Source organism: Seonamhaeicola sp. NFXS20, assembly GCF_049132085.1.
Lineage (GTDB): Bacteria > Bacteroidota > Bacteroidia > Flavobacteriales > Flavobacteriaceae > Seonamhaeicola.
Genome location: NZ_JAFMPU010000011.1, coordinates 57,672 through 115,342 on the forward strand (window position 1 = coordinate 57,672; position 57,671 = coordinate 115,342).

Annotated in this window: 49 protein-coding genes (2 of these 49 cut by a window edge); 22 read left to right on the top strand and 27 right to left on the bottom strand. The window is 31.3% G+C overall.

Annotated elements, in window-relative coordinates:
- From J1D01_RS14180 to J1D01_RS14190, 3 genes are all read left to right on the top strand, one after another.
- Positions 1-4 carry the 3' end of an NUDIX hydrolase gene (locus J1D01_RS14180; protein WP_372937305.1) on the top strand. It extends 578 nt beyond the left edge of the window, so 4 of the gene's 582 nt are visible here — the last part of the coding sequence; the start codon falls outside the window, past its left edge; its stop codon occupies positions 2-4.
- A gap of 148 nt (positions 5-152) precedes the next feature.
- Entirely contained in the window at positions 153-518 is a 366-nt protein-coding gene (locus tag J1D01_RS14185; protein WP_421151281.1) for a hypothetical protein, read from the top strand.
- Positions 519-628: 110 nt separating this feature from the next.
- Positions 629-2,248 carry a SulP family inorganic anion transporter gene (locus J1D01_RS14190; RefSeq protein ID WP_421151282.1) on the top strand — a complete coding sequence of 540 codons (1,620 nt, stop codon included), beginning with the start codon at positions 629-631 and terminating at the stop codon, positions 2,246-2,248.
- A gap of 8 nt (positions 2,249-2,256) precedes the next feature.
- On the opposite strand, the gene coaD is transcribed toward J1D01_RS14190, so the two are convergent.
- Both coaD and J1D01_RS14200 read right to left on the bottom strand, forming a co-directional pair.
- Positions 2,257-2,712, bottom strand: coding sequence for a pantetheine-phosphate adenylyltransferase (coaD, locus tag J1D01_RS14195; RefSeq protein ID WP_421151283.1), 456 nt, complete (start codon positions 2,710-2,712; stop codon positions 2,257-2,259).
- Positions 2,713-2,730: 18 nt separating this feature from the next.
- Positions 2,731-3,705, bottom strand: a complete 975-nt coding sequence (locus tag J1D01_RS14200) for a D-alanine--D-alanine ligase (RefSeq protein WP_421151284.1) — start codon at positions 3,703-3,705, stop codon at positions 2,731-2,733.
- Between the two features lie 141 nt (positions 3,706-3,846).
- Between J1D01_RS14200 and J1D01_RS14205 the strand changes: the two genes are divergently transcribed.
- Positions 3,847-4,401 (top strand): PASTA domain-containing protein, encoded by a 555-nt coding sequence (locus J1D01_RS14205; protein ID WP_372937057.1) that lies wholly within the window; start codon positions 3,847-3,849, stop codon positions 4,399-4,401.
- A 22-nt stretch (positions 4,402-4,423) separates the two neighbouring features.
- Positions 4,424-5,461, top strand: coding sequence for an RluA family pseudouridine synthase (locus tag J1D01_RS14210; protein WP_421151285.1), 1,038 nt, complete (start codon positions 4,424-4,426; stop codon positions 5,459-5,461).
- A 31-nt stretch (positions 5,462-5,492) separates the two neighbouring features.
- On the opposite strand, the gene J1D01_RS14215 is transcribed toward J1D01_RS14210, so the two are convergent.
- The gene (locus tag J1D01_RS14215; RefSeq protein WP_421151286.1) at positions 5,493-6,431 is read right to left on the bottom strand and encodes a family 43 glycosylhydrolase; all 939 of its coding nucleotides are present in this window, start codon (positions 6,429-6,431) and stop codon (positions 5,493-5,495) included.
- Between the two features lie 164 nt (positions 6,432-6,595).
- Here J1D01_RS14215 and yaaA point away from each other — a divergent pair, with 164 nt between their 5' ends.
- Complete coding sequence (gene yaaA, locus J1D01_RS14220) at positions 6,596-7,354, top strand: peroxide stress protein YaaA (RefSeq protein WP_372937060.1); 759 nt, start codon at positions 6,596-6,598, stop codon at positions 7,352-7,354.
- A gap of 9 nt (positions 7,355-7,363) precedes the next feature.
- Entirely contained in the window at positions 7,364-8,095 is a 732-nt protein-coding gene (locus J1D01_RS14225) for a hypothetical protein (protein WP_372937061.1), read from the top strand.
- Here J1D01_RS14225 and J1D01_RS14230 read toward each other — a convergent pair.
- Positions 8,088-8,222, bottom strand: a complete 135-nt coding sequence (locus J1D01_RS14230) for a 30S ribosomal protein THX (RefSeq protein WP_372937069.1) — start codon at positions 8,220-8,222, stop codon at positions 8,088-8,090. The two genes, J1D01_RS14225 and J1D01_RS14230, sit on opposite strands and share 8 nt — an antisense overlap.
- Positions 8,223-8,283: 61 nt before the next feature.
- Here J1D01_RS14230 and J1D01_RS14235 point away from each other — a divergent pair, with 61 nt between their 5' ends.
- The gene (locus J1D01_RS14235) at positions 8,284-8,964 is read left to right on the top strand and encodes a uracil-DNA glycosylase family protein (protein ID WP_372937062.1); all 681 of its coding nucleotides are present in this window, start codon (positions 8,284-8,286) and stop codon (positions 8,962-8,964) included.
- Positions 8,965-9,040: 76 nt separating this feature from the next.
- On the opposite strand, the gene J1D01_RS14240 is transcribed toward J1D01_RS14235, so the two are convergent.
- Positions 9,041-9,688, bottom strand: coding sequence for a YceI family protein (locus tag J1D01_RS14240; RefSeq protein ID WP_421151287.1), 648 nt, complete (start codon positions 9,686-9,688; stop codon positions 9,041-9,043).
- Between the two features lie 151 nt (positions 9,689-9,839).
- On the opposite strand from J1D01_RS14240, the gene J1D01_RS14245 reads away from it, so the two are divergent.
- The 6 genes from J1D01_RS14245 to J1D01_RS14270 all read left to right on the top strand — a co-directional run bounded on the left by J1D01_RS14245 (position 9,840) and on the right by J1D01_RS14270 (position 16,143).
- Positions 9,840-10,415 carry a nucleotide exchange factor GrpE gene (locus tag J1D01_RS14245; protein ID WP_372937064.1) on the top strand — a complete coding sequence of 192 codons (576 nt, stop codon included), beginning with the start codon at positions 9,840-9,842 and terminating at the stop codon, positions 10,413-10,415.
- A 9-nt stretch (positions 10,416-10,424) separates the two neighbouring features.
- A complete protein-coding gene (gene dnaJ, locus J1D01_RS14250; protein ID WP_372937065.1) occupies positions 10,425-11,540 on the top strand; it encodes a molecular chaperone DnaJ in 1,116 nt (371 codons plus the stop codon).
- Positions 11,541-11,835: 295 nt separating this feature from the next.
- The gene (locus J1D01_RS14255) at positions 11,836-12,762 is read left to right on the top strand and encodes an ABC transporter ATP-binding protein (protein WP_372937066.1); all 927 of its coding nucleotides are present in this window, start codon (positions 11,836-11,838) and stop codon (positions 12,760-12,762) included.
- A gap of 2 nt (positions 12,763-12,764) precedes the next feature.
- Entirely contained in the window at positions 12,765-14,084 is a 1,320-nt protein-coding gene (locus J1D01_RS14260; RefSeq protein WP_421151288.1) for an ABC transporter permease, read from the top strand.
- A 1-nt stretch (position 14,085) separates the two neighbouring features.
- Positions 14,086-14,967, top strand: a complete 882-nt coding sequence (locus tag J1D01_RS14265; RefSeq protein WP_421151289.1) for a mechanosensitive ion channel family protein — start codon at positions 14,086-14,088, stop codon at positions 14,965-14,967.
- A 12-nt stretch (positions 14,968-14,979) separates the two neighbouring features.
- Positions 14,980-16,143 (top strand): sigma-54-dependent transcriptional regulator, encoded by a 1,164-nt coding sequence (locus J1D01_RS14270; RefSeq protein ID WP_421151290.1) that lies wholly within the window; start codon positions 14,980-14,982, stop codon positions 16,141-16,143.
- Between the two features lie 35 nt (positions 16,144-16,178).
- Here the strand turns inward: J1D01_RS14270 and J1D01_RS14275 are convergent, their stop codons facing one another.
- On the bottom strand, positions 16,179-16,913 hold the full coding sequence (locus J1D01_RS14275) for a hypothetical protein (RefSeq protein ID WP_421151291.1): 735 nt from the start codon (positions 16,911-16,913) through the stop codon (positions 16,179-16,181).
- 117 nt (positions 16,914-17,030) lie between these two features.
- On the opposite strand from J1D01_RS14275, the gene J1D01_RS14280 reads away from it, so the two are divergent.
- Together J1D01_RS14280 and J1D01_RS14285 are read left to right on the top strand one after the other, a co-directional pair.
- Entirely contained in the window at positions 17,031-17,882 is an 852-nt protein-coding gene (locus J1D01_RS14280) for a PPK2 family polyphosphate kinase (RefSeq protein ID WP_421151292.1), read from the top strand.
- On the top strand, positions 17,875-18,441 hold the full coding sequence (locus tag J1D01_RS14285) for a hypothetical protein (RefSeq protein ID WP_372937860.1): 567 nt from the start codon (positions 17,875-17,877) through the stop codon (positions 18,439-18,441). Before J1D01_RS14280 ends, J1D01_RS14285 begins: the two co-directional genes overlap by 8 nt.
- On the opposite strand, the gene J1D01_RS14290 is transcribed toward J1D01_RS14285, so the two are convergent.
- The 6 genes from J1D01_RS14290 to lysA all read right to left on the bottom strand — a co-directional run bounded on the left by J1D01_RS14290 (position 18,442) and on the right by lysA (position 26,030).
- Positions 18,442-19,626 carry a DUF1624 domain-containing protein gene (locus tag J1D01_RS14290; protein WP_421151293.1) on the bottom strand — a complete coding sequence of 395 codons (1,185 nt, stop codon included), beginning with the start codon at positions 19,624-19,626 and terminating at the stop codon, positions 18,442-18,444. It abuts the gene before it with no gap.
- A gap of 164 nt (positions 19,627-19,790) precedes the next feature.
- Positions 19,791-20,738 (bottom strand): nuclear transport factor 2 family protein, encoded by a 948-nt coding sequence (locus J1D01_RS14295; protein WP_372937862.1) that lies wholly within the window; start codon positions 20,736-20,738, stop codon positions 19,791-19,793.
- A 38-nt stretch (positions 20,739-20,776) separates the two neighbouring features.
- Entirely contained in the window at positions 20,777-21,715 is a 939-nt protein-coding gene (locus tag J1D01_RS14300) for an NAD-dependent epimerase/dehydratase family protein (RefSeq protein WP_421151294.1), read from the bottom strand.
- A gap of 245 nt (positions 21,716-21,960) precedes the next feature.
- Complete coding sequence (locus J1D01_RS14305) at positions 21,961-23,844, bottom strand: tetratricopeptide repeat protein (protein ID WP_421151295.1); 1,884 nt, start codon at positions 23,842-23,844, stop codon at positions 21,961-21,963.
- 19 nt (positions 23,845-23,863) lie between these two features.
- Positions 23,864-24,607, bottom strand: coding sequence for a LytR/AlgR family response regulator transcription factor (locus J1D01_RS14310; RefSeq protein ID WP_421151296.1), 744 nt, complete (start codon positions 24,605-24,607; stop codon positions 23,864-23,866).
- Positions 24,608-24,794: 187 nt separating this feature from the next.
- Positions 24,795-26,030 carry a diaminopimelate decarboxylase gene (gene lysA / locus J1D01_RS14315; protein ID WP_421151297.1) on the bottom strand — a complete coding sequence of 412 codons (1,236 nt, stop codon included), beginning with the start codon at positions 26,028-26,030 and terminating at the stop codon, positions 24,795-24,797.
- 200 nt (positions 26,031-26,230) lie between these two features.
- Here lysA and sucC point away from each other — a divergent pair, with 200 nt between their 5' ends.
- A complete protein-coding gene (gene sucC, locus J1D01_RS14320; protein WP_372938141.1) occupies positions 26,231-27,421 on the top strand; it encodes an ADP-forming succinate--CoA ligase subunit beta in 1,191 nt (396 codons plus the stop codon).
- Positions 27,422-27,453: 32 nt separating this feature from the next.
- On the opposite strand, the gene J1D01_RS14325 is transcribed toward sucC, so the two are convergent.
- On the bottom strand, positions 27,454-27,717 hold the full coding sequence (locus tag J1D01_RS14325; RefSeq protein WP_421151298.1) for a DUF1456 family protein: 264 nt from the start codon (positions 27,715-27,717) through the stop codon (positions 27,454-27,456).
- A gap of 365 nt (positions 27,718-28,082) precedes the next feature.
- Between J1D01_RS14325 and J1D01_RS14330 the strand changes: the two genes are divergently transcribed.
- Positions 28,083-28,496: a TerB family tellurite resistance protein gene (locus tag J1D01_RS14330; RefSeq protein ID WP_421151299.1), complete on the top strand. Its 414-nt coding sequence runs from the start codon at positions 28,083-28,085 to the stop codon at positions 28,494-28,496.
- A 63-nt stretch (positions 28,497-28,559) separates the two neighbouring features.
- Here J1D01_RS14330 and uvrB read toward each other — a convergent pair whose 3' ends face one another.
- The 7 genes from uvrB to J1D01_RS14365 form a co-directional block, all read right to left on the bottom strand.
- Positions 28,560-30,563 (bottom strand): excinuclease ABC subunit UvrB, encoded by a 2,004-nt coding sequence (uvrB, locus tag J1D01_RS14335; protein ID WP_421151300.1) that lies wholly within the window; start codon positions 30,561-30,563, stop codon positions 28,560-28,562.
- 86 nt (positions 30,564-30,649) lie between these two features.
- Positions 30,650-36,352: a T9SS type B sorting domain-containing protein gene (locus J1D01_RS14340; protein WP_421151301.1), complete on the bottom strand. Its 5,703-nt coding sequence runs from the start codon at positions 36,350-36,352 to the stop codon at positions 30,650-30,652.
- A 180-nt stretch (positions 36,353-36,532) separates the two neighbouring features.
- On the bottom strand, positions 36,533-38,857 hold the full coding sequence (locus tag J1D01_RS14345; RefSeq protein ID WP_421151302.1) for a choice-of-anchor L domain-containing protein: 2,325 nt from the start codon (positions 38,855-38,857) through the stop codon (positions 36,533-36,535).
- A 53-nt stretch (positions 38,858-38,910) separates the two neighbouring features.
- Positions 38,911-43,824, bottom strand: a complete 4,914-nt coding sequence (locus J1D01_RS14350) for a choice-of-anchor L domain-containing protein (protein WP_421151303.1) — start codon at positions 43,822-43,824, stop codon at positions 38,911-38,913.
- A 145-nt stretch (positions 43,825-43,969) separates the two neighbouring features.
- A complete protein-coding gene (locus tag J1D01_RS14355; protein WP_421151304.1) occupies positions 43,970-46,690 on the bottom strand; it encodes a T9SS type B sorting domain-containing protein in 2,721 nt (906 codons plus the stop codon).
- Positions 46,691-46,725: 35 nt separating this feature from the next.
- Entirely contained in the window at positions 46,726-47,550 is an 825-nt protein-coding gene (locus J1D01_RS14360) for an ABC transporter permease (protein WP_421151305.1), read from the bottom strand.
- Between the two features lie 4 nt (positions 47,551-47,554).
- On the bottom strand, positions 47,555-48,463 hold the full coding sequence (locus J1D01_RS14365) for an ABC transporter ATP-binding protein (RefSeq protein ID WP_421151306.1): 909 nt from the start codon (positions 48,461-48,463) through the stop codon (positions 47,555-47,557).
- Between the two features lie 122 nt (positions 48,464-48,585).
- Between J1D01_RS14365 and J1D01_RS14370 the strand changes: the two genes are divergently transcribed.
- Entirely contained in the window at positions 48,586-49,647 is a 1,062-nt protein-coding gene (locus tag J1D01_RS14370; protein ID WP_372935666.1) for a hypothetical protein, read from the top strand.
- 1 nt (position 49,648) lies between these two features.
- Here J1D01_RS14370 and J1D01_RS14375 read toward each other — a convergent pair whose 3' ends face one another.
- The 4 genes from J1D01_RS14375 to J1D01_RS14390 are packed head-to-tail and all read right to left on the bottom strand — an operon-like array spanning position 49,649 to position 53,253.
- Positions 49,649-50,164 (bottom strand): IS1096 element passenger TnpR family protein, encoded by a 516-nt coding sequence (locus tag J1D01_RS14375; protein ID WP_421151307.1) that lies wholly within the window; start codon positions 50,162-50,164, stop codon positions 49,649-49,651.
- Between the two features lie 36 nt (positions 50,165-50,200).
- A complete protein-coding gene (locus J1D01_RS14380; RefSeq protein ID WP_421151308.1) occupies positions 50,201-51,223 on the bottom strand; it encodes a COX15/CtaA family protein in 1,023 nt (340 codons plus the stop codon).
- An 11-nt stretch (positions 51,224-51,234) separates the two neighbouring features.
- Entirely contained in the window at positions 51,235-52,653 is a 1,419-nt protein-coding gene (locus J1D01_RS14385) for a CCA tRNA nucleotidyltransferase (RefSeq protein WP_421151309.1), read from the bottom strand.
- Between the two features lie 39 nt (positions 52,654-52,692).
- On the bottom strand, positions 52,693-53,253 hold the full coding sequence (locus tag J1D01_RS14390; RefSeq protein ID WP_372935658.1) for an L-threonylcarbamoyladenylate synthase: 561 nt from the start codon (positions 53,251-53,253) through the stop codon (positions 52,693-52,695).
- Positions 53,254-53,364: 111 nt separating this feature from the next.
- On the opposite strand from J1D01_RS14390, the gene J1D01_RS14395 reads away from it, so the two are divergent.
- Together J1D01_RS14395 and J1D01_RS14400 are read left to right on the top strand one after the other, a co-directional pair.
- Positions 53,365-54,021 carry a DUF1919 domain-containing protein gene (locus tag J1D01_RS14395; protein ID WP_372935656.1) on the top strand — a complete coding sequence of 219 codons (657 nt, stop codon included), beginning with the start codon at positions 53,365-53,367 and terminating at the stop codon, positions 54,019-54,021.
- 15 nt (positions 54,022-54,036) lie between these two features.
- Positions 54,037-54,795, top strand: coding sequence for a lipopolysaccharide kinase InaA family protein (locus tag J1D01_RS14400; RefSeq protein ID WP_421151310.1), 759 nt, complete (start codon positions 54,037-54,039; stop codon positions 54,793-54,795).
- Positions 54,796-54,800: 5 nt separating this feature from the next.
- Here J1D01_RS14400 and J1D01_RS14405 read toward each other — a convergent pair whose 3' ends face one another.
- A complete protein-coding gene (locus J1D01_RS14405) occupies positions 54,801-55,571 on the bottom strand; it encodes a glycosyltransferase family 2 protein (protein WP_372935652.1) in 771 nt (256 codons plus the stop codon).
- 89 nt (positions 55,572-55,660) lie between these two features.
- On the opposite strand from J1D01_RS14405, the gene J1D01_RS14410 reads away from it, so the two are divergent.
- Positions 55,661-56,491, top strand: coding sequence for a glycosyltransferase family 2 protein (locus tag J1D01_RS14410; protein ID WP_421151311.1), 831 nt, complete (start codon positions 55,661-55,663; stop codon positions 56,489-56,491).
- A 41-nt stretch (positions 56,492-56,532) separates the two neighbouring features.
- On the opposite strand, the gene J1D01_RS14415 is transcribed toward J1D01_RS14410, so the two are convergent.
- Both J1D01_RS14415 and J1D01_RS14420 read right to left on the bottom strand, forming a co-directional pair.
- Entirely contained in the window at positions 56,533-57,510 is a 978-nt protein-coding gene (locus J1D01_RS14415) for a hypothetical protein (protein WP_421151312.1), read from the bottom strand.
- A 26-nt stretch (positions 57,511-57,536) separates the two neighbouring features.
- Positions 57,537-57,671, bottom strand: partial view of an ATP-grasp fold amidoligase family protein gene (locus tag J1D01_RS14420; protein ID WP_421151313.1) — the 3' end only. Its footprint extends 771 nt past the window's final position; 135 of the gene's 906 nt are visible here — the last part of the coding sequence; the start codon falls outside the window, past its right edge; its stop codon occupies positions 57,537-57,539.

Consider the following 57,671-nt stretch of genomic DNA (forward strand, 5'->3'; position numbering starts at 1 on the left):
TTAGTTTTATTACTTAAATAAACTTTTTTGTAGTCTAAAATATTAAAATAAAATAACTATTTTAGCCAATAAGCTTATAGTTTAAAATTGCTAAAAGATTACTTTTTTTGAAGTGTTTGTAATTTTTTAATCTCTCTAAATTAAGATTTTATATGAAAAGTTATGAGCTATCTTTTGGCATAATAAACATTATAAAAAATAACTTGGCAGAAGTTATTGTTAACGAAGGGGTGGTGATGGATGAACTTATTATTGATGAGTACCATGATTTTTTGCTAACTAATTTAGAAGCACCCTTCTCATTATTAATAAATAAAAAACATTCTTATACATACACTTTTGAAGCTCAAAAAACAATAACCCATTTAGACCAAATCAACAAAATGGCAGTCCTTTTTACAACCTCAGGAGCCTTTATGTCTACCAAAACCTTAATAAGCGTAAATGCTGGTATAGATAACAAAATTAAAATGTTTAAAAATAGAGGTGAAGCCTTAAATTGGTTAAATAAACAATAAGTATTTAACAAAGACTCAAACGTTTTAGTCTTCTTGTTTATTGAATTATAGTAAATTACTTGCTTCTTCTTTTTTTACCATTAAATTTGCACCTTCAAAAAAAGGGAGTCATGACGGAATTTATTCAAAAGCGTGCTAAAAATGCTAAAAACGATATTTTAAGTGGAGCAACAGTGGCATTAGCATTAGTGCCAGAAGCAGTAGCTTTTGCTTTTGTAGCTGGTGTAGATCCGCTAGTTGGATTATATGCAGCCTTTATGGTTGGTTTAATAACCTCAATTTTTGGTGGACGTCCCGGTATGATTAGTGGCGCTACTGGAGCTTTAGCTGTTGTAATGGTGAGTTTGGTTGCAGAAGGTAATGCTATGGGTACACCAGAAGAAAACCTAGGACTTTACTATTTATTTGCTACGGTCATTTTAATGGGGGTTATACAAATGTTAGCAGGGGTTTTAAAACTTGGTAAGTTTGTTAGACTCATTCCACATCCAGTAATGATGGGGTTTGTAAACGGTTTAGCTATTGTTATTTTTATGGCGCAGTTAAAAATGTTTAGAGATGCAGACGGCGCATATTTTACAGGTTCAGAATTATGGACAATGATAGGTCTTGTGGCATTAACAATGGCTATTATGTTTGTTTTGCCCAAGTTTAAATTAACCAAAAAGTTGCCAGAAGCTCTTATTGGTATTATAGTGGTTTCTCTAATTGTAGTTTTTGGTAATTTAGATGTTGCTACCGTTGGTAGTTTTATTAGAGATGGTGGCGGAGAAGGTTTAAAAGGAGGCCTTCCGCAATTTCAAACAGATATATTTAGTAAAGTGCCTTTTAATTGGCAAACCATTAAATTTATTGGTCCGTATGCTGTAATATTAGCAGCCATTGGGTTGATAGAATCTTTAATGACACTTAATTTGGTTGATGAATTAACCGAAACCAGAGGTAATGCCAATAGAGAATGTATGGCACAAGGAGGAGCTAATATTGTTACCGGATTTTTTGGTGGTATGGGTGGTTGCGCTATGATTGGGCAATCTATAATAAATATAAAAGGTGGTGGTCGTGGCAGACTATCAGGTATTACAGCAGCGGTTTTATTGTTGGTTTTTATCTTATTTGCTTCAGCCTATATAGAACAAATACCTATTGCAGCTTTAGTGGGGGTTATGTTTATGGTTGTAGTTGGTACCTTTGCTTGGAGTAGCTTTAGAATCCTTAGAAAAATACCAGTTAGCGATGCTATTGTTTTAATAGCCGTATCATTAATTACGGTTTGGAAAGATTTAGCTGTAGCTGTAATAGCAGGCGTTATAATTAGTGCGTTGGTGTTCTCTTGGGAAAATGCTAGACGTATTAGGGCAAGAAAGCGCATGAGGGAAGATGGTACTAAAGTATATGAAATTTGGGGGCCACTATTCTTTGGATCTATTAAGGCCTTTAATGAAAAGTTTGATCCTAAAAATGATCCAGAAAATGTTGAGATAGATTTTGTAGAGTCTAGAGTTAGCGATCATTCTGCTATAGAAGCTATTTTTAATATAGTAAATAAATATGAAGCCGAAGGAAAATCAATAAAACTTAAACATTTAAGTGAAGATTGTAAGGTGCTACTTTACAAATCGAGTCCTAAATTTAGAGAAGTTATTATTGAAGATATTGATGACCCGCGTTATCATTTGGCTGAAAATCCAGAGGCGTTTACTAAAGGGCTATCTGAGTATAATCTTTAGTAAATTATTTATTTTACTCTAACACTGTCTGGAACCAACTTAGTGTAATCGCCATTATTTCTTATTACATCACGCACAATAGATGATGCTATATAAGATGTACGAGCAGCTGTTAGTAAGAAAACGGTTTCAATTTCAGATAAACTTCTGTTGGTATGAGCAATGGCTTTTTCAAATTCAAAATCGGCAGGATTTCGTAAACCGCGTAAAATAAATTCAGCATCAATTTCTTTGCAAAAATCAACAGTTAACCCCTTGTAAGTCATTACTTTTACTTTGGGTTCATGGGCAAAAGCTTCCTCAATAAAAGTTTTTCGTTGTTCAAGAGAGAACATATATTTTTTATCGGCATTTACACCAATAGCAACAATAATTTCATCAAAAAGAGTAACTCCTCTTTTTATAATATCGTAATGTCCTAAAGTCAACGGGTCAAAAGACCCCGGGAAAATGGCTCGTTTCATTTTATAAAAATAACTTTTTTATTTCAAAGCTTCTTCAATAGCATTGTCAAATAAATCTTCTAAAGAAATTCCTGCGGCAGCGGCTTGTTGCGGCAATATACTTTCTTTGGTTAACCCAGGTACGGTATTAATTTCTAATAGATGTGGTTCGCCTTCTTTAAAAATATATTCACTTCTAGAAAAGCCAGTCATTTTTAAAGTGTCATACACTTTTTTAGCTATAGTGTTAACTTTTTCTTCTTGTTCTTTACTAAGTCTTGCTGGGGTGATTTCTTGTGATTTTCCTAAGTATTTTGCTTCGTAATCAAAAAAATCATTTTCAGAAACAATTTCTGTTATGGGTAATACCTTTGTTTTTCCTTTATAAGTTATAACGCCAACAGAAACTTCGGTACCATCTAAAAATTGTTCAATAATAATTTCGTCATCTTCTTTAAAAGCAACATCAATAGCTTTTTGTAAATCTTCTTGTTTGTGTACTTTGGTTACGCCAAAGCTACTACCAGCTTTATTAGCTTTCACAAAACAGGGTAAGCCTACTTTTTTTATTATAGCGGCTTCATTTATGGTATCACCCAAATTTAAATAGTAAGATGCCGCAGTTTTTATGCCGTAAGGTTTTAAAACACTTAAACAATCGCGTTTGTTAAAAGTAACAGAGGCTTGATACATTGAGCAACTGGTATGTGGTATACCTAATAACTCAAAATAGGCTTGCATATAACCGTCTTCACCAGGCGCGCCGTGAATGGCATTAAAAACACAGTCAAACGTAATTGTTTTATCTTTTGTTTTAACCGAAAAATCATTTTTATCTACAGGGAATTCAGCATCATTTTCATCAACATACACCCATTTGTCTTTAAAAATATGAATACGATATGCGGTATATTTTTGTGGATTTAGGGTTTCAAAAACTACATTTCCGCTTTTAAGAGAAATTTGATATTCGCTAGAATAGCCTCCCATAATAATGGCTATATGTTTCTTCATAAAAATAAAATTATGCTTTAGTATTCATCTAAAACTTACAATAATTTCGTATTTATTATAAGTTAAGCTAAAATATCATATATATTGCAAAAGAAAAAGCAGTTCTGTTTTTATATATTTGCGGTATTCAAAATTCTATACATGAGCATTGTTAAATTCTTAGTAAGTAAAACATTTTTAAAGCAAATTTTATTAGCTATTGTAGCAGTAGTTGTACTGTGTTTTATAATGTTGTGGTGGTTAAAAGGCTACACACATCATGGTGATTTTGAAACGGTTCCAGATTTAAAAGGAAAATCTATTAGTGTAGCCCAATTAGAGCTAAAAGAGAATAATTTAGTTATGCAAATTCAAGATTCGGCTAATTATAACCCTAATTACCCTAAATTTTCGGTAATAGAACAAGAGCCTGTTGCAGGAACACAAGTAAAAGAAAACAGAAAAATATATTTAACGCTTAACCCATCTGGTTATAGAAAAATTGAAGTACCAGATTTAAGAGAGCGTACCTTTAGGCAAGCAAAACCAAATTTAGAAGCTTTAGAGTTTAAAGTTGGAAAAATTACTTACGAAGATAATATTGGTAAAGATTTGGTGTTAAAAATGTATCACAAAGGAAAACTTATAAAACCTGGTGATAAACTTGCAAAAACTTCTGTAATAGATTTAGTGCTTGGTAACGGGAAACGCCCGTAAATAATTAGTCTTAACGCATTTAATGGAAAACCACACACCACAGTTACCCGAAGAGGATAACCTCTATGAACATTATACTTTTACGGTTAAAGAGGGGCAAACCCCACTGCGTATAGATAAATACGTAATGAATTTTGTTGAAAACGCTACTAGAAACAAAATACAAACCGCAGCAAAAAATGGGAGTATTTATGTTAATGGCTCTCCTGTTAAGCCAAGTTATAAAGTAAAACCTAATGACCAAATAAAGGTGCTTTTTACACACCCTACGTATGAAAATTTATTGGTAGGAGAAGACATTCCGTTAGATGTTGTTTATGAAGACAATGAGTTGCTAGTAGTAAATAAACCAGCTGGTATGGTGGTACATCCTGGTCACGGAAATTATTCAGGTACATTAATAAATGCTTTAATTTATAAGTTTGAAAACTTACCAAACAATTCTAGCGAACGCCCTGGATTGGTGCATAGAATTGATAAAGATACTAGCGGGCTTTTAGTTGTTGCGAAAACCGAAGAAGCCATGACCCATTTGTCTTTACAGTTTGCCGAAAAAACTAGCGAGCGCGAATACGTAGTGTTAGTTTGGGGGAATGTTGAAGCAGATGAAGGTACCGTAGAAGGTAATATTGGGAGACACCCAAAGAACCGATTACAAAACACGGTATTTCTTGGTGATGATGCCGAAAAAGGTAAACCAGCGGTTACCCATTATAAAGTTTTAGAGCGTTTAGGTTATGTTACCTTGGTGTCTTGTAAGTTAGAAACCGGACGTACCCATCAAATACGCGTACACATGAAACATATTGGGCACACGCTGTTTAACGATGAACGCTATGGAGGCGAAAAGATTTTAAAAGGCACAACATTTACAAAATACAAACAGTTTGTAGAAAACTGTTTTAAAATACTGCCAAGACAAGCGTTACATGCAAAAACACTAGGTTTTGTGCACCCCAAAACAGGGGAGTTTATGCAATTTACTTCTGAAATTCCTGATGATATGCAACAGTGTATTGAAAAATGGCGAGGGTACTCAAAGCATATTGAAAACCTCTAGTTTAGTGAAGTATTTGTATTAAATTATTTTCTTATTTAGTGGGTATTACTTTTTGAATGGTTCCATCTTCATTGTAGTATAATTTGTCAAAACATATAGATCTGCGAAAAGGGTGTGGACTTCCTTCATGACCCCAGCCAAATTTCTCTTCTAACTCAGGATGGTTTTTGTAGTACAAGTCTGAGTTGTGATAAAACATATACCACTGCCCTTGGTACTCAACTATTGAATGGTGGTTTGTGCCACTATTCATTTTTTCTAAAATAACACCTTTATATTCAAAAGGACCTAAAGGATTATCAGACATGCAATATTTTATTTCACCGCTTGTTCCAACATAAGATAAATAGTATTTACCTTTGTATTTATGCATCCAAGAGGCTTCAAAAAAATCATCGGTACCCTTTAACAAATGAACTTCTCCATCATATGAAATCATATCTTTATTTAGCTTAATAGCATTTACAACCAACTGCCCCATGTACAAATATGCTTGTCCATCATCGTCTATAAATACACCTGGGTCAATAAAATCTCTGTTACAAACAACACCTTTAGTATCCATTGAAATTAGTGGTTTCCCTAACGGATCAATAAATGGGCCTGTTGGTTTATCACTTACAGCAACTCCTATATGAAATTGATCGGTAGGGAAATAGAAATAATACTTTTCGTTTGCTTTTATACAGTCTGGTGCCCATGCATATTTTTTAGCCCACTTAACATCTTTAATATCTAACGCAACGCCATGATCTGTCCAATTTACCATGTCGGTAGTTGAAAATACATGCCAATCTACCATATCAAACCAATTGGCATCATCAGGGTCATGCGAAGGGTAAACGTATAGCGTGTCGTTAAACACACGAGCCGAAGGATCTGCAGTATACATATGTGTGATAAATGGATTCTGAGAAAAGCAGATATCTCCGGTTATAATTATAAAAAAAATGGAGCTAATATATTTCATATACCTTATTTTATGGAGTATAACAGTTTAATATGATGTTGTTTTGATGTTTATCTTTTATAGTTAAACGAATTTAGCTAATTTTTTGTGTAAAGTCAAAGAGGTAATTCTTATTTTCAAAAGTCTATTAGTAATTGTAACTTTGATAAGTAAAAATCTTATTCATGAAATTAGTAATATCACCTGCTAAATCGCTAAATTTTGAAAGCGAGTTACCAACAAATATATATACAGAAGCCTGTTTTTTAAAACAAGCCGAACGTATAAACAAACTACTTAAAAAAAAATCTGCCCGAAGTTTATCTAAACTAATGAACATTTCTGATGCTTTAGGGCAATTAAATTATGAGCGTAACCAAGAATGGAGTTTGCCATTTACACCAAACAACGCAAGACCTGCTGTATATGCCTTTAGTGGCGATGTTTACAAAGGCTTAGATGCTTATACCATTCCAGAAGAGAAACTTGAAAAATTGCAAGATACAGTTCGTATTATTTCGGGTTTATACGGTCTATTAAAACCTACCGATTTAATTCAACCTTATAGGCTAGAAATGGGCACTAAATTTCCCGTAGGGAAAAATAAAAACTTATATGAGTTCTGGAAAAAAACAATAACCACAGCCTTAAATGAAGAGTTAGAAGATAACGAGTTATTTTTAAACCTAGCCAGTAATGAGTACTTTAAAGCTATTGATGTTAAAGCATTAAAAGTACCCGTAATAACAGCCAATTTTAAAGATTTTAAAAATGGTAAGTACAAAGTAATTTCTTTTTTTGCAAAAGCAGCACGTGGTATGATGGCACGCTATATAATAGATACCAATGCCAATACTGTAGAGGATTTAAAAGGCTTTAATTATGAGGGCTACGGTTTTAGCGAAGACCTATCAACCAATACAGAGTTAGTTTTTATTAGATAGTCTATTTATATGGTTTACTATTTAATTTTAGCGCTTCAAGCATATTGTATTTACCACATGTTTAAATACAGAAATCCTTACTATTGGGTGTTTTTAATATTATTTTTACCTGTGGTAGGCTCCATAATTTATTTAATAACACAGGTTTATAATAAGCGTGATGCTGAAAAACTTACAAGTGAGATTACCAATATTATAAACCCAACTAAAAAAATTAAAGATTTACAAAAAAAGTTAGAGTTTTCTGAAACTTATCAAAACAGAGTAAATTTAGCTGATGCTTATTTAGAAATAGGCGACTACCAAAATGCTATAACATATTACAAAGATGCTTTAGAAGGTAATTTTCAAAATGATTATTATGTTATAAATAACATGGTAGAAGCTTTTTACAAACTAGAAGATTACAAAAACGTTTTAAAATATGCAGAAAGCATTAAAGAACATAAAGAATTTAATAAGTCCAGAATTCAATTTTTATACGGGTTAGCCTTAGAAAAAGAAGGCAAACTTGATGATGCAGAAGCAAATTTAAAATGTATTGATATAAGATTTTCATTTTATAATGAGCGTCTTACTTATGCAAAGTTTTTATTGAGTAGAAATAAAAACCAAGAAGCTAAAGATATTTTAAATGCCTTAATCTTAGAATCACAACAAATGACTAAGTCTAACAAACGTATTTACCATAGTACCATAACAGAGGCAGAACGTATTTTAAAAGAAAACCCAACTACTTAGGTTGGGCTTTTTTATCTACACTTATTTTAGTTTCAGCAGAAATTTTCTTTTTTACTCTTGGGCGTCTTACACCAAAAGTACCTCTGTAAATTTTACCACGTTTAGTTTTTTTGTCTCCTTTTCCCATTTTATTTGTAATTTTTGTTTCTTTCAAAATAATAAAAATTTAAAAATAAGTCAAATGCAACATGTTTAAACATAAGCACCCATATGCTCCATTCATAAAAAAAACTACAACAAAATTAATAGTAGGTACATTACCACCACCAAGATTTTCAACAGGAGAGTTGTTAGAAAACGATGTGAATTTTTGTTATGGCAGTTATTACAATTCACTCTGGTTATACATTGATGAAATTCATAATTTGAGCTTAAGATATGATAATTCTAACGAAGCTATTGAACAACGCAAACAATTTTTAGTAGAGCATAATATAGGTGTTTGTGATATTGTTGAGAGTTGTCAACGTAAAAAAATAGATGCCTCAGATTTAGGAATGACAAATATAAAACTAAGAGATGTAGTGGGCTATTTAAAGAAATACCCAAACATAAATACCATTTTATTTACTGGCGGAAATAGTAAAAACGGACCCGAATATTTTTTTAGAAAACATATAAAAGATTACGGGTTGAAGTTAGAGTTGGTTTCAAACCAGATTCCTAGAATTCATCAATTTGTAATTCCTAGAGAAGAGCAGGAGTATTGTGAACAAGACAGACTAATTAAAACTGTATCATTAACCTCTTCTTCTGGAAGCGCAAATAGAGCCATTGGTAGTATGAAGTTGTATCAACAATTAAAAACCACAAACCCAAATTTTAACACTTTTGATTTTAGAGTAATGCAATATCGGGAGTTTTTTTAAGCTCTTTTGTAGTTTAAAATAATAAAAAACCATCTTAAAATTAAGATGGTTTTTCAAAAAACATTCAATTTAAAACTTAAGATTTTGTAGCTTTTACAGAAATTTTAAGTTCAATATCATCGTTAATAAATTTATCACCTAAATTATCAAAAAACGACTTAGAACCATACTTAACATTCCATTTAGAACGGTCTATAGTAAAAGTTTCACTTGTTAAACTAAGTGTATCATTTTCATTAGAAATACTTACAGGAAACGTAACATTATTTGTAGTGTCTTTTAAGGTTAAGTTACCAGAAAGCATGGTTTTTCCATCGGCTTCTTCTAAACCAGTAATTTCAAAAGAGGCACTAGGGTAGGTTTCGGTATCAAAAAAATCAGCACCTTTTAAATGTCCGGTAAGTTTTGCATTTCCTTTTTCTTCAGCAGGAATATCTAAAACAACAATAGAATTCATGTCTATTTTAAATGTGCCACCAACAATTTTACTATCAGCAACATCAAATGCTCCATCGGTTATACTAATAGTACCGTTGTGTTTTCCTGTTGGTTTAGAACCTGCCCACTCAATGCTAGATTCTGCTACATTAGCAGTGTACTTTTCTGTGGCTATTTCAACTACTTCAGTTTCTTGTGCGGCTTTGGTTTCGGCTTCTTTGGTTTTGTCTTTACAACTAAAGGTTAAGGTTGCCAAAATGCAAATAGATAAAAGACTTTTTTTCATAAAAATTTTATTTAGTGATTTAGGTGTAAAGTTACTTAATTGAACCCACAAAAAAAATTTAAAAATAATTAGTGACATTTTGACATTTTTATAATAATGGCAGTACTTTTGCCAACCAAATATTACGTAATTGCATAATGTAAATGTTACTATGAGTAAAAAGAAAAAAAACACAGATATAGAACAAGAACAAGTAGAAGCAACTCAAACCGAAACTGTTGAAGTTGAAGAAAAAGAAGAAACATCTGCAGAAGAACAAACGGTAGAAGAGCAATCAGTTGAAGAAAAACTACAAGAAGAAGTGAAACAAGAAAAAGATAAGTTTTTACGTTTATTTGCAGAGTTTGAAAACTATAAAAAGCGTACTTCTAAAGAGCGTTTAGATTTATTTAAAACTGCAAATGAAGAAGTAATGGTGGCTCTGTTACCAATTATAGATGATTTTGAGCGTGCTTTAACACACATTGAAGAAGATAAAGAAGCCGAAGAATTACGCAAAGGAGTAGTGCTTATTTATCAAAAAATGTTAACAACCTTAGAGCAAAAAGGACTGGCACCAATAAAAGTTGAAAAAGGAGACAATTTTAATGCCGATGACCACGAGGCGGTAACTCAAATTCCAGCACCGTCAGATGACCTTAAAGGTAAAATTATTGATGTTGTTGAAAAAGGTTATAAATTAGGCGAAAAAGTAATACGTTTCCCAAAAGTTGTTATTGGGCAATAAAAATAAAACATGGCAAAAAGAGATTATTACGAAATATTAGGAGTTAGCAAAGGGGCTAGTGCTTCAGAAATTAAAAAGGCATATCGGAAAAAAGCGATAGAGTTTCATCCAGATAAAAATCCAGATGATAAGGAAGCCGAAGCAAAATTTAAAGAAGCGGCCGAAGCCTATGAAGTATTAAGTGACCCTGATAAAAAAGCTAGATATGACCAATTTGGTCATCAAGCCTTTGAAAATGGAGGAGGCTTTGGTGGAGGTGGCATGAATATGGATGACATATTCAGTCAGTTTGGTGATATATTTGGCGGTGCCTTTGGTGGTGGTTTCTCTGGTTTTGGCGGCGGTGGCGGACAACGTAGAGTAAAAGGAAGCAACCTACGCATACGTGTTAAATTAACTCTTGAAGAAATTGCTAACGGCGTTGAAAAGAAAATAAAAGTTAAGCGTAAAGTTAAAGCGCCAGGAACTACCTATAAAACATGCTCAACTTGTGGAGGTACCGGTCAAGTTACTCGTATTGCTAATACTATTTTAGGAAGAATGCAAACCTCTTCACCATGTAATGTTTGTGGAGGTACTGGTGAAATTATTGATAAAAAACCAGCCGATGCCGATGCTCAAGGATTAAAAGTTGTTGAAGAAACCGTATCCATAAAAATACCAGCAGGTGTGGTTGATGGTATGCAACTTAAAGTATCTGGTAAAGGAAATGAAGCTCCAGGTAACGGAATTGCAGGCGATATTTTAGTAGTTATAGAAGAAGAAGTACACCCTAAATTACAACGAGAAGGTGATAATTTACATTACGATTTGTATGTAAGTTACCCCGATGCGGTTTTAGGAACTTCAAAAGAAATAGATACGGTTACTGGTAAAGTGCGTATAAAAATAGAACCAGGAGTACAAAGTGGTAAAATATTACGCTTACGCGGAAAAGGAATACCAAGTATAAATGGTTACGGAAAAGGAGATTTATTGGTACATGTTAACGTGTGGACACCCAAAACACTTAACAAGCAACAAAGAGAGTTTTTTGAAAGTATGAGGAATGATGAGCATTTCGAACCAAAACCACAAAGCTCAGATAAATCATTCTTTGAAAAAGTAAAAGATATGTTCTCTTAAAACTTTAAGTTTTAATAAGAAAACAAACAATTTTTAGTCCTTACTTGTAAACGATAAAATTGTAAGTTATAAGTTAGATTTGTTAATAATATAGAAAAAAAAACTATATTTGAAGTATCACTAAATTTTTAGTGGTAATTTTTCTTTTTCATAGCAATTTTTTTCCCATCCTTAATATTGTTTTAAGGGTGGGTTTTGTTTTTATGCACTTTTAAAAAATAATTAATAATTATTTACTAAAACTCTCAGTTAAACATTTAATATATTTACAACCTATTCAAGATCGTTAAAAAATATGAGCAACTTATTAGAAGTTCATGAAGTTTCTAAGAATTTCGGAGATTTTAAGGCACTCAACAATGTATCAATCAATGTCCCTAAAGGAAGCATTTTTGGACTTTTAGGCCCTAACGGGGCTGGTAAAACAACTTTAATTAGGGTAATTAACCAAATTACTATGCCAGATTCTGGTACCGTGCATTTAGATGGAGATTTACTTAACCCTTCACACATAAAAGAAATAGGTTATTTACCAGAAGAACGTGGTTTATATAAATCTATGAAAGTTGGAGAGCAAGCTTTGTATTTAGCACAATTAAAAGGCTTAAGTAAAGCCGAAGCTAAACAACGTTTAAAATATTGGTTTGATAGATTAGAAATAGGAGATTGGTGGAACAAGAAAATACAAGAACTTTCAAAAGGAATGGCACAAAAAATACAGTTTGTGGTTACCGTATTGCACAACCCAAAATTGTTAATTTTTGATGAACCTTTTTCGGGCTTTGACCCTATAAATGCCAATTTAATTAAAGACGAAATTTTACGCTTGCGTGAAGAAGGCGCAACAGTAATATTTTCAACACATAGAATGGAATCTGTTGAAGAGTTATGTGATGATATTGCCTTAATACACAAGTCAAACAAAATATTAGAAGGTAAATTAATTGATATAAAAAGGCAATACAAAACCAATACTTTTGAAGTAGGTTTAGAGGCTGAAAATAAACTGATTTTAAAAGAACGTTTAACTGAAAAGTTTACAGTTTCTGAAGCAAATTTTAAATCTTTAAATGATGATTTAAAACTAAATATTAAGCTTAAAAAAGGAGAATCTGCACAAGACCTTATTGCATTTTTAAACCAAAAAGCACAAATAAATCATTTTGTAGAAGTGATACCTAGTGCCAATGACATATTTATTCAAACAGTACAGAATAACTAATTATGAATCATCTTTCACTTATCATAAAACGTGAATATTTAACTAAGGTTAAAAATAAATCTTTTATAGTAATGACCATTTTAAGCCCTATTATCATGATAGCGCTTATTGCAGTAGTAGCCTATTTATCAAATTTAAATAATGAAAAGGTAAGGGTTATTTCTGTGTTAGATGAATCTGGTTTGGTAAGAGATATTTTTAAAAACACAGAGCATACAACTTATGATATTCTAGAGAACGTATCGTTAGATGTAGCAAAAAATATAGTAAATGAAACCTCAAATTATGGTTTACTTCATGTTGAAAAATTTACAGAATTAGACTCTGTTTCTAAACACATTAAATTTTATTCTGAAGAATCTCCTTCATTAGCAATAATTTCAGATTTAGAAGGTAAATTAGAAAGGGCATTTACCAATTTAAAAATGAAGGAAGCTAATATTGATATTTCTAAAATTGAAGCATCTCAAGTGCACATAAACATAGGTCAGGAGAATTTTTTTGGCGAAGAATCTTCAAAAATAGATAGTGTAGTAAAGCTAATTTTTGGTTGTGCAGCAGGTTATTTATTATTCATGTTTATCATTATTTATGGTAACATGATAATGCGTAGTGTTATAGAAGAAAAAACTAGTAGGATTATAGAGGTAATAATTTCCTCTGTAAAACCAGTACAATTAATGTTGGGTAAAATTATTGGTACTTCTTTAGCAGGTATTACACAGTTTGTTGTTTGGGTTATTTTTGGGGGACTTTTAATGACTATTGTTTCACTAGTTTTAGGAATAAGTTTATTTGATTCTTCAATGCCGCAACAAGAACTTATTGAAATGGCATCACAAAGTCAAGGGCAAGGGGTAGAGTTTTATTTTGAATCTTTTAAACAAGCTTTAAGGAATATGCCATTAATGAATTTAATTGTAGCTTTTATATTTTTCTTTATCGGTGGATATTTGTTGTATAGTTCGCTGTATGCCGCTATTGGCGCCGCAGTTGATAATGAAACCGATACTCAACAATTTATGCTACCCATTTTAATGCCTTTAATTTTAGCTGTTTATATAGGAATTTTTACTGTTATTGAAGACCCACACGGAACGGTTTCAACGGTGTTTTCATACATTCCATTAACATCACCTGTTGTTATGCTTATGAGAATACCATTTGGGGTACCTATTTGGCAACAGTTGCTTTCTTTGTTAATTTTAATTGGTACATTTATGTTTACGGTTTGGTTTGCAGCTAAAATTTATAGAGTTGGTATTTTAATGTATGGTAAAAAACCAACCTATAAAGAGTTAATAAGATGGATTAAATATTAAAATGACTCAAAAAATAGAAAAAATAGAAGAAGTTATTAACGAAAGCTCTTTTTTTGAGGAGGTTGTTAAATTCATTAATATTAAGTTATATGAAAATGAAGCGGGAACAATTGTAATAACAATAGGGTTTGTTCTTTTAGTTTTTATTTCTTTTATCTTAACTAATATTATACTTTCTTTGTTTAGAAGGATGGTTACCAGAAAATTACCAGAAGATGACAAAGTTAAGTTTGTAACAGTATTTTCTTTTTCTCGTTGGTTTATTTATGTTATAGTATTATTAATAGCATTTAGTACCGTAGGCATTAATGTAAATGCTGTATTGGCAGCTTCGGCAGGACTTCTAATAGGTATTGGTCTTGCTTTGCAAACACTTTTTCAAGATATTATTTCGGGTATTTTTATTCTTATTGATCAATCAGTTCATGTAGGAGATATTATTGAACTAGAAGGTAAGGTAGGTAGAGTTGATGAGATAAAACTTAGAACAACGCGTGCAGTTACTGTTGATAATAAGGTTTTAATAATACCAAACCATCTTTATTTGACTAATAGTTTGTATAATTGGACTCAAAATGGAACTACTACAAGAGAGTCTGTTAGTGTAGGGGTGGCTTACGGAAGTGATGTGCAACTAGTAAAAAAGTTGTTAATAGAAGCAGCAAACTCACACCCACAAGTATTAAATAAATTAGAAACTAAAGTACAGTTTGTAGATTTTGGTGATAGTTCATTAAACTTTAAAGTAGTATTTACCTTAGCCGATAGTTTTAATGCACGTATTCCACAAAGCGATATTCGTTTTGAAATAGACCGCTTATTTAGAGAAAACAATATTTCTATACCGTTCCCGCAAAGAGATATTCATATTATAAAGAAATAAACAAAATTAAATATGCCTAAAATACTAGTAATTGAAGATGAAGCAGCCATTAGAAGAGTGCTTGTAAAAATACTTTCAGAAGAAAGTGATACCTATCAAGTAGAAGAAGCTGAAGATGGTTTAGTAGGAATTGAAAAAATAAAAAAAGACGATTTCGATTTAATTCTTTGCGATATAAAAATGCCAAAAATGGATGGTGTTGAAGTATTAGAAGCTGTTAAAAAAATAAAACCAGAAATTCCTATAGTGATGATTTCTGGTCATGGAGATTTAGATACAGCTGTAAATACCATGCGTTTAGGAGCTTACGATTATATTTCTAAACCACCAGATTTAAACAGATTGCTAAACACAGTTAGAAACGCCTTAGATCGAAAAGAACTTGTTGTAGAAAACAAAATTCTTAAGAAAAAGGTTAGTAAAAAATACGAAATGGTGGGCGAAAGTAAAGCTATTGCTCAAATAAAAGAAATAATTGAAAAAGTAGCCCCAACAGATGCTAGAGTTTTAATTACTGGCCCTAATGGAACTGGGAAAGAAATTGTAGCCCATTGGTTGCATGAAAAAAGTGAACGCTCTAAAGGTAATATGATAGAGGTGAATTGTGCCGCTATACCAAGTGAATTAATTGAAAGTGAGCTTTTTGGACATGTAAAAGGTGCTTTTACCAGCGCTAATAAAGATAGAGCAGGAAAATTTGAAGCAGCTAACGGAGGTACCATTTTTCTAGATGAAATAGGAGATATGAGTTTATCTGCACAGGCTAAAGTTTTAAGAGCGCTTCAAGAAAATAAAATACAACGGGTTGGAAGTGACAAGGATATAAAAGTAAATGTTAGGGTAATTGCTGCTACCAATAAAAACTTGAAAAAAGAAATTGAAGACGGTAAATTTCGTGAAGATTTATATCATAGACTTGCGGTTATACTTATAAAAGTGCCAGCTTTAAATGATAGACGTGATGACATTCCGCTATTGGTAAATCATTTTGCAGCTAAAATAGCTAATGAACAAGGAACCGCTAAAAAAACATTTTCAGATAAAGCTATAAAATTACTTCAAGATTATGATTGGACAGGTAATATTAGAGAGCTTAGAAATGTAGTGGAGCGTTTAATTATACTTGGCGGAACAGAAGTTAGTGAGCAAGATGTAAAATTGTTTGCTTCAAAATAAAAAAAGGCTCTGATTTATTTTCAGAGCCTTTTTTATTAAATATTATCTAACTCAGCTAAGTAAGAATTTGTAGCTTCTTTAATGTTGGTTAAAAAGTAAGCTGTTATTTCTTCCTTATTTTTAGCTAAGAGTTCGTCTTCACTTTTATTAGGTATTGAAAGCTCAAAACTACTTCCATATTGTTTTAGAATTTTATTGTAAGTTTCAATGTTTAAAGAAAGCGCATCTTCGTATTTGTTAATTAGGGCTTTCTTTTCAAGTATTGCTGCTTTTTCCTTTTGTTCAGCCAATTTTTTGGCAATAGCAGCTTCTTTTTTCTTTAATTCAAGTTGTTGTTGCTCAAGTTTTTCCTTTTCAATTTGTAAAGCACTTAAATTATCGGTTTCCTCTTCTTCTGTGTTGTTGTTTGCTGTAAATTCATTCAAAGAGTCAATAGTGCTTTTAGCAATTTCTCTAGCTCTTTTAACATAAAAGCGCCCGTCTTCAAAAGTTTCTTGAGACTCTACTTTTGCTAGTAATTCAGCGCCATCATATGCTAAATTATAGGCACTTTCACAACCACATTTTTTTAGATTGGTTTTTGCTTTTTCAAATGATTTTAAAGACTTTTCTGAGTAATACTTAAGATGGTCTAAATTATTAGATTCATAAGCAGATTTTACATTAGAATAGGCATAAATAAGATTAGAATCTGCATCTGCACAATAATCTTGAGCAAAAAATTTAGAAACACTTAAAAGTGATAATAAAACAATAAAAATGTTTTTCATGGTATTTGGGTTGGTTAATAAGTAGGTGAACCAAATGTATAAAAAACATAATTAATGAGCTTGCACTTCATCGAAATTATGGTTTTAGTATATTTATAAAAAAATAAAAATATACAGATGAGTGAATATAAAGTAACTTCTAAAATTTCATTAAAAGATAGACCCACCAAAGTTGTAATAGATGATGCCGAAAAACAATTAAAAAAAATAAGGAAGAAACTAGGGAAATTACAAGACACCTTGTATGCACACGGTAAATATGCTGTTTTAGTCTGTTTACAAGGTATGGACACAGCAGGAAAAGATAGTTTAATAAGAGAGGTTTTTAAAGATTTTAACGCTAGAGGTGTTGTGGTACATAGTTTTAAAGTACCTACTGAGTTAGAACTAAAGCATGACTATTTATGGAGGCATTATATTGCGTTACCAGCAAGAGGTAAATTTGGGGTTTTTAATCGTACGCATTATGAAAATGTATTAGTTACACGTGTGCATCCTGGTTATATTCTAGGAGAAAATATTCCTTCTGTAAATTCTGTTGAAGATATTGATGATGCATTTTGGGACAAGCGTTTTGAACAAATAAATAACTTTGAAAAGCATATTGCAGAAAGCGGTACTATTATATTTAAGTTCTTTTTAAATCTTTCAAAAGAAGAACAAAAAAACAGACTTTTAAGGCGATTAAATAAACAAGAAAAAAATTGGAAATTTTCTCCAGGCGATTTAAAAGAGCGTAAGCTTTGGGACACATATCAAGTGTGTTATGAAGATGCTATTAATAGGACCTCTAAAGAATATGCGCCATGGTATACAATTCCTGCAGACGATAAACCTTCGGCAAGATATATCGTAGCTAAAATTATATATGATACACTTAAAGAATATACTGATATTGAAGAACCAGAGTTAGATGATGATATTAAAGCTAATATTGAATTGTACAAACAACAATTAAAAAATGAATAATATTAAAAAGTTGGTTGTTGGTTTTGTATTATTGTTTTCAGCTCAAAATATAATGACACAAGAAGAGAAAAATTTACCATTTAGAGAAATACCAGAATATCCTGAAGAATATACATCTAATTTATTAGTAGCAAGAATGATTGATGGCTTAGGGTTTAGATATTATTGGGCAACCGAAGGATTAAAAGATACAGATTTAGCTTATAAAGCAAGTGAATCTGGGCGTACAAGTTTAGAAACTATCAATCATATTTACGGGTTATCTAAATTTTTAAGAAATAGTGTCTTAGAAAATGATAAAGATGCTAATAAAGAAGAACTTAGCTTTTTAGAATTGAGATCTAAAACATTAATAAACTTTAAAAAAGTTTCAGATACATTAAAAAATGCTAGTGAAACGTTTAAATTTGAAGATACTTCAGTGCCTTTTTGGAATATCATTAACGGACCAATTGCAGATGCGTTATGGCATTGTGGACAAATAGTGATGTTGAGAAGAGCTTCTGGTAACCCTTTTAATTCAAAAGTATCTGTGTTTAGTGGTAAACTAAAAGATTAATTATAAATAACTTAGCCACCATTTATCTTTATTGCTGGCTTTATAAATCATATAATTTTTACTTGGGAAGTAGAGTAGAGCAACAATACCTATCCAAACCAAATACACAATATAAAGTGAATAGCCATATTTTGCAAGCCCTATAATAGACCTGTCAGAGATGTTTGAAAGAATGTCTTGCCAACCTTCATTAAATAAAATAACACCAATAATTGCAAAACTGTGAATTACAAATATGTGTAAGAAATAATAGAAAAGAGGCACTCTACCAAATACTAAAAAGAAATCGGTTATTTTATTTTTAGCTTTTTCAATAGCTAATAAAAAGAGTAATGAAGGTCCTATGGTTATTAATATGTATGATAGAGATGGGGGATATTTAGTTACTTTAAAGAAAGACATTATGGTTTTTGTTAGGGTTTCTTGAGTAGACCACGGTGTTAAATCTCCATAAATATTAGTGCCTCTAATAATAAAAAACAGTGTAATAGCACCAATACCAAGTGTTAGTAGCCATTTTCTTCTAGTTTTAGCATTAAACCCTCTAGTATAAATTGAACCAAAGCAATATCCTAACGCAATGAGCCCAATCCATGGAATAACAGGATAAATAATATAAGCAAATCTAGTTTCACTTATTGGAATACTATTAGGTTGATGTAACATGTACCAAATGATAGATTGAAAGCTATTACCTTCAGCAATAATTTTATCTAGAAGATTATGACCCGCAACTAGAATAATGCCAATACCAAGAATAACTTTTTTAGGTAGAAAAACAAGAAAAGAAAGAGCAATCATACCTATACCTATAGCCCAAATAACTTGTAGAACTATTAAACTGTAAGTGTAATCAAAAGTCCAATTAAAGCTATTAACAAAAATTTCAAGAAAGATAAGCCATAAACCTCTAGTAAATAAGAATTTAAAAAGTTTAGGTTTTGTTTTATTACTACCGTATAGAAAAGCTGAGGTTCCTGCTAAAAAAACAAAAACAGGTGCACAATAATGAGTTATAAACCGGGTAAAAAATAATATAGGAGTTGTGGTTTCTATATTTGTAGGATTATCTAAAGAGGCCCCCAAATGAAAATAATCTCTTGTATGATCTAAAGCCATTAACACCATTACAACACCTCTTAAAATATCAATAGATTGAATTCGGGTTGATTTTATAACGCTCATGCTACTAAAGTAAGTTTTAATTTTTAATAAAGATGATTTCAGCTTTACATACTTAGTAGTAAGATACTACCATTTAAAATTTTAGTGGTTAAATTCATTCTTTTATAAAAAGAAACCAAAAGCAGCTTTTACAACGAAAGCTGCTTTTGGTTTAAACAGGTTGGTTATTTAGCATTTAATAACGCTCTACTGTAATAAATCATTTCGCTAGTAATTTTTCCATCGGCATCAAAACTGTTGCTAAAATGCATAGGAACTGTAATTTCTTTCTTGTCAGATTTACGTATTAAATGATAGTTCCACCAAGATAATACTTCGCGTCCTTCGCCCATTTCATATTCTAAATAATCAGGATACCCAATCATATCTATACTTACTATTTCAAAATTTTCTAGAAACTGTTCCCATAAAGCTTTTATTTCTGATTTTGGAGTTGATTCTCCCACTTGACTGTGAATACTGTGAAAAGTAGCATTATCACTGTAATAGCTCAGGCATTTGTCTAAATCTGAATTTTCAAAAGCGTACATGCCTTTACGAATAGTGTTTATATTATCATGATGGTTGTAAATAGTACCATTAGTTCTATTAACAAAACTGGCTCCTATTTCATCAAAAATACTTTCGTTAGTATAATTTATTATAGCTTGTATTTTGTTGTTTTTATTTAGAATAAAAAGTCTGTGTAACGGCATGTTTACTTTTACACCTGTTTTTTTGTGTACGCCTTTTATGTCTTCCCAATTTTGTACCCAAACTACATCTTCGTCATTATCTTTTTTATACTCAATGGCATCTGGATAGGCTCCTTTTGTCTGTGTTATAGAGAAATAATCAAGAACATCATTCCAGACTTTTGCAGAACCGGCAAATGATGCTTTGTCTTCTCCTTTAGGTTTGGTTGATAAACCTACGCCATTCCAAGCCTTAAAATCATCAGCTAGGTAACTTGCAACTTTAGTAGAATCTCCTGCTACAAAGGCTTTGTTCATGGCTTGAACAGTTTCAATGGCCGGATGTTCAATATAAACAGTTCCATTTGATTTTTTTTGACCAAATGCAGTAATTAAACTTGATAGGGCAATTACGAATAATAATGTTTGTTTTTTCATTTTATTGGATTTATGGTTAATTAATTTATTCTTAATGTTTAATTTGAAAAGCTATTTAAACTATCTTTTGCAGGTTTAAAGTAAATGCCTAAATCGGTTTTAATTAAATCGTTTTTATAAATGATTTGGGGATGATTTTTTGCGGGTTTGTGGTTAAGCATTTTGTGCATATCTGAAATTTTATAAGTTTCACTGCTCAATAAATAATCTTTGCCATGTAGGCCTTTTTTGGTTGCTATTTTGTAAATGGCTTTAGCTACGTCTTCTACATCTACTATGGCAAATGGTACGTCATTGTCAAAAAGAAATTTTATAAAATTGTTAGGAGCTATATTGTTTTTTACCAGATATTGTAGATTTCCAGAGGTAGAATCTTTTCTGTTTGATAGTGCTTTCCCCATAACGGCTACAGGAGAAACTGTACTAATTTCAAAATGAATATTTGGGTTGTTATTGATGAATTTTTCTACTACTTGGTTTGCTATAAATTTTGCTTGGGCATACGGGTGACTTTCTGTGCTTGAAAACCGAGAGCAAGATTCATCAATGGTATCTGTGAAATTTTTGCCATTTGGCGGAAACGGAAAGTTTGTATTCCAACCTGCTACTGATGCAATAAAAACAACTTTTTCAATGCTTGGAGTAAGAGATATAACCTCCAGAAAATTTTTGGTACCTTCAATTGTAGGATTGAATAATTGCGTTTGAGGGTCTGTAACATCTAAAATAAATGGAGTACCACCATGAACAATAATATCACAATCACTTACAAATTCTTTTAAAGAGGTTTTGTTTGTAATGTCCATTTCACTTATATACAGATTGTCTGCGTGTTTTAGTGTCATTAAATGTCCGTATTTGTCTTCACGAGAAATATCGGTAGTTGATACTTTCACTTGGTAGCCTTTATTTAAAAATATTTTGGTGACGTGGCTTCCTATAAACCCTGAACCGCCTATAATTCCTATTTTTTTCATTTTCTTTTAAATTAAAAACCTACATTTTAATATTGAAATATGTTAGTTTCAATGCATGTAGGTTTTGTTTTTTTGATTGGTTACTTAATAAAAATGACTAACTCAAGTGTTATAACTTGTGTCTAAGTAAGGCATAAAAAGAGCTAGGAAAAAGTGATTAAGGACGAAAGGGGTATAAAAGTGAGCAGAAGAGGTAATTTATTTACCGAAGACTATAAGTGGTTGCAAATAAATTACTTATGTTTTTAAGTGGTGGCTTTAAGATTAAATTTAAAAATAAAAGAGGTGCCATTTTTATTTTTTTCTGTCATAGAGCCATTAAGTTGAAGGGTAAGTAAGGATATTAATTGCGAACCAAAGCCAGTGCCTTGTGTAACGTTGGTTTTACCAATACCATTATCGGTAACTTCTAGGTGTAAAACATCATTAGTTTGTTTTTCCATCTTAATGGTTATAGTACCGTTTTTGTTATCTGGAAAAGCATATTTTACGGTGTTGGTTAACAGTTCGTTTATAATTAAACCTAAAGGAATTGCTGTATCAATATCTAAGTCTAGTTTATTCATTGCTAGAATTAGATTTATCTTTTTTTCAGCATTTAAACTGTCTAAAATGTTTTCACTTAAATTTAAAACGTAATCTTTCATTTCTATAGCGCCTAATTTTTCACCTTGATATAATTTTTGGTGCACAATACCAATAGAATTCACTCGGTTTTGATTTTCTAACATGGTTTCTTTAGTGTTTAGGTCGTCTATTTGGGCAGATTGTAATGAAAGTAAGCTAGAAACAACTTCTAAATTATTTTTTACCCTGTGGTGCACTTCCTTTAATAGTAATTCAATTTTAGCATTTTTTTCAGCTAAAAGTTTATTTGTTTTGCTTCTATTGCGGTAGCTTATAAACCCAAAAATTAATAATCCAAGTAAAAGCGCAACCAAACCAAAACTTAGAGTTTGAATTAAACGTTGTTGAGAAATCTTAGTTTGTTGAATTACAATGGTTTCTTCTTTCTTGTTTGTTTCGTATTGAGTTAATAATTCAGACATTTTAGCATCACTTTCTATTGATGCAATACTGTCTCTAAGTGTATAAGCTTTTTGTTTAAAGTTTAAAGCTTCTTTGTAGTTTCCTAGTTTATTATAAATGGTACTAACGTGGTTGTAATTTTCTATTAAATTTGAAACGTCATTGTTTTTTTCTTGTAGGTTTACGGTTTCTAATTGATAGTTTAATGCTGTTTTATAGTTTCCTAAAAGCATATTTACTTCGCCTAAATTTGCAATAACAGTATTTGTGGCATTGGGGTAGTTTGCTTTTTTTGCTAAGGCTAAACACATTTTATAACTTTTTATAGCCTCTTCATATTTGCCAAGTCTTTTATAAGCATTGCCAATGGCATTAGTAACATCAGATTCTGTAGGTAAACCTAAGTTTTGTTCTTGAGCTATGGTTAAAGATTTTTTATAATAATTTAAAGATTGTGTATAATTATTTTTTGCCATAGCTACATTACCGGCATTAAAATTAACATAGAATTTCTCTGAGGTTAATTGGTTGTCTTCTGCAATTTTTATGGCTTTTTGGGCATATTCTAAAGCTTCGTTTAATCGGTTTTGGCGTGTTAAATCTTCAGATACCCGTGTTAAACCACTACAAATGCCTTGTTTATCATCTAGTGCTTCCATTATTTTTAAGGCAGAAAGATCTTTTTGTAGTGCAGCATCTAGATTGCCATGTTTTTTGTCAACCCAAGATAATTTAAAAAGTGTTGTAGCTTTTCCTTTTTGGTTATTAATATCCTCATAACCTTTTAGGGCTTTGTTAAAAAAGATAATAGCAGAGTCTAACTGTAACAAATTAGCATGCATTCTACCTTGCATTTCGTAAAATTTAGGTTGCCAAGTTTTGTTTTCTACCTTTTCAGATAATTGCACACCAAGTTTTGAAAATTTTAATGCTTTTCTCATATCCTGGTTAAAAGCAATATCTACCATATCACTAATTATTTCAAGCTGTTTTGTAGGGTCTGTTTCTGAGTTTAATTGCTGTTGCAGTTTATTTATTGTGGTGTTTTGACTATATCCTATAAAGTTTAAAATTAAAAATAAGAGTAGAGTGTTTTTCATAGATGAGAGATGGAGTTGATTACACTTTTTGGATAAGTTGTAGCAATTGTTTTTTGGAATCTGTACTTATTGGAATGGCTTTTTTTGAAATAACAATATGGCTAGTGGCTATTTCATCAATATTTGAAAGGTTAACAATAAACGAACGGTGTACCCTAATAAAGTGTTGGTGGGGTAATTTGTCGTTCATATCCTTAAGAGTTGTAGATAATAAGTACTCTTTATTTTTACAATGTATTCGGCAATAGTTTCTTTCGGCTTCAATATAAAAGATGTCTTTTATGTTAACTCGTACCATTTTTTCGTGATGGCGCACAAAAATACAATCGTTTAAAATGATAGATGAATCTTTTACTTTTTGCGTTGAAGTATTAGGGGGTTTTTCAGGCTGTATTCTATTTATGGTTAATTCAATGGCTCGTTGTAAATCTAATTTTTTAAATGGTTTAGAAATAAAAGCATGAGGGTTGGTTTTTATAGCTTTTTTAAAGTGAGTGTTATCTGAATTTGCTGTTACGTAAATTATAGGAATCTTAAAATCTTGTTGAATAATTTGGGCTGTTTCTATACCAGTAAGAGTGCCTTTTAAATTAATGTCTAGTAAAATAATATCGGGTTTATTTTCTTTTATATGTACTAAGGCATCTTCGCCTTTAGGTATAATACCCGTTACATCATAACCTAAATTACTAAGCTGTAATGATGTATTAGCAGCAATAATCATCTCGTCTTCAACAATTAATATTTTAATTGCTTCTTTCATTAGAAATGGTGACGAGAGTAATAAAAACTATTAAAATAACTGAAACACAATTTACACATATAAGTCTTTTTATTTAAGTTGCTATTATTTAAAAAGACCTAGGGAGGAATCATAAATGTAGATATAATCTTTGGATAAAAAAAATGCTCAACATAAGTTGAGCATTTTAAGTAAGTTTATTGTTGATTTATTTAGCTAGTTCTTTTTTCTTTTTTGAAGAAAAATCTACTTCAATTTGGTTTCTAGTTATATCTTCAAAAGTTTCTCTTTTTCTAATTAAATGGGCTTTGTTATTGTGCCATAAAACTTCGGCAGGTCTAAACCTAGAGTTGTAATTACTAGCCATAGAAAAACAATAAGCGCCTGCATTTTTAAAGCGAAGAATGTCACCTTCAGTAATTTCATTAATACGCCTGTTGTTTCCAAATGTATCTGTTTCGCAAATATAACCTACAACAGAGTAGAAACGCTCTCGACCTTTAGGGTTAGAAATATTGTCAATTTCATGGTGTGACCCATAAAACATAGGACGGATTAAATGGTTAAATCCAGAATCAACTTGTGCAAACACGGTAGAAGTAGTTTGTTTTACAGCATTAACTTTAGTTAAAAAATGACCAGACTCACTAACCAAAAATTTACCAGGTTCAAAGGCTAAGGTTAAATCTTTGCCATATTCTTTACAAAATGCATTGAACTTAGCCGATAATTTTTCACCTAACTCTTCAATATTAGTTTCTATATCACCATTTTTATAAGGCACTTTAAAACCAGACCCAAAATCAATGAAATCTAAATTTTTAAATTGTTTAGCGGTTTCAAACAATATTTCACTGGCATATAAGAAAACTTCAATGTCTAAAATATCACTACCAGTATGCATATGAATACCGTTAATAGTCATATTGGTGTTTTCAACAATACGTAAAATATGCGGTATTTGATGAATTGAAATTCCGAATTTAGAATCTATATGACCAACTGATATATTAGCATTACCACCAGCCATTACATGAGGGTTTATTCTAATACAAACAGGAATATCAGGATGTTTTGTACCAAATTGTTCTAAAATAGACAGATTATCAATGTTTATTTTAACCCCCAATTTAGCAGCTTGTTCAATTTCTTCTAAAGATACACCATTAGGTGTAAAAATAATTTGTTCTGGGGCATACCCAGCTGCCAAACCAAGCTGAACTTCTTGTAATGAAACCGTATCTATACCAGAACCTAAAGCATGTAAAAGCTTTAATATAGAGATGTTAGATAATGCTTTAACAGCATAATTTATCTTTAAACTTTTTACATTTTTAAAGGCATTAGTTAAGCGTTTATATTGCGATTCAATTTTTTCGGCATCATAAACATAAACAGGGCTTCCAAAATCTTGTGCTATTTTAAGCAATTGATTTTCCGTCATAACTTTTCAAATTTTTGCCAAAGATATTTTATTCAAGTGAATAAAAAATAAATAACTAAAAAATAATACAAACTAAACAAAATGTTAAATAATTAACAAAATATAAAAGTTTTAAAATAAAAAAAGTTTTAAATAATAATTATTAGCGAAAGTAATCGCTATTATTTACATTTGCTTTTCTTATAAATAATGAGCGAATTATGAATTTACACGAATATCAAGGTAAAGAAATATTAAGCAGTTTTGGAGTGCGTATCCAACGTGGTATTGTTGCCCAAAATGCAAATGAAGCTGTAGCTGCTGCAAAACAATTAACTACTGAAACTGGTACTAGCTGGCATGTAATTAAAGCACAAGTGCATGCAGGTGGTCGTGGTAAAGGTGGCGGTGTAAAGCTTGCTAAAAACTTGCAAGAGGTTGAAGATATTGCAGGTCAAATTATTGGTATGAACTTAATTACACCTCAAACATCTGCCGAAGGTAAAAAAGTTCATCAGGTTTTAGTAGCCGAAGATGTTTATTACCCAGGTGAAAGTGAAACAGAAGAATATTATATGTCTGTTTTATTAAATAGAGGTACCGGACGCAATATGATTATGTATTCTACTGAAGGTGGAATGGATATTGAAACAGTAGCCGAAGAAACACCACATTTAATTTTTACTGAAGAAATAGACCCAGCAGTTGGTTTATTGCCATTTCAAGCAAGACGCGTAGCCTTCAATCTTGGTTTATCTGGAACTGCGTTTAAAGAAATGACCAAATTTGTGATGGCTCTTTATACAGCTTATGTGAAGTCTGATTCATCTTTATTTGAAATTAACCCAGTTTTAAAAACTAGTGATGATAAAATTTTAGCAGTTGATGCTAAAGTAACTATTGATGATAATGCACTTTACAGACATAAAGATTATGTTAATTTAAGAGATTTACGTGAAGAAAACCCAATAGAAGTAGAAGCTAAAGAAGTTGGTTTAAATTATGTAGATTTAGATGGTAACGTAGGGTGTATGGTAAACGGAGCAGGTTTAGCCATGGCAACCATGGATTTAATTAAACAAGCAGGAGGTGAGCCAGCAAACTTTTTAGATGTTGGTGGTACTGCAGATGCGGCTCGTGTTGAAGCAGCATTTAAAATAATTTTAAAAGACCCTGCTGTAAAAGCTATCTTAATTAATATTTTTGGAGGTATTGTACGTTGTGATCGTGTAGCACAAGGTGTTATTGATGCTTACAAAAACATGGGCAATATTAATGTGCCTATTATTGTACGTTTACAAGGAACAAATGCCGATATTGCTAAAGAATTAATTGATAATTCTGGGTTGGCAGTGTTAAGTGCTACAGAGTTTCAAGAAGCAGCAGATAAGGTACAAGAAGTATTATCTTAAAACATTAAATAATTTTCAAAAAAAGAGCAATTCTATGAGTTGCTCTTTTTTTGTGCTTTGTTTTTATTTCGTTTTTCAGGCATTGGGCCTCTTAAATGAATTACTAAACCATTTAAAAAATTACGTAATATTTGGTCGCCACATTCCATATATTTTGGGTGGTCTTCTCTTCTAAAAAAGGCACCTAATTCACTTTTTGATATCCTAAAGTCTACCAGTTCTAAAATTTTCACAATATCATCATCTTTTAATTTTAGAGCTACTCTTAGCTTTTTAAAAATATCATTATTGGTCATTTGTGAAATTTATTTTAAATAAAGGTAGCAGTTTATCGATAATGCATAAGAGGCATTTCAATTTTAGCGTTTTTGTATTTTTTGTAAAGATACCTAATAGTAACTCTTAAGTTATATTTATTTTAAATTTTTGTTATTTTTTAAAATACTGATTATAAGGAATTTACATGTTTTGTTCGTGTGTTTTTTTAAAATAATTAGAAATAATTAATTACAAATAAAGATTTTTTTAATTAAAATTTGAGATGAAATAAATAAAAACCACGATTAAAAACGCCCTATTTTTCGATAAGTTACATTATATCCACGATTAATAAATTACTCTTCTGCGTAACTTTATATTGTAATTAATTAATCCCTGAAAAATGATTAATAGAGTAGAAAAATTGAGTCTTTTATCAGAAATGATAGCTTTTGCAAAATATGATAAGGATATCAAAGAAATAGAATATAACTTTTTATTAGGTGTAGCAAAACAGCTTGACATCTCTCGTGAAGATTTTGAGTATTTAATAGATCACCCAGTTAATTATACACATTTAAAATCTCATAGTGAGCGTATAGTTCAATTCCATAGGTTGGTATTACTTATGAATATAGAACAAGAATATAGAGGAGAAAGTAAATCTACGGGTGTTACTAAGCTTTATAATTTTGGTTTACGCATGGGGTTAAGTCATGAATCAATTACTAAGGTGTTGTATTTAATGGAAAGTTTTCCTAATAAAATAGTACCACCAGATGTATTAATAGATATTTTTAAGACACAGTATAATTAATAACAATCTGCTAAGTTTATGATAGTGTTGTGTTAGCCTTCGGGTGTTAAAAAAGCTAAAAGTTTAAACTTTTAGCTTTTTTAATTTTTCTTGATAAACTTTTATTTCATCTCGTAATTTAGCAGCTACAATAAAATCTAAGGCTTTGGCAGCTTCCTCCATTTGTTTACGTCTTTCTTTAATCTTTTTTTCTAATACAGGTTTAGTTAAATATTCACTTTCTGGTTCTGCAGCTTTTTTTGCATCTAATTCATATTTATAAGTGCTAACCGAGTTTTTAGCTAAAGCGTTATCTAAACTTTTATTTAGAGCTTTTGGTGTTAAGTTGTGTTTTGTATTATAATTTATTTGTTTTTCTCGTCTGTAATTGGTTTCATCAATAGTTTTTTGCATGCTTTTGGTTATTTTATCTGCATACATAATGGCTTTACCATTAATGTTTCTAGCAGCTCTACCAACAGTTTGTGTTAATGAACGTGCAGAACGTAAAAACCCTTCTTTATCAGCATCTAAAATAGCAACTAAGGATACCTCTGGTAAATCTAAACCTTCTCTTAATAGATTTACACCAACTAAAACATCAAATAAACCTTTGCGTAAATCTTGCATTATTTCAACGCGTTCTAAAGTATCTACATCACTGTGTATGTAACGGCATCTAATTTGAATTCTATCTAAGTATTTAGTCAACTCTTCAGCCATTCGTTTGGTAAGGGTAGTTACTAAAGTGCGCTCGTCTTTTTCAACGCGTTGTTGTATTTCTTCAATTAAATCATCTATTTGGTTTAAACTTGGGCGAACTTCAATTTCAGGATCTAGTAACCCCGTTGGTCTAATGACTTGTTCTACATAAACGCCATCTGTTTTTTGCAATTCATAATCTGCAGGTGTAGCACTTACGTAAATAACTTGGTTTTGTAAGGCTTCAAATTCTTCAAATTTTAATGGTCTGTTATCTAAAGCAGCAGGAAGCCTAAAACCATATTCAACTAAGTTTTCTTTTCTACTTCTATCTCCACCATACATGGCATGTACTTGTGATATTGTCACATGACTTTCATCAATTACCATTAAAAAATCATCAGGAAAATAATCTAATAAACAGAAAGGGCGTGTTCCAGGTTGCCTGCCGTCAAGGTATCTAGAATAATTTTCAATACCAGAACAATAACCAAGTTCACGAATCATTTCAAGATCAAATTCAGTACGTTCTTTTAGGCGTTTAGCTTCTAGGTGTTTTCCAATTTCTTTAAAATAATCGTATTGTTTTACTAAATCATCTTGAATATCTTTTATAGCATTTTGTAACACATCAGGTGAGGTTACAAACATGTTTGCAGGATAAATATTTAAACGGTCAAATCTTTCAATAACCTGATTGGTTTGAATATCAAAAGATTCTATTTCTTCAATTTCATCTCCAAAAAAATGGATACGATAGGCGTTATCAGCATAACTAGGAAATATATCAACGGTATCTCCTTTTATTCTAAAATTACCATGATTGAATTCTGCTTCGGTTCTTGAATATAGACTTTGAACAAGTTGATGAAGGAGTTTTGTTCTTGAAATTTCTTGATCTCTTTCTAGTGTTACCACATTTTTTTGAAATTCAACAGGGTTTCCTATACCGTATAAACATGAAACTGATGCTACAACTAAAACATCTCTTCTGCCTGAAAGTAGAGAAGATGTAGTGCTTAAGCGCATTTTTTCAATTTCTTCGTTTATAGATAAATCTTTTTCTATATAAACACCAGAAACCGGAATGTAGGCTTCTGGTTGATAGTAATCATAGTACGAAACAAAGTATTCTACTGCATTGTTTGGGAAAAACTGTTTAAACTCTGAATATAATTGGGCCGCTAAGGTTTTATTATGAGCCAAAACGAGAGTAGGGCGTTGCACCTCTTCTATAACGTTTGCAATGGTAAAGGTTTTACCAGAGCCAGTTACACCTAATAAGGTTTGATATTTTTCATTGGAAATTATGCCTTTAGCCAGTTGCTTAATAGCTTGGGGTTGATCTCCTGTAGGACTAAATTCTGATTCTATTTTAAACCGCATATTACTCTAAATGCTTAAAGTATTTAAAGTGTCTAAATTACTTAAACTTGTTGTGATATTGAGTTTAAGTTAAAAAAAATTATAGTTTATCGTTTTAGCGTAAAATGACCAGTGTATATTCTGCCATCTTCTAAAAACACTTTAAACCAATAATCATCTGTAGGCATTTTGGTTCCTCTAGAGGTGCCATCCCAACCATCTTGAAACGATGAAAGTTGCTTTAAAAGTTTTCCGTAGCGGTCAAAAATTAAAACTTTACTGTTGGGTTGAAAAGCAGCATTTACGCCAATAATTTGCCAAAAGTCATTATAGCCATCATTGTTTGGAGTGAAAAACTTCATATAACCTAAAACAGAAATATTTAAAGTAGAAACGCCACAACCATCTTTATCATTTACATAAATAGTATAAAAACCTGGTTTTACGTTAGTAAATTCGGGTTCATTTTGGTATGAAATAAAGTTAGAACCTTGTTCTACTAAAGCATATTCATAATTACCTTGACCAAGGTTTGTTGGGTTAATGGTTACGGAGTTATTATTTTCGGTAAAATCAACAATGGTTACATCATCTAATGTTATGGTTGCAATTTCAGATGCGTTTACAAAAATGTCTCTGGTTCTTGAGCAGCCTGTACCATCAGTTTTTGTTAAGGTAACATGATATATTCCTGGGGTTGAAACCCAAATTGTAGGTGTTGTTTCTGGTAGTAGTTGATTTGTTGTGTTACCATCTAAACTAGTCCAACGCCACTCATAAGTAAAGGTTTCAGAAGTGGTTTCTACAGGGTCTAATTCAACCGTAAATGTTGGGTCTGATGTACATACAATATGCTCAGAATCTATGTAGAATTCTGGTAACGGATTTACAATTAAATCTATTGTGGTACTTGCGTAACAATTAGTATTAATAGGGTTAATTACATTAACGTTTATAGTTTGATTTGTTGAATTTAATGGGTTGGGTAATGTAGGACTGTTAGTTACCAAGACACCGTTTTCATCAATATAATCAAAATAAATTTCCATGTTAGATTGCGTTCCTAAAATAGTGCTTGCAAAAGTAGAAGTGTTAAATGGGTAAAAGCCATCATCATCTGTATCTCCACTATCTCCATCGCAAACTATTTGGGGAGAAACTGTGGCTGCAATAACGGGTTGTTTATCTACTATAAATTCTAAGGTTGTTTCATCATAACAGGCACCATCGGGGTCTTGTGTTGTATTGTTTGTAACTGTTACAGCTACAGTTTGTGTTTCTGTTAAAAAAGGATTAGGAAGTGTATTTGAAGTTACCGCTGCACCATTGATGTCAACATAATTATAGGTAATAGTTACATTAGATAATGATTGACCGTTTAAAATTTCTGATTCTATTGAAGAAGTATCAAAAGGATAAGAAATATAGGTGTCAGTAATGTCAAAATCACATTGTCTTTTAATAGAAACAGAGTTTGCAACAGGTAAGGCTTCAACAATTAAGAGGTTTGTTAGTTCTTCAAGTCCTAAACAGTTATTACCTAAATCACTTTTTACGCGTACCCAAATGGTTTGTATATTGGGTGAATTGGTATTTTGGTGATTAGAAATATCTGTAATTTCATTGGTTTCTAATTCAGCATCCATTAGGCTTTCATAAAAATGCACCGTTACATTAAAAGTAGAAAAAAGGGTATTAGCAATATAGTCTCTTATGTGCGAAAAATCAAAAGTTGAAACACCATCTCTTACATTAATACCATCATCGCATTGATAAATAGAAGCAGGGTTGTATGCATTTAGAACAGCACTTGAAGGACTTACGTTAAGTGTTAAAGGTACTTCTTTGTAGCAACCGTTGGGGTTTTCAACTCTAACCCAAACCGTTTCTGGAGTAAATCCTAGAGTGTCTTGATAATTATCTGGATTAGGTATTGGATTAACACCACTTTGAGCATCACTTTGATTATAATAATAACTAAAGGTTAAACCTTCTGAAAGGTAATTAGGGTTTATCTCTTCTTTTATTAAATCTAATGTTAAATTAAAAAACGCTTGTCCATCATTTGATGCATCATCACATTGCGTGTAGGTGTTTGGTGTATTTGCAGTTGGTAATGTGTAAACTTCAATGTTAAACATAGTATCAGAAAAACACGACGTATTAGCATTATTTGTTACCCTAACATAAATGGTTTGGTTGTTAGGTGTCATATTGTTATAACTATTTGGGCTTGTAATTTCAACAATACGAGCGGCATCAATAAAATAGGTTACTGTAAAATCTGAAGGGCTTTGACCATTTAAAATTTCGGTTTCTTTTTGTGTTAAATCAAAGGTTTTAAAACCATCAGTATCTGTGCCAACAGAGGTATTGTCGCATTCTTGAAGTGGGGTTACTGATAATGAAGGTGTAGGACTTTCATAAACTTCTAAATTAAAAGTAGATATGTCATAACAAGTAGTATTAGCATTATTTTCAACACGCGCATATATGGTTGTATTACCACTCTCAAACGGACTTGTAATTGGGTTTGCATTATTTTCTGCATCTAGTTGAGATTCATGATAGGTAATAGTAAAGTTTGGGTTGGTGTTAATACTGTTGTTTTGTGAGGTTAAATCAAAAGGCATTGTACCGTTATTATCATCATCACACAATAACATATTTGGAGCTGTATTGGCTACAGGAATCTCATTTACAGTAATATTTATATTGGTTGAGTAAATACCACAGCTATTGCCTGTTCTGTTTAAAAAGGCTCTAAAAGTGTAATTGTTAAGTGTTAAAGGAGCATTGCTTATATTTAAGTTGAAGGTATTTGTACCAGAAAAGGTTGCATCATTATTTAAGGTTGCCCATGTGGTACCGTTATCTGTTGAAAACTCCCATTGAATGGTTTCGGCATCATTTGAAACTAACGGAATTGTAAAGTCTGAATTTTCACAAATAACAGCAGCCGATAAATGATTGTCTATGGTTATAGGGGCAAAATCTAAATAATCTGTGTTGGGTAATGAATACCCATCTGATGCATTTGAAACTAATCCATTAGCATTAACAGTTACTGTAACATCTCCTAAATAATTATCAGAATTACCATCAGAAAAACCAGCTTCAATAACATCACTACAAGTGTCTCCATCACTATCAGCATCAATGTATGAGAATATAGTATCAGAATCATAATCATTTAAAGTATAGCCTATAGTGTTACTGTCGGGTGAGGTTTCAGCTGCATCTGCCCAACCATTTACACCATAATTGGGGCCATCTTCAATGCCATCTAAATTGGTGTCAGAGAGGGTACCTAATTGCCCCGTTTCAATTAAATCGTAGATACCGTCATTATCAGAATCTAAATCGTAAAAATCAACTACACCATCATTATCAGTATCTATTGGAGCAGAAAAGTTGTTGAAAACATCATCTAAACCATCAAAATTAGTGTCAATCCCAGAAAGTGTTACAATGGTTCCAGAGCGTTCAATAATATCAGGAATACCGTCGTTATCACTATCTAAATCTAATTCATCTTTAATGCCGTCATTATCATTATCATTTTTAAAACAGGTAAGCGATATGTTTGCTGAAAAAGTAGACGAGTCTGTTAAATTGCTCAAGTTGTGAGTTAGTTCGAATTCATCAATCTGATTTGAAAAAAAGTTGAAAGGTGTGTTCCCATTGGGATTGGGGTTGTACTTAAAATGAATTTCAGAACCAGATATTTGTGTGATTCCTACTTCAAAAATGCCATCAAAATTAGAATCTATCATTAGTCTATCGTCTGGGTCTACTAGAGTTATATTTTTATTTGTTGGCAAAATTTTAACAATGAAGTATTCTCCGTCGACTGAATTATGAGTGTATAATACATCTTCAGATAACTTTACGTTAACAGGTTCTGTAAATGTAATGTTATAATTACCCTGAGCATTTGCAGCGTTACCAACAACACTGGTAAAGTTACCTTGATTATCTCCAGAAAATGTGTTGGAATTTCCAGAACTATTGGTTTGCGAATAATTGCCTGTAGCAATTGTATTGTTTGTTGAAGCGTCTTGGAAATTTAATATAGGCTTGTTTAAATTGGTTATGTCTAATGTGACATCTCCTCTAGATTCTGTACAATTTAAAATGCCATCGTTGTCATTATCAATATCTAGGTTGTCTATAATACCGTCATTATCAATATCATCAGGACAGATACTTACAGGAACTTCAACAGATTCTAATGTTTCACCAGTACAAGTTATTATTCCAATTAATTTGTATTTACCTGGTAATGTTGGTGTTATAGAAGTAACATTTGAAGCGTGTAGTTGAAAACCAGAACCATCATCATAATACCATTCGTAACTATCAAAATTTTCAGCATTGGCAGCTTCTAAGGTTATATTAGGGATACAGTTACCCAAGGTTGCAAATTGCACATCAAAATTAATTTCAGGATTTGAAGGAAACCCGGAATAGAAACTACCTGAAGTTGCTGCACCATTTACATTAAAGTACGCCACGTAAAGTTCATCATCACCTTGAACAGTAATGTTTCCTAATAATCCGGTTATTCTGTAGGTTACATAATCTGGATTACCAGAAACAGTACTTGCTGTTCCTGTAAAAACAGAACCAGTAATAGAAGAGGTAACATTAATTGAAGCCCCAACTTTGGTTACAATAGAAACTCCACTTTCTTCAGAATAATCTGTACTACCAATTACATCAATAAAAGGTATATTATCTATGTTTCCTCTGGTTTCGCAACTTAAAGGAGGTACAAAAAACATTCCTTGGTTGGCCTCAGAGCTTGCACCAAGACCTTGGTATGCAAAAACGTCTTCGCTAGTTTCAACATACATGTTACCATTAACATTATAATTATTTCCTTCTATTAAATAATATTCTCCTGCGTTTATTGTGCTAACAGGATTGCCATTAATACTAATTAAAGTGTTATTGGTGTGTGCTACTAGTAACACATTTTCCCAGTTGTTGCTGCCAGCACCTTTTACAAAAATATATTCGTTACCTATTTTAGAAAGACCCGCAATTTGATCTATTCCGTAGTCTCTACCATTTCCATTATCAAAACTGCCATTAGCAGAACCACAGTTGGTAACTATAGGTTTGTTAGAAGTTACTAAACAACCAATTAAACCATCCATTAAATTATTTACAGTTGGTCCATTTTCTAAAGCATTTATAGCAACAATATAACTTTCTCCTTCATTTAAGGTAACGCTTATAGGTTTGGTACCTGAGTAATTTTTAATAATTAAAGCCGAAGGCAGATCATTAAAAGTTACTTGTGTATCATCTTCAGTAGCCATTACCGAAACAAAACTTAAATAGTTGTCTTGGGGGTTATCACTTGTAAAAGAACCGATTCTAAACGAGGTGTCTAAAGCAGAAAGTCCTTTACTAACTAAGGCTCCAGCTTGAGATCCTCCACCTGCATTTAATCTTATTGATACGTATATTGGTGCTTCTGCTTCAATAATATAGCCTTTATTATTTGTAACTGTACTTGTTGAATTAGAAGAAACAAATAATTGGCTATTACCTGTGCCTATATATTGTACTTGTGGAGATGTATTTGATACATTGCCTGTAATATAGCTAGTTGTTGGTTGCCCAACAGGAATTATAGTATATGGCACCAAAGAATTATTTGGTGTTGATATGTATATATATTGGTCTTCTGGGTTTGCATTTCCAGAGGCAGAACTAGTTAAAGGGGGTATGTAATGCTTTTTACTAAGTTGAGAATAACTATAACTAGAAATTAAGACTATTAAAATAAATAGCAAATTTTTTAATAGGGAGCTAGTTTGCATTGCAAGTTCTGTACTTTGGTTGCTAGTAAAATGTTGGTTGAAAATTAAACCAACGCCTAAAATAAATTAAATAATTTACTTTAGACTATATATAACTTTAAAGGTTTAATTGTTTTAGATGAAAAGCTCTATAAACAAGAAATAAGGTTATTACTATCGTTTAAGTGTAAAATGCCCTTTAAATGATGTTCCATTGGGTAATAAGGCAACATACCAGTAGTCATCAGAACTAAGAGGTTTTCCTGCAAAGGACCCATCCCAACCAGATTCTATAGGATTAATGGTTTTAAGGAGTTTCCCAAAACGATTAAATATTTGAATTTGAATATTAGAATTAAAAATTTCATTAACTCCTAAAGGTTTCCAAGTATCGTTATACCCATCATTATTTGGGGTGAAAAATTTAGGAAAACCAAGAACAGCAATTTCTTCTTCAATGATACCACAACCGTTTTTATCTAAAACAAAAATGGTGTGAAAACCAGAAGAAATGTTAGTGAATACCTTATTGTCATTAAAAATTTGCGAATCTAGTGCGTATTGATAATCGCCTTCACCAGTAACATTAACTGTAACAGAGTTGTTTGCTGAGGTTTGTTCAATTTCTATATTATCAATAGTAGCAATGTTAGAAGCATTAACTAAAATATTTGATGAAGCAGAACATCCATTTGAAAATGATACGTTTACAGTATATGTGCCAATTTCATTAACTTCAATACTTGATGTGTTTTCAGAAAGAAGTACGTTATTAAAATACCACTCAAAAGTGGGGTTGTTGTTTGTGCCATTTAATAAACCAGAGTTTATGGTTATAGTATTTGGAAAATAGTTTAAGCAGTATATGGTATTACTACTTTCATTAAAAATAGGAGGTTCTAAAACTTGTAATTCTAATGTTCCTATAGCATAACAAGAGCCATTGTTGGTTTTTGTTTTAACAAAAAGAGTTTCATTATATTCAATTGTATTGGTATATGTACCAGTTATAATATTAAGGCTATTTAAAGCATCTTGTTCGGTTTTATAAAGTTGAACAGTTAGGTTATTGTTGATGTTTTGTTCTATATGATTTATTAAATCTGAAACATTAAATTCTGTTAAGCCATCAATAATGTTATCATCACAAGCTATAAAAGGAGGAATATTGATACTTTCATTTGAAATATCTAAAGTTAATTCTGCTATTGAAAAGCACCCAAAAGAATTTTCAACTCTAACATAAATTATTTGTTGAGGTGATGTGTTTTGAAAAGATTCAGGATTTTGAATAGGATTTAAAGTATTTTGAGCATTAGTATATGAGGTGTAGAAACTTATATTAACACTATTGCTTCCATTGGTAATGTTTTGTTGAGCATCTAATAAATTATAGGTGGTTAATCCATCTTGATTAGCATCACATTGAATTAATGTAGTGTTTAATGTTACAGGACTTTGTGAATATTCAACAATAATTTCTCCGTAGGCAATACAATTATTTTCTAAAGTAACTTCTACAGTATAAGTTCCTGCATTTTCAACTAAATAAGTAGCATTAGTTTCGCTTAAAATTTCGTTTCCATCTTTAAACCATTTGTATGTGTTATTTCCAGATTGAAACGCATCTAGTGTTAAAGTTTCGTTTTCGCACAAGGGGTTGTTGGTAGAAATTAATCTATCTGGACCTAAATCTGTACTTAATTCAAAACTACCGGCTTCTAAAAATACGGCAGAGTCGTAACGATAATTTTGTTCATCTGCAATAACCAACTTAACATGGTATGTTTCATTAGGAATGGTATTGGCTGTTGCAGTTAAAACAGCCGTTTGTCCGTTAAAGTTTATGGGTGCTGTTTGGTCATTCCAACTGCCAAAATAGGTTGGGTTTTGTGCAGCACATCCGTTTGGTATTCCTGGGTGTACGGTTGTAACTTTTACAGGTGTTTGTGTATTTGGAATAAGTGCAATATTGGTATATTGAGTGTCATTAACATTTCTAATTAAAAACCCAAATAAATCAGAATATTTGCAAGTGTTATCATTATTTTCTTGATATTCTTCTGAAGCAAATAAATACCTAAAACTTACAAAATTTGAGGTAGAAGTAAATTCAAATTCAATAATAGTGGCATTGAGAGTGTTGCTCTCATTAAGAATGTTTTCTAAGTCATTATCACCATTCCAGTTGAGTGCATCATCATCACTTAAATTATTGTTGGGCCCTTCAACATTACTAAGTCTGCCAGTACTTAAAACAATGCCATTTTGAAAAGGAAACGAAGTTCCTGTGGCATCAAAATAGCCATAACTTTGGTCAGTTCCGTTAAAATTTCCACCTATTACATTTGTTACTGAAACATTTTCAATACAATTACTATTAATTAAAATATCTTCAATAAGTTGTTGTGGAGTATAGGTTTGACTATCTACTTGAATATTTTGGGCAAAATTTTTAAAGCTAAAAACTAATAGAATAATGTAAATATAGTATTTCATGTATTTTGTGGAAATGAATAAAATTAAGCTATTTCAGTAAAATAAAAAGCTTATTATCGTTTTAAGGCAAAATGACCTTTTACTTCAAAGGCTTTACCTTCTTGAATAACTTTTGCTACAAACCAATAATCGTCAGAAGGCATTTTTTTACCATTAAAAGTTCCATCCCATCCTGTAGCGTTGTCTGGTAATGTTTTAAGTAATTTGCCAAATCTATTGTAGATGTAAACTATAGTACCAGGTAATTCTTCTATACCAATAATATGCCATGTATCAAAATAGCCGTCATTATTGGGAGTGAAAAATTTAGGCGCATCTATAACAATTACTGTTTCAGAAACGTCTGTACAGCCATTTAAATCTCTAATAGTTACGGTATGCGGTCCTAAATATACGTTTTCAAAAATGTTTGAAGTTTGAGGTTCTCCGTCATCTAAAATATATACATAATTTCCAATACCACTTACATCTACCGTAATACTGTTTGGGTCTGCAAAATCTACGGTTGTGGTAAAGTTTATATCTGCTTCCTCAGATTCAATTACTGAGAAATTATGGGTGTATTCACAATCGTTTCCAACGGTATTAGGTGTAGTAACGGTTACCCAATAATCTCCAATTTCTGATGGGTCATTAAGAGTTATTTGAGGTGTTGTTGCGCCAGTAGACCAGAGATAGGTATCATTGGGGTTACCTGTATAGGCGTCAATTACCAATGGTAAATCGTTGAGACAAAGCGGTACTACATCATTAACAGGAACTACAGGAAGCGGATTTACTATGGTTGTAAAACTAGTAATGTCATAACATGTTGTGCTAGTATTTTCAATTCTGGCATAAATTATGTCTCCGTTAGATGCTGCGTGTAAATTGCCTAATGGGTTTGTTACATTTTCAGCATCGGTTAATTCATTATAGTAAGTAACTGTGTGTTGGTTAGGGTTTTGAGCTCCTAATATGGCATTTGTATTTGTTGATAGGGTGAATTCAAAAAATCCGTCGTAATCATCATCACAAGCAATTAAAGGCGGTGGTGTATTGGCTATTGGATTTTGATTTATTTGAAGTGTGAATGAAGTTACTATAGGGCAACCTGTTGTAATATTTGTAACTCTTACAAAAATTTCATGCATACTTGCAGAATAATTGAATGTATTTGCTACAGCTCCAGTATTATTTGTGGCGTCTGTTAATGAATTGTGATATGATATGTTTACTGTACTTGTGTCATCAACAATCATGTCATTAATTTGTGATAAATCGTAGGTATTGGTATCATTATCACAAATTTGAATGGTGCCTAGGTTATTTGTTTGAGGTGGTAAATTCACAATAAGCTCTAAATCTATAACACTAAAACAGCCTGTTAAAGTATTCCAAACTTTAATGTAAACCGTTTGGGTGTTTGAGTTAAAGTTAGTAGGGTCTGCAATGGCTAAACTGTTGTCCAAACCGTCATTTTGATTAATATCATCAAAATTTTCAAAATAATTTACCTCAAGATCATCTGTAATTCTGTCTAAAAATTGAAAATCAGCATCTTCTAAATTAAATGTAGTAAAGCCATCGTAATCGTCATCACAAGCAATTAAAGGAGCTGAAACTTCTGTAATATCTGGAGCTTCAATAATTATTATACCAAGAGGCTCTACTATATAACATAATGAATCTGAACTTTCTATTCTTATATAAATGGTTTGTGGGTCATTAATGTTGGTATATTGGTCTGCTAAAGGGTTAATGTTAGCATTGGCATCATCTTCGGTTTCATGAAATGATATATTTAAATTATCTGTTGAACCTTGAGATATTTCGGTTCTTTTGGCGTCTAAATCGAAGGTATGCACACCGTCATTAGAGGCATCATCACATACTAAAAAATCTACTATGGGGTTGTAAATGGGTTCTGGAGATACTTGTAAGGTTATTGATGATGTTGCATAACATGTGCCTGGTTCTGCGGTTATATTTTCAACCCGCACATAAATGGTTTGCGGGCTAGATGTATTTTGATATACATTGTTTTTATCAATAGCGTTGGTTAAATTACCAGATAGAGCATCGGTTTCATTTTCAAAATAATAAACTTCTTTACCTGTTTGGGTTCCTAAAATATCATCATCCATTTCTACTAATAAGAAATCTGTAACAGTTGTACCTGTAGCTTCACAAATTTGAAATTCCAAATCTGGTGGAATTATAGGTAAAGTATTTACAGTTATATCTATAGTATTTATATTATAACACCCAGAAACAGCACTTTCAAACCTTACAAAAATAGTTTGGGTTTCTGCATTAAAACTGTCTGGATTTAATATAGGGTTTGTGATTGTGTTAGCGTCATCTTCTGATGTAAAGAAATTAATATTTACTCCAGTTGTACTGGTAATCATTTCGGGAATTTTATCTTCAAGGTTTACGGTGTAAAAACCGTCTTGATCATCATCACAAATTATTATAGGTGTTGGTGTAGTAGTTCCAGGAGCTGTAATAATTTCAATCTCAAAAGAGTTTACGGTAGAGCAGCCAGAATCTTCATTCTGTATTCTAGCATAAAGGGTTTCAATTGAGTTTGAGTTAGTGTACGTGGTAGCGTAAAATGCCGGTAGTGCATTGTAATTATTTTCTGCGTCATTTTCATCACTAAAATAAGTTACTGTAAAATTTGGGTTTCCACCTGTAATTGTATCATCTAAAGCGTGTAAACCTATACTAATTGCACCATCATCATCTGTATCACAATAAGGAATTGGGTCAACAGATTCAAATAATAAAATAGGGTTTACTAATAGTGTAATTTCAGATTCTTCAATACAACCAGTTACTGTATCTTCCATTCTAATGTAAAGAACTGTAGGACTTACAGCTGGATAGGGGACTGTTTTATCAATGGCATTTACGTTGTTATCAATATCATCTTGGGTTTCGTAAAAGGTAACGTCTATAGGGTTTGGTAAATCATTAGCAATATAAGATTCAACGGTATATAAGTTGAAATTAAGGGTGTCATTATCATTATCATTAACATCACAAAGTGCATAATCTCCAGTATCTGTGCCTGTAAGTAAAAGGTTGGTATGAACTTCTAAAGGTACAAGAGTGGCACAACCTGTTACATCATCTTCAATTCTAACCACTAGGTTTCTTGACCCAGGTTCTGCAGCGGGGTTTGTGTACTCATAATTAGTGGGGTCTCCTATTGGGTTGCTTCCGGTTTGAGCATCATCAGTACTTTCATGAAAGGTAACGGTAACACCTGTTAAGCCATTTAAAATATCATTAATAACTTGGGTTAAATCAAATGAAGCATTTCCATCTTGATCAGAATCACAAGCATCTAAAAATTGGGTGTCTCTATTTACAATGGGGCTAGTGGTAACATTAACAGTTAAAGTTGTGGTATTTACGCAACCTGTATCTGTATTTAAAATTCTAACATAAACGGTATCTGTAGGAGTATTGGTGTTAACATACAAATCTGGTATGGCATTATCACCTGTTGATGCGTCTAACGGATTATAGTGGTAGGTTACAGCTAAATTTGGGGCGCCTCCAGTTATTTCATCGTCTTTTTCAGTAAGATCTATTACTGTAAAACCATCAGGAGTATCATCGCTATCACAAGCTTCTAGAGGCGAAGGCGGGGTAGCATCAGGTAATGGATTAACGATTAAATTGAAAACGGTGTAAGCAAAACAATTACTGTCTTGGTCTTGAATTCTAACATAAATGGGTTGCGGATTTGAAGTATTAGAAATAGGGGCGTTAATAGCACCAATATTACTTCTTGCATCAGCATCAGAATAATGATAGCTATATGTATAGTTTGTAAAAGGAATATTAGCTACTAACTCTGGGGTTTTTGTTGAAAGATCAAAAGTTTCAATGCCATCATTACTAGAGTCATCACATAATTCATAATCTGTTATGGGTTCAATATATTCTTCGGTATTGAGTGTTACGTTAATTTCGTCTTCTTCAACACAACTATTTGCACTTAAAGGTACAGTAACTTCTACTCTATAGGTTCCATTTTGAACCGCATTTAGTGTAGGATTAACTTCTGTAGGTAGTAAAGTGTTATTCAAATACCAAGCATATGATGCTAGCGGATTTTGCATATCGGCATCTAAAATTACAGAGCCTGCACAAGTTTCAATATCTTCTCCTAAGTCTAAAATTTCAAAACTATTACCTTCAATAAAAACGGCAGAATCATAGGTGCCGTCTCTTTGGTCTGCAATAATTAATTTAACATGATATTGAACATAAGGTTGAATGGTTTCAGAAGCGGTTAATACGGTTGTTCTACCATTGTAATTTGTGTCTCCTACATTATAAGCATCAAAATATTGATTGTTTTGAGCGCTACAAACTCCAAAAATTTCATTATGAATATTAACAGAGTTAACAGGTAAGTTGGTACCTGGTACAAGTGCCATGTTTTTGTAAGGATCACTAGTGCCTGCTTCTTTTATCAGGAAAACAAAATTGTCTGATATTTGACAAGGATTGATGTCATAATATTCTTCTGAAGCATATAAGTAATTAAATTGAAACTGACTAGAGATAGACACAAAATCAAACTCAATAGATGTGGCGTTTAGAGTGTTTGAAATTCCAAGAGCAGCCTCTATATCGGGGTCTGTTCCCCAAACGGTTGAGCCTTCGCTAAGTGTTGGTGTTCTAACACCATTACCTCCAGAATTAGCACTACCTGTAGATAACATGATACCGTTTTCAAAAGGGAAATTAGAGCTTCCTCTTTCAAAATAAGCATAACTAGGAAAACCAGTAGAGTTACCATTAACAGAAGAGGTTATATTAGAAATTTCTACACAACCATTAACTAAGTTGTTTTCAATAAGTTCTTCTACACCTACAGAACTATCTACAGAGATTTGTTGCGAGAACACCATACTGCTACTGCAGAAAATGACAATTAAGGATAGATATAAAAATCTCATAGCTGTAGGTTTTTTTCTCCGATTTTTTTAGGCTTATATTTCTGATTTTCAGTCAGTAATATTTTGTGGAAAAATATGTCTTTTTCAGATGAAACGCAAAATAAATCGGGTAAAATGCGGTTTTATTAGTTTTTTAGATGATAGGTTAATTTTTTAATGTGAAATGGTTTTTAAAAATTCTGCCATCTTCTAACTTAACATAAAACCAATAATCATCAGAAGGTAATTTTTTACCATTAAATAAGCCGTCCCATCCTTCGCTTAAAGGGCTTAATTCTTTAAGAAGCTTTCCGTACCTATCAAATATTTTAATTTTAGTGTTGGGATAAAACATACTAGAAACACCATAAAGCTGCCATGTATCATGATTTCCGTCGTTATTTGGTGTAAAGAATTTAGGGAAACCAATAACAGATATGTTTTCATTTATAGTACCACAATTGTTTTTAGTGTCTTTTATAGAAACAGTATAAAACCCAGGGGAAACATTTTCAAATACATTACTGTCTTGATACTCTCTATAAACTGTATTGTTTTCATTTAGCAACCTGTATTGATATTCTCCTTCTCCAGAGGCAAATACTGTTACCGTATTATTTTGTGATGCATCTTCAATTTCAAAGCCATCAATGGTGGCTATATTAGAAGGTTCAACTAATATAGTTCTAGTTTTAGAGCACATATTAGAGTTTGTAACTGTAACTACATATTCTTTTGCTTCGTTAATTTCTATAGTATAGGTGTTTTCTCCGGTAGACCAATTATAGCTATAATTTGCAGGATTATCGTTTACTAAACCGGCATTTATTGTAATAGTTGACGGGAAAAAATTAAGACAATATTGAGTAATTTCTTCTGTATTAATATCAGGAAGTTCAAAAACAGTTAAAGTTATTTCACTAATGCCATAACAATTATTGGCGTTTTCAACTCTTGCGTAAATGGTTTGGTTGTAGGGAGTAGTATTTTTGTAAGTTTCTAGAAGTTGGTTAGTTTCTAATAGGGCATCATCAAGCGTTTCAAAATAAGAAATTTCTAATCCAGAAGGGAGTCCATTAATTACATCTAAATTATAATCGGTTAAATTAAAATTGTAATAGCCATCTTCAACACCATCATCATCACAAACTTCAATTGTGATGTTATTAGAATTTGTTACACTTACTTCTAATGTGAGTTCAGAATAAGAAAAGCACCCTGTATTGTCATTAATAACTTCAACGTAAATGGTTTGTGGGTTAGTAGTATTTTGAAAAGAACTACCATTTACTTCTTGAGTTCTAGCGATATCAGTATAGAATTTAGTAGATAAATCCTGATTTCCTCCTGTTAAACTAATATTTGCTTCGTTTAAATTAAAAAGAGTAAGACCATCTTTTATTCCATCTTCATCACATTGAAGTATGGTGTGATTAATAGGTGTAGGGTTGGGGTTGTATAAAACAAAAGCATTTCCTTCAATAGCGCAATCTCCATTATTGGGATCTATGTAAACTTCATAATAACCACTTTGAGTAACGTCTAAATCATAATCGGCTTCAGATAAAACGGTTCCATCTAAACTCCAAGTATAAGATGCTCCTGATAAATTAGGAGCAGAAAGCGTGTAAGATTCACCATCGCATAAATCTAAATTTGTGGCACTTTCTCCATTATTTATTATATCTATTTGTTCATTAAAAAAAGAAGCTATAAAAGGAGGTAAGCCTTGTGATGAGGTATAGGGGCTTAAACTTACAGCATTGTGTTGATAGTTACATGCTATTCCAATATTATTAGGATTATTAATAACCCCAAGGTAAGGTAAACCAGCACTATAAGTAGCACTTAAAGCTCTGTAAATTTTTCCGTTAGGACCTAATTGTAAGCCACCTCTGTAAAGTGATCTGTCATCAAGAATTACTTGCGAGTTTTGAATGTTAGGAGCTGTTAAGTCAAATTGAGATAAAACAGATTTATGATTCTCAGGATTGTTATTGTTTTGATTACTATTAAAATCATTAAAGTCGTTATAGGCGTGTACATAAAGTAATTGGCTATTTGGAGAAAATTCTATTCCGTAAGGAAAAGGACTTTTAGAACTATCAATAGTTAATTCAAGCATATTAGTTGCTTGTCCGGTAAACGGATCAAAATCAAAAAGCTGAAGACCGTCTCCAATACTAGCACTAGCCATTTTTGTTCCATCAGGAGAAACCTTTAGGTAACCTCTTTTGTCTGAGATTGATAAAGAAGGAAAGTAAGATTTTACAGGTGTTGTACTAACACCTAGATTACTAACTTCAAAAGCATGAAATGTGTTATAGATATCTGAAGTGCCATTTTCTGAAGCCAAGGTAATTACCCATATAGATTTTGTAATACAATCTTTTAAGACAGCTGTTAGTTTTTCTGAACAAAGTTGTAGTAGATTAGTGTTTTTTTGAGTAACGCCACCAAGACCACCATCTAGTGTCATATCTACTACTGAATAATTGAAGCCATCATTTGTGTCATTTTCATAAATAATAGTATCAACAGTAAAAATATAGTAGATGTTTTCATCATCTGGTTTGGGAACAATTATTGCAGATTGTGTACTTGAATTATTACCAAAAAGTCCAGAGCCATTCATCATTATACTGTGGTTTTTGTTCCAAACAGTGGTTCCATCAGTATAAAATAGTAAATTTCCAGAATCATCAGATATTGATGAGCAACCTTCGTTTGTAGATAATTGCCCATTATTAAGAGTATTTATAGAGTTGTTGGTTAAATCAAATGCTATACCAGCTCCATAACCAAAATACCAATTTGATGCTTGTCTTTGAGAAAAAGCAAGCATACTAAATACACTCAATATGAGGGATAAAATTATTTTTTTCATTCTTCTTTAATAGCCAACCAAGACTATCAAAGGTATTATAAATCGCGCTTTTTTAATAATCTAAACGATAAAAAGATAAATAAGGCAGTCCAAGATAAAACTATAAGCATTTCATAGCCGTGTGCTCCGTAATCATAAGTTAAATCAACTTTATCAGGAAATTTTGTCATAGCAATTCTTTGGAATGGTTGGTCAATTAACTTATACATAGATTTTAATGGAAAGAAATTCTGAATTTTTTCGGCAATAGCAGCATTAAATTTCCAGGTTATTAAACCAAATATAATCCATTCAACAATGTATAAAATGAATAAAAAAGCCAAAGCAAAGGCAGATCGTTTTACTAACATACCAAAGAACAAGCATAAACTAAAAAAACCTATGAGTTTTATAAAATATGCTATTAAAAATTCTGTTTCTCTAAATATTATTGAAGCCTCATTATAACTTGAGTAATATAACCCAATACATAATGATATTAAGAATATTAATACGGTAGAAACCAAAGAAAAGAAAACAATAGTATAAAATTTAGAAAGGATGAATTCCTTTTTACTTAAACCATCTATCAGGTTTTGTTTTAAAGTTTTATTACTATATTCATTACCTATCATACTTACTACAACAATGGCAAAAAAGAATTTAAATTGAGAGGCGAAAAACGTTGTTAAATGCCATATAATAGGAAAGTTGAAGATTCCAAGTTCACCTAATTCAAGTGTAAAAAAACCAAAAACATTAATTTTTAAAGACGATAAAAGTATAACAAAGAATGGTAGAATAAACGAGACAAAAATGAGTATTTTACTTGTTCTATTAAGTAAAAGTTTTTGTAATTCTAAATTTAAAAGTCTTAGCATGATATTAAATTTGGTTGTTTTGGTTGTCGGTTAATTGCAAAAATTGTTCTTCTAAACTTTCTTTTCGTTGTACTAAATGGGTGAGAATAATACCGTTTTCAAAAAGGTATTTGTTAAAGTCTTCAGATTTCATAGGTTCTGTTAAAAAGGCAGTAATTACATCATCTTCAATTTTAATTTTTCCAAAAGAGTTATGGTTTACTAATAGTGTTTTTAACTTATCATTATTATTACACTTTAATTCAAAAAAGCCATGGCTAGAAATCATCTCATCAACTCTACCAGAATATAGTTTTTCGCCTTTGCGTAATACCACAACATGAGAGCAAACTTTTTCAACTTCATCCAATAAATGAGATGCCAACAAAATGGTTGTGCCTTTGGCAGCAATTTGTTTTATAATTTCTCTAATTTGATGAATTCCTTGGGGGTCTAAACCGTTTGTAGGTTCGTCTAAAATTAAAATTTCTGGATCGTTTAAAAGGGCAGATGCAATAGCTAAACGCTGTTTCATACCCAATGAAAACGTGCGGAATTTACTGTTTTTACGTTCTAAAAGACCAACAACTGCTAGTTTTTCGTCAATTTTACTGTAATCAATCCCTTTTATTTTACAAACTAGCTTTAAGTTTTGATAACCAGTCATGTAAGGGTAAAAATTTGGGCGCTCAATAATAGCTCCAACTTTTTTTAAGGCATCATGAGTAGAGATGTTTCCATCAAACCAATGAAAGTTTCCAGATGTTCTATTAACTACATTTAAAACAATACCTAAGGTGGTAGATTTACCACTTCCGTTAGGCCCTAAAATACCATAAACATTTCCTTTGTTTATAGTGAATGATAGGTTTTTTACAGCAGTTAAAGGCCCAAATTTTTTGGTAAGGTTGTTAATTGTTAAAATTGATTCCAAATTGTAACGATTTTGGTGTCAAAAATACATCTGACATTGGTTAGCTATATGGGTAAGACGAGCCTCTTCATATTTTGTTACAGTATAGTAATAAAACCTTTAAAATTGACTAATTTTACAGTATGAAAGATTTAAAAATATCTAAAAGAAAGCCTTCATACCCAATTTCTGAAAAGTTACATAAATATCTTGAAGAGTATAACAGACATGTAGAAATGCCAATTTTTTATGATGATTTGTTACGTTTTCAAGGAGCTATAGAAGTTTATGATGATGATGATAATGACACCCTTTGGATTAGAGTGTATTACAGTGAATTTGATAAACAAGAAATAGATTTATCTTTAAAGAAAGTATATGCCATTTTACATTCTGATGGTAATGAAGATATTTTTCCGTTTTTAAGTGTAGATGCTATAGATTATTGTACGTTTGGAAACTCTAAACCTTTTAGAATTAAGGTTAGAAATATTTTAAATGATAACTTCTCTTATTTTTATGTAAAAGTAGCCGATGCTTCTAGAATTTATGGTTTAGAGTTAGAGCATATGTTATCTCCTTATAACTTAAACTTTTTAATTAGCAATACTACTTTAATAGAAGAGCATATTGCGGGAATACCAGGTGATGTTTTTATAAAAGATATGTTACCAAGTTGTACTAGGCAAGAAAAATCACAAATAGCAAAAGAGTTTGTGAAATTTAATGAACGTTGTATGATAAGACTTTTAGGAGATATGCGTTCTTACAACTACGTTATAGTGCCAACCCACGATTTTGATCATGTGGTTTACAAGATTAGAGCTATAGATTTTGATCAACAATCTTACGAAGGAAAGTTTAATATTTACAGACCACAATTTTTTAAGGAGAATTTAGAAATGGTTACTTTGGTTTCTCAAACATTTCAAAAGTTGTCTATTGCACAATATAAAACAGAAGAACGTTCAATTTTAGTTAAGCGTTTAAAAAGTTATAATGATAGAATTACTTTGCTGTTAGCAAGTATGAAAGATGATACTATTTCTACCAAACAACATATTGAAATGCTTAGGAATGATATTTTTAAGTATTCTAAAGACGAAAAGTTTTTAAAATGTAATACTATGGGCGAAGTACTAAAATGTGGTTTAGAGTTCTTAACTACCAATTATGAGAATGTTAACCCGTTAAAAATAGGTTAGGTTAATTCCAGTTTTCATCAAAATCTAGATTATCGTAATCATTCACATCTAAATCGTCTTCAAATTCATTGAAAACATCATCATCTCCTTCTGCTTCAAACGAGCGTTCTGGAGCAGTGTCAGGAATTTGCCCATGAACATACATTAAATTGGGGTAGTCTGTGCTTTCTGCTTCTTCAACAATTTCAGCTAGTTCCACATAAAACGTCCACATACTTAAAAAGTCATAAATATATATAAGCTTTGGTTGTGCTTCATGAACCACATCATTGAGTTTAGTTTCATTCATTAAGCGCGCAGAACCATCATCACTTAAATCAAAAAGCGATATTTCTTCACCTTGATTCCATTGGTCATCGCTAATGTAAAACGAAGCCATTTCTGTTCCATCAAACCCAAAAGATTGGGTAATGATGTTGTGTAAATCTTCTAATGAATCACTTTCTCTAATTTCTAAATCACGGAAAACATCATCTTCTGTGTCATTATCAAGTATTACTCTAAATCTATAAATCATGATGAAAAATTATGTGGCAAAGTTAAACTATTTAGATTATTTGCTAAAGCGATGTAGTGTAAATGTCATGGCGGTTAATAAGAAAAATGCCCCAACTTGATGTGCTACTCCCAACCAAACGGGCACTTGTAAAATAATAGTTAAAACACCTAATAAAAACTGTATAGCAACCATTACTAATAGAGCATTAACACCCTTAGTTTGTAGTACAGTTAACTTGAGTTTTCTGGATTTTTCCCAAATTAAAAACATAAAAATCACTACAATATAGGCAAGCATTCTATGTACAAATTGTACTCCACTTTTGCCTTCAATAAAATTTTTATATAAGGGTTCATGTTCTAAATAAACAGTTGGGTGCATAAATTTACCCTCGCTCATCATGGGCCAATGGTTATGTATAAAACCAGCATCTAAGCCAGCAACAAAAGCGCCATAAATTATTTGTAATAATAAAATAGCAAGACTTAATCTAACAAAATTTCTAAACTTAATATTTACTGGTTTTTTGTTAGGAAAAGATATATCTAAAGCAACCCAATAGGTGTAAGCAAAGGTTATAAAAGCAGTAGTAAGGTGTGCAGCTAGCCTGTAATGGCTTACATCTGGGTTGTCAACAAGCCCACTTTTAACCATATACCAACCTAAAAATCCTTGAAAAGCCCCAAGGGCCATTAAAATAATAGATTTTTTAATGGTGGGTTTTGTTAGTTGTTTTGTAATTAAAAAATATAAGAACGGAATGAAAAATACAAGACCTATAAATCTGCCAATTACGCGGTGTAACCATTCCCAGAAATAAATGTCTTTAAAGTCTTGAAGTGTAAAATGGTTGTTAAGTTTTTGGTATTCTGGGTATTGTTTGTATAACTCAAAAGCTTCATGCCACTCTGCTTCATTCATTGGCGGAATAGTACCCGATATTAATTTGTAATTTGAAATTGATAAGCCAGAGTGCGTTAATCTTGTTATACCACCAACTACTACCATTATAAAAATGAGAAAACACCCTGTTAACAACCAGTAAATTACTTTTTTATTGTCTTTTGTTTTAGCCATTAGTACTAAATTTATTTTGTTACTTTTAAGCCTAGTTTTTTACCTTTTTCAATCATCAACTTATAAGCAGGTTTGTATTCATTAGGAATATCTCCTTCTAAAATAGCTTCTTTAATATATTCTTTTATAACCCCAATTTCACGAGAAGGTTTTAAGTTGAAGGTTTTCATTATTTCTTCACCAGAAATGGGTGGTTGAAAATTACGTACATGGTCGCGTTCTTCAACTTCAATAATTTTTTCTCTTACAATCTTAAAATTGTTGTGGTATTTTTTGAACTTCTTTGGGTTTTTAGTGGTAATATCTGCTTCACAAAGGGTCATTAAATCATCAACATAATCACCAGCATCAAAAACCAAACGTCTTACAGCAGAATCTGTTACAATATCTTGAGCTAATACAATGGGGCGAGAACTCATAAGCACCATTTTTTGAACAAATTTCATTTTATCATTTAAAGGCATTTTTAAGCGTTTAAATAAGTGAAATACCATTTTAGAACCTTCAAATTCATGCCCATGAAATGTCCAACCTATTTTTTTGTGGAATTTTTTTGTTGGCGCTTTTCCTATATCGTGTAGTAATGCAGCCCACCGTAACCAGAGGTTTTTTGTGTGTTTAGAGATATTATCAACCACTTCTAAGGTATGATAAAAATTGTCTTTATGGCGCTGACCTTCAATTTCATCAATGCCTTTTAGAGCTGTAAGTTCTGGTAAAATTAATTGTAATAGACCAGTTTGTTCTAAAAGTAAAAAACCAATAGAGGGTTTATTGCTCTCTAAAATTTTATTGAGTTCAACAACAATGCGCTCTTTAGTAATTATTTTAATTCTAGAAGCGTTTTTAGTAATAGCATGTAGGCTGGTTTCTTCTATAGTAAAATTTAATTGGGTTGCAAACCTAATGGCTCTTAACATTCTTAAAGGGTCATCACTATAAGTAATATCTGGGTTTAAAGGTGTTTTTATGGTTTTAGCTTCTAAATCATTTACACCATTAAATGGGTCTAGTAAATTTCCGAAAGTGGTTTTGTTTAAACTTAAAGCTAAGGCGTTAATAGTAAAATCGCGTCGGTTTTGATCATCTTGTAAAGAACCGTTTTCTACTACAGGATTTCTACTATTTTCAGAATAAGACTCTTTTCTGGCACCAACAAATTCAATTTCTATATCATTGTAGCGCAACATAGCGGTACCATAGGTTTTAAAAACTTGAACCTTAGGTTTTGTAGGTAAGTTTTTTGCAACTTGTTTAGCTAAATCAATGCCACTACCTATGGCTACTACATCAATATCTTTGGCATTACCGCGTTTTAAAATAAAATCGCGCACAAAGCCACCAATTACATAAGCTTCAACTTGAAGTTCTTCAACCGATTTTGAAATGATTTTAAATATAGGGTGTTGTAATGCTTCTTTGTAATTCATGTTATAAATCCAAATTCAAAAGAATTTATAGGATTGTTTTTACTTTCTAATAATTTTAACAACCCCATTATTACTCAATTTAATAATTGATGATGGTTTAGCGCAAATTTTTTCGCGGTGCAAATTTACAACATAGTCTACTCCTTTTAAAACCTCTGGGGCTATTTCTTTAAAAGATTTTGGTGTTGGTTGCTCACTAATATTGGCAGAAGTAGAAACAATAGCACCATTAAATTTTCTAGATAGCCAATAGCAAAAGTCGTCATTAGGAATTCTAATAGCAATAGTGCCGTCTTTAGCAATTAAGTTGGGAGCTAAATTTTGAGCTTGGTCATATATTATAGTTGTGGGTTTATTGGTAATATCAATAATATTTTGGGCAGCAGGGGGGATTTGTTTTACATATCTTTTAAGCATTCTGTCATCGGCCACTAAACAGATAAGCGCTTTACTATCTTCGCGCTGTTTTAAAGTGTAAATTTTTTTAACAGACTCTTTGTTAGATGCATCGCAACCAATACCCCAAACGGTATCAGTAGGGTAGAGTATAAGTCCGCCTTCTTTTAAAATTTTTAATGCTTTTTGTATTTCTTTTTGCATGCTAATTTTAGTTGCAAATTTAATATTAGTTTTACACATTGTACAAAACTTTGTATTATTGTTGTAGTATTAAAACATATAGAGGTTTAATTAACTGACTTTTTATTGTTTATGGTTAGAAAATTAAAGGTTTTTACTAAACGAAAAATAAGAAAGACATTTGAGGCGTTTTATTCTAAAAAGGATATAGATGTTTTAGGTAATAAAAATTTTGTTATTGTATCTAATAACTGTTGGGGAGGTGCTCTATATAGATGGTATAAAAGATCATATAACACACCTTTTGTTGGTTTATTTTTGTATGGGCCTTGTTATATGAAATTGCTTTCTAATTTTTATTATTATATGAGCCTTGATTTAAAATTTGTAAAAAGTTCAAAATACCCTGATAGAGAGGTAACTTACCCTTTGGCTTTGTTAGATGATATTGAAATTCATTTTACACATTACAATAATGAAGAGGAAGCTAAAACTAAGTGGGAGCGAAGAACAAAAAGAATGCTACAGGAAAAAAACCTTGATAATTATTTTTTTAAAATCTGTGATAGAGAGCGCGTTACTAAAAAGCATTTATTAGACTTTCATGAGTTGCCTTACAAAAATAAGGTTTCTTTTGCACTTGATGATCATCCAGAATTATATGGAAAACATCATGTTAAAGTAAATGAGTCTCAAAAAACAAAGAGGAATGTACCAAACGGTAAAAAAATGTTTAAGCTTACCTTTTTATATTTCGATTTAAATTCTTGGTTATTAAACTACAATTAAAAAACATTATTTTAAATGAAAAAAACAGTTGTTTTTTCAGAATTATTAAATAACCAAGAACAAAAAGCAATAGCAGATATTATTGCTAATTTTGACACAAAAGGCAAGGTGTTTATTTCTGGTAGAAATACTATTAAACTATTTGAAATAAACAATTTAAAAATTAATATAAAGGCATTTAGAGTTCCTAATATTGTTAACCAAATTGCTTATAAGTTTTTTAGAAAAAGTAAGGCACAACGTTCTTTTGAATATGCTAATAAACTTATTAATTTAGGTGTTGGTACCCCAAAACCATTAGCTTATTTTGAATTTAAAACTGCTTTATTTTTTAAGAAAAGTTTTTATATAAGTGAACATTTAGAATGTAATTATACATACCGAGACCTCACAAAAAACTTTGATATACCAGATTATGAAAATATTTTAAGAGCTTTTACCAGATTTACTTATAACTTACATGAAAAAGGTATTCATTTTTTAGATCATTCTCCAGGAAATACACTTATAGTGAAGAATGAAGGAAATTATAATTTTTATTTAGTTGATTTAAATAGAATGAATTTTGGAACTTTAGATTTTAAGACTAGAATTAAAAATTTTTCAAGATTAACAATACACAAGTCTATGGTTGAGGTAATGAGTGATGAATACTCCAAATGTTCTGGTGAAGACTATAATATAATCTTCAATTTAATGTGGAAAGAAACCGAAGATTTTCAAAGAAGATTTTACAGAAAAAAACGATTAAAAAACAAACTTAAAAAAGCTTAATAAATTTATTTATTGGTTTTCCATAACCTATAAAGTTTTATATACTTTAAAAAAGTAACATTATAAGTTTGTACACAAATAATCCATCCGTTTAAGCCATCAAGAAATCCTAACCTTAAAAAATAGGCTTTAAAAAATGCCCAAGTGGGGCGGTAAATTATTTTCCAAATAGAAGATTTAATACCAATTTTATAGTAAGCCTCTGCGGCAATAGTAGAAAATCGTTCTACTTTTTTATTATGTTCTTCATAATCTCTATAAATCCAATGCAGTAAGTTACCATCTAGTTTACCCGCTTTTCGTCCTTTTTTTAAAGTAAAAGTATCATGAGGGTTTATGCCTTCCCATTTACCACTGTCTTTTTTAAATAGTCTAAGTTTTTTGTCTGGATACCAGTCTGAGTGTTTAATCCATTGTCCGCAATAATTATTTAATCTTTTACAGTAATAACCATCATATTCCCAATTCAATTTAACTTTTAATATGCTATCTTTTAAAGTATCAGATAAAGCTTCATCACCATCAAGAGATAAAATATAGTCATTATTAGCTAATGAAACCGCATAGTTTTTCTGTTCAATATAACCTTCAAATTTATGTTGAAAGAAAGAAACGTTATATGATTTACAAATTTCTGGTGTTTTATCAGATGAAAAAGAATCTACCACAATAATTTCATCAGCAACATCAACTAAAGAGCTTAAACATTTATCAATATGTTCTTCTTCATTATAAGTAATTATTACAGCCGAAATTTTAACAAGCTTATTTTTCAAAATAAAATACAATATTTAGAAAGGTAAAAATAGTTATTTTTGCCACAATCAACATACAGAGATAATAAGAAAAAAGCATTTTAACCACCATGAACAATAAGCCAACAATATCAATTATAATAAGTACTTACAATTCAGAGGAGTGGTTAGAAAAAGTGCTTTGGAGTTATGAGGCACAAGTTTTTAAAGACTTTGAAATGGTTATTGCAGATGATGGCTCTAAACAACCTACGTTTGATTTAATTGAGAAAATGAAATCTAAAGTGCATTACCCTATAATACATGTGTGGCACGAAGATAATGGTTTTCAAAAATCTCAAATATTAAATAAAGCAGTTTTGGCATGTAATGCAGATTATATTTTAATGAGTGATGGCGATTGTATTGCTAGGGCAGACTATGTACAGGTGCATATTGATAACAAAGAAAAAGGTTATTTCCTTTCAGGGGGGTATTTTATGTTGCCAATGTATATTTCAAAACTAATTTCAAAAGATGATATTATAAATCAGAGATGTTTTGATGTTAACTGGTTGAAAAAAAATGGTTTAAAATCTTCATTTAAAAATAATAAACTCACAGCTAAAGGATTAAAAAGTAAAATTTTAAATGCTATTACTCCTACTAATGCTAGTTGGAATGGGCATAATGCTTCTGGTTGGAAGGCCGATATTTTAAAAATTAACGGATTTGATGAGCGCATGCAATATGGTGGGCAAGATAGAGAGTTAGGAGAGCGTTTGTTTAATTTAGGAATTAAATCTAAGCAAATACGCTATAGTGCGGTATGTTTACATTTAGACCATCCAAGAGGTTATAAAAACCAAGAATCAATAAATAAAAACCTTGCTATTAGAGCAACTACAAAAAAAGAAAAACGAGTTTGGACAGATTTTGGAATAGTAAAAGGTAAGCATTAAAAAAAATAAATCTAGTTATTTTAATTTACATATTTTAGTGTTTATTTTATTGAAGATTGTTCTATTTCCATCCTTTTTTCTAACCATTTTAGTATATAATTTAGGGTTTTAGGTGGGCACTTGTCTAAACTTTGTAATCCTAAAAAGAGTTTTTTATTAGTTTTTATGTTAAGTTTAAACTTATACCATGGCAAAGGTTTTTTATAAGACCTGAAATACAAAAGTTGATAATCATTTTTGAAATAGCAGGTTTTGTTTTTTATTTCTATATGGTTAATTAAACCTTGAAGTAAGAATTGCTTTTTATTCCTAAATTTATGTTTTACGTTTTCTATAAAAACCTCTTCATTGGTTTTTAAATATTTTTCAAAAGTTGATTTTCTAAACGGATGAGGTGTGTGTTTAAAATTATAATAATTATCAAAACCAGCAAGTTTAGCAGAATATTGTTGAGCGTATTTATGACCAAATCTTTGTTTCTTAAATTTTTTTAAAAATTTGTCTTTATCAAGTTTTTGCCACTTACCTCTTAAAACAGGGTAACCATTTCTAAAAAAATCTTCTGGTTCTGTTTTATTTATTAAAAAAAAGTCATCATTAAAATAAATAAAGTGTTCAGCTAAATTGGGTATTCTAAACATAAAAGATTCTATAGTTCTACTGTTAAAAGTGGGTAGAAATTGTTCATAACCACTAAAAATAATTTTGTGGTCAATTATAGATACATTTTTGTAATAATCTTTTCTGCCAGTTGTTTTTAAAAAATCAGGTGTTTGATTATCAGTAATAATAAAAATATTCCTAATAAATGGTGCATATTTTAGTATAGAATCGATAGTAAATTTAATTTCATTTACATGGTCATACCGAGTTCTAAAGTTTTTAGATTTAATAGTTTCTATATCATTAAGAAAAGACAACATTTTAAGCCTATGATTTTCATCATTGCCATCAACCCATAAAATTATAGCATCTATTGGGTGATTTTTAATAGAGGAAGAACAAGAGCGAGTTGTCATTGTTTTTAAATGAAAATATTGATTATTTATATAATGATTTTTTGCTTATTGCTAAGTTTTGGTAGTTTTAGATAATTTCCAATAATAGGGTTGTATTTATCAGGATGAAATTTGTCTCTAGCGTCTGCAGGATAAAAAGTCATTTCTCCAAATATTGTTTT

Coding starts and splice junctions, on each gene's coding strand:
- J1D01_RS14185 (WP_421151281.1), top strand. CDS start 153: ATGAAAAGTTATGAGCTATCTTTTGGCATAATAAACATTATAAAAAAT.
- J1D01_RS14190 (WP_421151282.1), top strand. CDS start 629: ATGACGGAATTTATTCAAAAGCGTGCTAAAAATGCTAAAAACGATATT.
- coaD (WP_421151283.1), bottom strand. CDS start 2,712: ATGAAACGAGCCATTTTCCCGGGGTCTTTTGACCCGTTGACTTTAGGA.
- J1D01_RS14200 (WP_421151284.1), bottom strand. CDS start 3,705: ATGAAGAAACATATAGCCATTATTATGGGAGGCTATTCTAGCGAATAT.
- J1D01_RS14205 (WP_372937057.1), top strand. CDS start 3,847: ATGAGCATTGTTAAATTCTTAGTAAGTAAAACATTTTTAAAGCAAATT.
- J1D01_RS14210 (WP_421151285.1), top strand. CDS start 4,424: ATGGAAAACCACACACCACAGTTACCCGAAGAGGATAACCTCTATGAA.
- J1D01_RS14215 (WP_421151286.1), bottom strand. CDS start 6,431: ATGAAATATATTAGCTCCATTTTTTTTATAATTATAACCGGAGATATC.
- yaaA (WP_372937060.1), top strand. CDS start 6,596: ATGAAATTAGTAATATCACCTGCTAAATCGCTAAATTTTGAAAGCGAG.
- J1D01_RS14225 (WP_372937061.1), top strand. CDS start 7,364: ATGGTTTACTATTTAATTTTAGCGCTTCAAGCATATTGTATTTACCAC.
- J1D01_RS14230 (WP_372937069.1), bottom strand. CDS start 8,222: ATGGGAAAAGGAGACAAAAAAACTAAACGTGGTAAAATTTACAGAGGT.
- J1D01_RS14235 (WP_372937062.1), top strand. CDS start 8,284: ATGTTTAAACATAAGCACCCATATGCTCCATTCATAAAAAAAACTACA.
- J1D01_RS14240 (WP_421151287.1), bottom strand. CDS start 9,688: ATGAAAAAAAGTCTTTTATCTATTTGCATTTTGGCAACCTTAACCTTT.
- J1D01_RS14245 (WP_372937064.1), top strand. CDS start 9,840: ATGAGTAAAAAGAAAAAAAACACAGATATAGAACAAGAACAAGTAGAA.
- dnaJ (WP_372937065.1), top strand. CDS start 10,425: ATGGCAAAAAGAGATTATTACGAAATATTAGGAGTTAGCAAAGGGGCT.
- J1D01_RS14255 (WP_372937066.1), top strand. CDS start 11,836: ATGAGCAACTTATTAGAAGTTCATGAAGTTTCTAAGAATTTCGGAGAT.
- J1D01_RS14260 (WP_421151288.1), top strand. CDS start 12,765: ATGAATCATCTTTCACTTATCATAAAACGTGAATATTTAACTAAGGTT.
- J1D01_RS14265 (WP_421151289.1), top strand. CDS start 14,086: ATGACTCAAAAAATAGAAAAAATAGAAGAAGTTATTAACGAAAGCTCT.
- J1D01_RS14270 (WP_421151290.1), top strand. CDS start 14,980: ATGCCTAAAATACTAGTAATTGAAGATGAAGCAGCCATTAGAAGAGTG.
- J1D01_RS14275 (WP_421151291.1), bottom strand. CDS start 16,913: ATGAAAAACATTTTTATTGTTTTATTATCACTTTTAAGTGTTTCTAAA.
- J1D01_RS14280 (WP_421151292.1), top strand. CDS start 17,031: ATGAGTGAATATAAAGTAACTTCTAAAATTTCATTAAAAGATAGACCC.
- J1D01_RS14285 (WP_372937860.1), top strand. CDS start 17,875: ATGAATAATATTAAAAAGTTGGTTGTTGGTTTTGTATTATTGTTTTCA.
- J1D01_RS14290 (WP_421151293.1), bottom strand. CDS start 19,626: ATGAGCGTTATAAAATCAACCCGAATTCAATCTATTGATATTTTAAGA.
- J1D01_RS14295 (WP_372937862.1), bottom strand. CDS start 20,738: ATGAAAAAACAAACATTATTATTCGTAATTGCCCTATCAAGTTTAATT.
- J1D01_RS14300 (WP_421151294.1), bottom strand. CDS start 21,715: ATGAAAAAAATAGGAATTATAGGCGGTTCAGGGTTTATAGGAAGCCAC.
- J1D01_RS14305 (WP_421151295.1), bottom strand. CDS start 23,844: ATGAAAAACACTCTACTCTTATTTTTAATTTTAAACTTTATAGGATAT.
- J1D01_RS14310 (WP_421151296.1), bottom strand. CDS start 24,607: ATGAAAGAAGCAATTAAAATATTAATTGTTGAAGACGAGATGATTATT.
- lysA (WP_421151297.1), bottom strand. CDS start 26,030: ATGACGGAAAATCAATTGCTTAAAATAGCACAAGATTTTGGAAGCCCT.
- sucC (WP_372938141.1), top strand. CDS start 26,231: ATGAATTTACACGAATATCAAGGTAAAGAAATATTAAGCAGTTTTGGA.
- J1D01_RS14325 (WP_421151298.1), bottom strand. CDS start 27,717: ATGACCAATAATGATATTTTTAAAAAGCTAAGAGTAGCTCTAAAATTA.
- J1D01_RS14330 (WP_421151299.1), top strand. CDS start 28,083: ATGATTAATAGAGTAGAAAAATTGAGTCTTTTATCAGAAATGATAGCT.
- uvrB (WP_421151300.1), bottom strand. CDS start 30,563: ATGCGGTTTAAAATAGAATCAGAATTTAGTCCTACAGGAGATCAACCC.
- J1D01_RS14345 (WP_421151302.1), bottom strand. CDS start 38,857: ATGAAATACTATATTTACATTATTCTATTAGTTTTTAGCTTTAAAAAT.
- J1D01_RS14350 (WP_421151303.1), bottom strand. CDS start 43,824: ATGAGATTTTTATATCTATCCTTAATTGTCATTTTCTGCAGTAGCAGT.
- J1D01_RS14355 (WP_421151304.1), bottom strand. CDS start 46,690: ATGAAAAAAATAATTTTATCCCTCATATTGAGTGTATTTAGTATGCTT.
- J1D01_RS14360 (WP_421151305.1), bottom strand. CDS start 47,550: ATGCTAAGACTTTTAAATTTAGAATTACAAAAACTTTTACTTAATAGA.
- J1D01_RS14370 (WP_372935666.1), top strand. CDS start 48,586: ATGAAAGATTTAAAAATATCTAAAAGAAAGCCTTCATACCCAATTTCT.
- J1D01_RS14375 (WP_421151307.1), bottom strand. CDS start 50,164: ATGATTTATAGATTTAGAGTAATACTTGATAATGACACAGAAGATGAT.
- J1D01_RS14380 (WP_421151308.1), bottom strand. CDS start 51,223: ATGGCTAAAACAAAAGACAATAAAAAAGTAATTTACTGGTTGTTAACA.
- J1D01_RS14385 (WP_421151309.1), bottom strand. CDS start 52,653: ATGAATTACAAAGAAGCATTACAACACCCTATATTTAAAATCATTTCA.
- J1D01_RS14390 (WP_372935658.1), bottom strand. CDS start 53,253: ATGCAAAAAGAAATACAAAAAGCATTAAAAATTTTAAAAGAAGGCGGA.
- J1D01_RS14395 (WP_372935656.1), top strand. CDS start 53,365: ATGGTTAGAAAATTAAAGGTTTTTACTAAACGAAAAATAAGAAAGACA.
- J1D01_RS14400 (WP_421151310.1), top strand. CDS start 54,037: ATGAAAAAAACAGTTGTTTTTTCAGAATTATTAAATAACCAAGAACAA.
- J1D01_RS14410 (WP_421151311.1), top strand. CDS start 55,661: ATGAACAATAAGCCAACAATATCAATTATAATAAGTACTTACAATTCA.
- J1D01_RS14415 (WP_421151312.1), bottom strand. CDS start 57,510: ATGACAACTCGCTCTTGTTCTTCCTCTATTAAAAATCACCCAATAGAT.